Source organism: Umezawaea sp. NPDC059074 (genome assembly GCF_042738955.1).
Lineage (GTDB): Bacteria > Actinomycetota > Actinomycetes > Mycobacteriales > Pseudonocardiaceae > Umezawaea.
Map to the genome: position 1 here is coordinate 1 of NZ_JBHYHC010000040.1, position 57,671 is coordinate 57,671.

29 protein-coding genes and 1 pseudogene are annotated in these 57,671 nt (G+C 73.9%); 16 read left to right on the plus strand and 14 right to left on the minus strand.

Annotated elements, in window-relative coordinates:
* From ACFWW9_RS19700 to ACFWW9_RS19715, 4 genes are all read left to right on the plus strand, one after another.
* The coding region (locus ACFWW9_RS19700; protein ID WP_390379441.1) for an SDR family NAD(P)-dependent oxidoreductase at window positions 1-2,316 on the plus strand (2,316 nt) is incomplete at its 5' end.
* The gene (locus ACFWW9_RS19705) at window positions 2,313-7,367 is read left to right on the plus strand and encodes an SDR family NAD(P)-dependent oxidoreductase (RefSeq protein WP_390379444.1); all 5,055 of its coding nucleotides are present in this window, start codon (window positions 2,313-2,315) and stop codon (window positions 7,365-7,367) included. The genes ACFWW9_RS19700 and ACFWW9_RS19705, both read left to right, overlap by 4 nt.
* A gap of 127 nt (window positions 7,368-7,494) precedes the next feature.
* Window positions 7,495-8,697 carry an acyl-CoA dehydrogenase family protein gene (locus ACFWW9_RS19710; protein WP_390379447.1) on the plus strand — a complete coding sequence of 401 codons (1,203 nt, stop codon included), beginning with the start codon at window positions 7,495-7,497 and terminating at the stop codon, window positions 8,695-8,697.
* A 9-nt stretch (window positions 8,698-8,706) separates the two neighbouring features.
* On the plus strand, window positions 8,707-10,707 hold the full coding sequence (locus ACFWW9_RS19715) for a LuxR C-terminal-related transcriptional regulator (protein ID WP_390379450.1): 2,001 nt from the start codon (window positions 8,707-8,709) through the stop codon (window positions 10,705-10,707).
* A 94-nt stretch (window positions 10,708-10,801) separates the two neighbouring features.
* On the opposite strand, the gene ACFWW9_RS19720 is transcribed toward ACFWW9_RS19715, so the two are convergent.
* Both ACFWW9_RS19720 and ACFWW9_RS19725 read right to left on the minus strand, forming a co-directional pair.
* Window positions 10,802-12,121 carry a PucR family transcriptional regulator gene (locus tag ACFWW9_RS19720; protein WP_390379453.1) on the minus strand — a complete coding sequence of 440 codons (1,320 nt, stop codon included), beginning with the start codon at window positions 12,119-12,121 and terminating at the stop codon, window positions 10,802-10,804.
* Between the two features lie 30 nt (window positions 12,122-12,151).
* On the minus strand, window positions 12,152-14,212 hold the full coding sequence (locus ACFWW9_RS19725; protein WP_390379455.1) for an aspartate aminotransferase family protein: 2,061 nt from the start codon (window positions 14,210-14,212) through the stop codon (window positions 12,152-12,154).
* A gap of 137 nt (window positions 14,213-14,349) precedes the next feature.
* Here ACFWW9_RS19725 and ACFWW9_RS19730 point away from each other — a divergent pair, with 137 nt between their 5' ends.
* Both ACFWW9_RS19730 and ACFWW9_RS19735 read left to right on the plus strand, forming a co-directional pair.
* Window positions 14,350-17,469, plus strand: coding sequence for a type I polyketide synthase (locus ACFWW9_RS19730; RefSeq protein WP_390379458.1), 3,120 nt, complete (start codon window positions 14,350-14,352; stop codon window positions 17,467-17,469).
* A gap of 81 nt (window positions 17,470-17,550) precedes the next feature.
* Window positions 17,551-23,511: pseudogene (locus tag ACFWW9_RS19735) on the plus strand (thioester reductase domain-containing protein); the annotation flags it as partial.
* Here the strand turns inward: ACFWW9_RS19735 and ACFWW9_RS19740 are convergent.
* The 4 genes from ACFWW9_RS19740 to ACFWW9_RS19755 form a co-directional block, all read right to left on the minus strand.
* Window positions 23,412-26,201, minus strand: coding sequence for a BTAD domain-containing putative transcriptional regulator (locus ACFWW9_RS19740; protein ID WP_390379559.1), 2,790 nt, complete (start codon window positions 26,199-26,201; stop codon window positions 23,412-23,414). The pseudogene ACFWW9_RS19735 and the gene ACFWW9_RS19740 overlap by 100 nt on opposite strands.
* A gap of 58 nt (window positions 26,202-26,259) precedes the next feature.
* The gene (locus ACFWW9_RS19745; RefSeq protein ID WP_390379461.1) at window positions 26,260-26,970 is read right to left on the minus strand and encodes a BTAD domain-containing putative transcriptional regulator; all 711 of its coding nucleotides are present in this window, start codon (window positions 26,968-26,970) and stop codon (window positions 26,260-26,262) included.
* A 459-nt stretch (window positions 26,971-27,429) separates the two neighbouring features.
* Window positions 27,430-29,313, minus strand: coding sequence for a Na+/H+ antiporter (locus ACFWW9_RS19750; protein WP_390379464.1), 1,884 nt, complete (start codon window positions 29,311-29,313; stop codon window positions 27,430-27,432).
* 76 nt (window positions 29,314-29,389) lie between these two features.
* Window positions 29,390-30,253: a hypothetical protein gene (locus tag ACFWW9_RS19755; protein WP_390379467.1), complete on the minus strand. Its 864-nt coding sequence runs from the start codon at window positions 30,251-30,253 to the stop codon at window positions 29,390-29,392.
* A 39-nt stretch (window positions 30,254-30,292) separates the two neighbouring features.
* Here ACFWW9_RS19755 and ACFWW9_RS19760 point away from each other — a divergent pair, with 39 nt between their 5' ends.
* A complete protein-coding gene (locus ACFWW9_RS19760; RefSeq protein WP_390379470.1) occupies window positions 30,293-30,718 on the plus strand; it encodes a VOC family protein in 426 nt (141 codons plus the stop codon).
* Window positions 30,719-30,721: 3 nt separating this feature from the next.
* Here the strand turns inward: ACFWW9_RS19760 and ACFWW9_RS19765 are convergent, their stop codons facing one another.
* The gene (locus tag ACFWW9_RS19765; RefSeq protein WP_390379473.1) at window positions 30,722-33,901 is read right to left on the minus strand and encodes a BTAD domain-containing putative transcriptional regulator; all 3,180 of its coding nucleotides are present in this window, start codon (window positions 33,899-33,901) and stop codon (window positions 30,722-30,724) included.
* Window positions 33,902-34,013: 112 nt separating this feature from the next.
* On the opposite strand from ACFWW9_RS19765, the gene ACFWW9_RS19770 reads away from it, so the two are divergent.
* The 5 genes from ACFWW9_RS19770 to ACFWW9_RS19790 all read left to right on the plus strand — a co-directional run bounded on the left by ACFWW9_RS19770 (window position 34,014) and on the right by ACFWW9_RS19790 (window position 43,122).
* Window positions 34,014-35,123: an FAD-dependent oxidoreductase gene (locus tag ACFWW9_RS19770; RefSeq protein WP_390379476.1), complete on the plus strand. Its 1,110-nt coding sequence runs from the start codon at window positions 34,014-34,016 to the stop codon at window positions 35,121-35,123.
* Window positions 35,120-36,208 carry an SGNH/GDSL hydrolase family protein gene (locus ACFWW9_RS19775; protein WP_390379479.1) on the plus strand — a complete coding sequence of 363 codons (1,089 nt, stop codon included), beginning with the start codon at window positions 35,120-35,122 and terminating at the stop codon, window positions 36,206-36,208. Before ACFWW9_RS19770 ends, ACFWW9_RS19775 begins: the two co-directional genes overlap by 4 nt.
* A gap of 13 nt (window positions 36,209-36,221) precedes the next feature.
* Window positions 36,222-37,706 carry an FAD-dependent oxidoreductase gene (locus ACFWW9_RS19780; RefSeq protein WP_390379482.1) on the plus strand — a complete coding sequence of 495 codons (1,485 nt, stop codon included), beginning with the start codon at window positions 36,222-36,224 and terminating at the stop codon, window positions 37,704-37,706.
* Between the two features lie 84 nt (window positions 37,707-37,790).
* Window positions 37,791-39,449, plus strand: a complete 1,659-nt coding sequence (locus ACFWW9_RS19785) for a cation:proton antiporter (protein WP_390379485.1) — start codon at window positions 37,791-37,793, stop codon at window positions 39,447-39,449.
* Window positions 39,450-39,603: 154 nt separating this feature from the next.
* Complete coding sequence (locus tag ACFWW9_RS19790) at window positions 39,604-43,122, plus strand: RICIN domain-containing protein (protein WP_390379488.1); 3,519 nt, start codon at window positions 39,604-39,606, stop codon at window positions 43,120-43,122.
* Between the two features lie 50 nt (window positions 43,123-43,172).
* Here ACFWW9_RS19790 and ACFWW9_RS19795 read toward each other — a convergent pair whose 3' ends face one another.
* Together ACFWW9_RS19795 and ACFWW9_RS19800 are read right to left on the minus strand one after the other, a co-directional pair.
* Window positions 43,173-43,643, minus strand: coding sequence for a hypothetical protein (locus ACFWW9_RS19795; RefSeq protein WP_390379491.1), 471 nt, complete (start codon window positions 43,641-43,643; stop codon window positions 43,173-43,175).
* On the minus strand, window positions 43,643-49,774 hold the full coding sequence (locus tag ACFWW9_RS19800; RefSeq protein ID WP_390379494.1) for an RHS repeat domain-containing protein: 6,132 nt from the start codon (window positions 49,772-49,774) through the stop codon (window positions 43,643-43,645). The genes ACFWW9_RS19795 and ACFWW9_RS19800 overlap by 1 nt, the downstream gene beginning before the upstream one ends.
* 523 nt (window positions 49,775-50,297) lie before the next feature.
* Here ACFWW9_RS19800 and ACFWW9_RS19805 point away from each other — a divergent pair.
* Window positions 50,298-50,630: a helix-turn-helix domain-containing protein gene (locus ACFWW9_RS19805; RefSeq protein ID WP_390379497.1), complete on the plus strand. Its 333-nt coding sequence runs from the start codon at window positions 50,298-50,300 to the stop codon at window positions 50,628-50,630.
* A 4-nt stretch (window positions 50,631-50,634) separates the two neighbouring features.
* Here ACFWW9_RS19805 and ACFWW9_RS19810 read toward each other — a convergent pair whose 3' ends face one another.
* From ACFWW9_RS19810 to fxsT, 3 genes are read right to left on the minus strand one after another with little or no spacing between them, the layout of a single operon-like run.
* Window positions 50,635-51,225: a ClpP family protease gene (locus tag ACFWW9_RS19810; RefSeq protein ID WP_390379500.1), complete on the minus strand. Its 591-nt coding sequence runs from the start codon at window positions 51,223-51,225 to the stop codon at window positions 50,635-50,637.
* A complete protein-coding gene (locus tag ACFWW9_RS19815) occupies window positions 51,222-51,842 on the minus strand; it encodes a ClpP family protease (RefSeq protein ID WP_390379503.1) in 621 nt (206 codons plus the stop codon). The genes ACFWW9_RS19810 and ACFWW9_RS19815 overlap by 4 nt, the downstream gene beginning before the upstream one ends.
* Before the next feature lie 56 nt (window positions 51,843-51,898).
* Window positions 51,899-54,253, minus strand: a complete 2,355-nt coding sequence (fxsT, locus tag ACFWW9_RS19820; RefSeq protein WP_390379506.1) for an FxSxx-COOH system tetratricopeptide repeat protein — start codon at window positions 54,251-54,253, stop codon at window positions 51,899-51,901.
* A gap of 132 nt (window positions 54,254-54,385) precedes the next feature.
* On the opposite strand from fxsT, the gene ACFWW9_RS19825 reads away from it, so the two are divergent.
* Together ACFWW9_RS19825 and ACFWW9_RS19830 are read left to right on the plus strand one after the other, a co-directional pair.
* The gene (locus tag ACFWW9_RS19825) at window positions 54,386-54,679 is read left to right on the plus strand and encodes a putative quinol monooxygenase (protein WP_390379510.1); all 294 of its coding nucleotides are present in this window, start codon (window positions 54,386-54,388) and stop codon (window positions 54,677-54,679) included.
* Window positions 54,680-54,689: 10 nt separating this feature from the next.
* Complete coding sequence (locus tag ACFWW9_RS19830) at window positions 54,690-55,442, plus strand: AraC family transcriptional regulator (protein ID WP_390379513.1); 753 nt, start codon at window positions 54,690-54,692, stop codon at window positions 55,440-55,442.
* Here ACFWW9_RS19830 and ACFWW9_RS19835 read toward each other — a convergent pair.
* Complete coding sequence (locus ACFWW9_RS19835; protein WP_390379516.1) at window positions 55,435-56,583, minus strand: MalY/PatB family protein; 1,149 nt, start codon at window positions 56,581-56,583, stop codon at window positions 55,435-55,437. The two genes, ACFWW9_RS19830 and ACFWW9_RS19835, sit on opposite strands and share 8 nt — an antisense overlap.
* Window positions 56,580-57,047 carry a DUF664 domain-containing protein gene (locus ACFWW9_RS19840; RefSeq protein WP_390379519.1) on the minus strand — a complete coding sequence of 156 codons (468 nt, stop codon included), beginning with the start codon at window positions 57,045-57,047 and terminating at the stop codon, window positions 56,580-56,582. The genes ACFWW9_RS19835 and ACFWW9_RS19840 overlap by 4 nt, the downstream gene beginning before the upstream one ends.
* Before the next feature lie 78 nt (window positions 57,048-57,125).
* Here ACFWW9_RS19840 and ACFWW9_RS19845 point away from each other — a divergent pair, with 78 nt between their 5' ends.
* A complete protein-coding gene (locus ACFWW9_RS19845) occupies window positions 57,126-57,665 on the plus strand; it encodes a CGNR zinc finger domain-containing protein (RefSeq protein ID WP_390379522.1) in 540 nt (179 codons plus the stop codon).
* Window positions 57,666-57,671: the final 6 nt, after the last annotated feature.

Sequence of the window (57,671 nt, forward strand, 5' to 3'; positions counted from 1 at the left end):
GACCGGTTCGTGCTGCTCGACGTGGACGACGACGTGCCGCCCGACCTGCTCGGGAGCGCGCTGGCGACCGGGGAGCCGCAGCTCGCGGTGCGCGGGGGCGTGGTGCTCGCGCCACGGCTGACACGCGTCACGCCCGCGCTGGTCCCGCCCGCCGCGGGCCCGTGGCACCTGGTCACGGACGCCGCCGGTCGGCTCGACGACCTCCGGCTCGCGCCGTGGCCGGAGGCCGCCGCCCCGCTGGGCCCGAGGGAGGTCCGGATCGAGGTCCGCGCGGCCGGGGTCAACTTCCGCGACGTGGTCACGGCGCTCGGCCTGGTCGAGGGCTACCGGACGTTGGGCAACGAGGCCGCGGGTGTGGTGGCGGAGGTCGGCGCGGAGGTGACCGACCTGGCACCGGGCGACCGGGTGATGGGGATGATGCCGGGACCGTTCGGCCCGCTCGTGGTGACCGACCACCGGCACGTGGTCGCGATCCCGGACGGCTGGACCTTCACCGAGGCGGCGTCCGTGCCGCTGGTGTTCATCACCGCCTACTTCGGCCTGGTCGACCTGGCCGGGCTGCGCGCGGGGGAGACGGTGCTGGTGCACGCAGCGGCGGGCGGTGTCGGCATGGCCGCGGTGCAGCTCGCCCGGCACCTCGGGGCCGAGGTGTTCGCCACCGCGAGCGACGGCAAGCGCGAGGTCGTCGCCGGGCTCGGCGTGGCCGCCGACCACCTCGCCTCGTCGCGCACCCTCGACTACGAGCACGCGTTCGGGGCGGGCCGGATGGACGTCGTGCTGAACTCGCTGACCCGCGACCACGTGGACGCCTCGCTGCGGACACTGGCGGAGGACGGCCGGTTCCTGGAGATGGGCAAGACCGACCTCCGCGACCCGGCGGACGTGGCCCGCGCTCACCCCGGCGCGAGCTACCGGCCGTTCAGCACCGACGAGGCCTCCTCCGATCGCATCCGCGAGATCCTGGACGACCTCGTGCGGCTGTTCGCCGAAGGCGTCCTCACGCTCCTGCCGATCCGGACGTGGGACGTGCGCCGGGCGGTGGACGCGTTCCGGTTCGTCAGCCAGGCCCGGCACGTCGGCAAGGTCGTGCTCACGGTCCCGTCGACCTCGACCGGCACCGTCGTGGTCACCGGTGGCACCGGCGGCCTGGGCCGGGCCGTCGCCCGGCACCTGGTGGCCGAGCACGGGGTGCGCCACCTGGTCCTGTTGTCCCGCACCGGATCCGCGCCCGACTTGGGCGACCTGGACGCGCGGGTGGACGTGGTGGCGTGCGACGTGGCCGATCGGGACGCGCTCGCCGAGGTGCTGGCGGGCATCCCGAACGTGACGGGCGTGGTGCACGCGGCCGGGGTCGTCGACGACGGCGTGGTCGAGTCCCTCACCCCGGACCGGGTCGAGCACGTCCTGCGGCCCAAGGTCGCCGGGGCGCTGCACCTGCACGAGCTGACCGAACACCGCGACCTGGCGTTCTTCGTGCTGTTCTCGTCGCTGGCGGGCACGGTCGGCTCGGCGGGGCAAGCGAACTACGCGGCGGGCAACGCGTTCCTGGACGCGCTGGCCCAGCACCGCCGGGCGCGCGGCCTGCCGGCGCTGTCGCTGGCGTGGGGGCTGTGGGCCGAGCGCAGCGGGATCACCGCCCACCTCGGCGAAACCGACCTGGCCCGGCTGGCCCGCGGCGGCGTCCGCCCGCTGTCGACGGCGAAGGCGTTGGGGCTGTTCGACTCCGCGCTGTCCTCCGGGCAGCCGGTGGTGGTCGCCGCGGACCTGGACCTGCCCGCGTTGCGGGCCCAAGGCGTCGCGCTGCTGCGCCGGGTGGACCAGCCCACGCGCCCGAGCGCCGTGGCGGTGTCCGAGAAGGACAGCGGGGTGACGCTGCTCGACCTGGTGCGGCGGCACACCGCCGAGGTGCTCGACTACCCGTCGCCCGCGGAGATCGAGCCCGAACGCCGGTTCCACGCGCTCGGCGTCGACTCGCTCGGCGCGGTCGAGCTGCGCAACCGGCTCACCGCGGCCACCGGGATCACGCTCACGGCGACCGCGATCTTCGACCACCCCTCGCCGTCGGCGCTCGCCGCGCACCTGGCGGCACTGCTCGTCGTCGACGCCGTGCCGGTGGGTGAGGCGGAGGTGGACTCGTTGGAGTCCGCGTTGGCCCTCGGCGCTCCCGAGGACGTCGCCAGGGTCACCGCGCGGCTGCGCGCGCTGCTGCGCAAGTGGGACGGCGGGGGCACGGGCGAAGACCTGTCCGGGGCGAGCGCGGACGAGGTCTTCCGCTTCCTCGACGGGGCACTCAGCGACAACGGACCCGGAAGGTGACCGCCATGGCCGACGAGGAGAAGTACCTCGCCTACCTCCGCCGAGCGGCCGCCGACCTCCAGGAGGCGCGGCGGCGGATCGCCGAACTGGAGGACGCGAGCGGCGAGCCGATCGCGATCGTCGGCATGAGCTGCCGGTTCCCCGGCGGCGTCGACACGCCCGAGGCGTTCTGGCGGCTGCTGGAACGGGGCGAGGACGTGCTGTCCGCCTACCCGGCCGACCGCGGCTGGGACGTCGCCGCGCTGCCGGACGGCGGCGGCGGCTTCCTGCACGACGCCGCCGACTTCGACCCCGGCTTCTTCGGCATCTCGCCGCGCGAGGCGCCGGCGATGGACCCGCAGCAGCGGATCCTGCTCGAACTGTCCTGGGAGGCCTTCGACCGCGCGGGCGTCGAGCCAGAACGCGGCAGCCGGACCGGGGTGTTCGCCGGGCTGATGTACCACGAGTACGGCTGGCGGGTGTCGGCCCCGCCGGAGGAGGTCAAGGGCTACCTGGGCAACGGCAGCCTCGGCAGCGTCGCGTCGGGCCGGATCGCCTACACCTTCGGGTTCGAGGGCCCCGCGCTCACCGTGGACACCGCGTGCTCGTCGTCGCTGGTCGCGCTGCACCTCGCCGTGCAGTCCCTGCGGCGCGGCGAGACCGACCTCGCGCTCGCGGGCGGCGTGACCGTCATGGCGACCGCCACCCCGTACGTCGAGTTCGAGCGCCAGGGCGGCCTCGCCAACGACGGCCGCTGCCGGGCGTTCTCCTCGGACGCCGACGGCACCGGCTGGTCGGAGGGGGCCGGGATGCTGCTGGTGGAACGGCTGTCGGACGCCCGGCGGCTGGGCCACCCGGTGCTCGCGGTGGTGCGGGGCTCCGCGGTGAACCAGGACGGGGCGTCCAACGGGCTCACCGCCCCGAACGGTCCCGCCCAGGAACGGGTGATCCGGGCGGCGCTCGCCGACGCCGGACTGTCCACCTCGGACGTGGACGTGGTGGAGGCGCACGGGACCGGGACCCGGCTCGGCGACCCGATCGAGGCCAACGCCCTGCTCGCGACCTACGGGCAGCGGCGGGAGGACCCGGTGTGGCTCGGCTCGGTCAAGTCCAACCTGGGCCACACCCAGGCCGCCGCGGGCGTGGCGGGCGTGATCAAGGTCGTGCTGGGGATGCGGCACGGCGTGCTGCCGAAGACGCTGCACGTGGCCGAGCCGACACCGGTGGTCGACTGGGGGTCGGGAGCGGTGCGCGTGGCGGCCGAACCGGTGCCGTGGCCGGGGGACCGGCCGCGGCGGGCCGGGGTGTCCGCGTTCGGCGTCAGCGGCACGAACGCCCACGTGGTCCTGGAGGACGCGCCGGAGCCGCCGGAGGTCGCGACCGTCCCCGGTGTCCTGCCCGGAGTGTCGCCGTGGGTGCTGTCCGGCCGGTCGGAGGCCGCCGTGCGGGCCCGTGCCGCCCAGGTGGAGCACGTGGACGCCGACCCGGCGGCCGTCGCGCGGTCGCTGCTCGCCGTGGGCGCGGGGTTCGAGCACCGGGCCGTCGTCCTGGGAACCGACGACCTCGCCGTGGCGGCGGAGACCGCCGAACGAGTGGTGTTCGTGTTCCCCGGCCAAGGCTCGGAGTGGGTCGGGATGGCTTTGGGGCTGGCCGCGGAGGTCCCGGTGTTCGCGGCGGCGCTGGACGAGTGCGCGGCGGCGTTGAGGCCGTTCGTGGACTGGGAACTGCGGGACGCCCTCGCCGACGCGGAGGCGTTGACGCGGGTGGAGGTGGTTCAGCCCGCGTTGTGGGCGGTGATGGTGTCGCTGGCCCGGTTGTGGCGGGCGTGCGGGGTCGAGCCGGACGCGGTGGTGGGGCACTCCCAAGGTGAGATCGCGGCGGCGGTGGTGGCCGGGGCGCTGTCCCTTGAGGACGGTGCGCGGATCGTGGCGCTGCGCAGTCGGGCGTTGGTTCCCTTGCGCGGGAAGGGCGGGATGCTCACGGTGCTGGCCCCGGTCGACCAGGTGACGGCGCTGCTCACCGGGGGAGTGTCGCTCGCGGCGATCAACAGCCCGTCCGCCACGACCGTGTCCGGCGGGATCGACGACCTCGCCGCGTTCGAGGCCGTGGTGTCCCGCGAGGGCCGGATGCGGTGGCGGGTGCCGGGCGTCGACTTCGCGGGCCACTCGGCGCAGGTGGACGCCCTGCGCGCGGACCTGCTGGCGGCGTTCGCCGGGATCACCCCGCGCGCGGCCGGCGTGCCGTTCCACTCGACCGTGACCGGCGGGCCGGTCGACCCGGAAGACCTCGGCCCGGAGTACTGGTTCCGCAACCTGCGCGAGCCGGTCCGGTTCGCCGACGCGGTGCGGGGACTGGGGTCCGCGGTGTTCGTCGAATGCGGTCCACACCCCGTGCTGGGCGTGCACTTGGACGGCGTCGGCCCGGTCGTCGGCTCCCTGCACCGCGACGACGGCGGTGTCGACCGGTTCGTCCGCTCGCTGGCCGAGGCCCACCTGCGGGGCATGGCGGTGGACTGGGCCGCCGTCGTCGGTGAGGGCCCGCGCGCCGAGCTGCCGACGTACCCGTTCCAGCGCGAGCGGTTCTGGCTCGACCCGACACCGCAGGCCGCCGACCTCGCCGCGGCGGGGCTGACGGCGCTGGAGCACCCGGTGCTGGCCGCCGCCGTCCACCACGCCGAAGGGCGGTCGGTGCTCCTCACCGGCGGCCTGTCGACGACCACCCTTCCCTGGCTGGCCGATCACGCGGTGTTCGGCCGGGTCGTCGTCCCGGCCGCCCTGTTCGTGGAACTCGCCCTGCGGGCCGCGGCCGAGGTCGGCCACGACGCCGTGGAGGAGCTGGTGCTGGGCGTTCCCCTGGTGCTGGACGGTCCGGCCGCGGTGCCGGTGCAGATCGCGATCGAGGAGGACCGGCGGACGTTCGCCGTGCACTCGTGGTCGCACGGCGAATGGGTCCGGCACGCGACCGGTGTCCTGGCGTCGGTCGACCGGGCCGAGCCGTTCGACGCGTGGACGTGGCCGCCCGAGGACGCGGTCGAGGTGGACGTGGCGGACCTCTACGACGACCTGGACGCCACCGGCTACGGCTACGGACCGGCGTTCCGGGGCCTGCGGCGGGTGTGGCGGCGGGCCGACGAGGTGTTCGCCGAGGTGGCTCTGCCCGACCCGGTCGAGTCGGGCGGGTTCGCGCCGCACCCGGCGCTGCTCGACGCCGCCCTGCACGCCACCGCCGCGGGCCGCGAGGGACCGGTGGTGCTGCCGTTCTCGTGGTCGGGCGTCGTGCGGCACGGCGTCGCGAGCCGGTCCATCCGTGTCCGGCTGGCTCCGGCCGGTCCGGGGGCGCTGTCGGTGGGCGTCGCGGACGGCGCGGGTTCGCCGGTGCTGACGGTGGCCGCGCTGGCATTCCGGCCGGTGACCGCGGACCAGTTGCGCGGCGGCCGGTCGGACTCGCTGCTGGAGGTCGCGTGGACCGCCGCGCCCTCGTCCGGCGAAGCCTCCGACGTCTTCACCGTGCCCGCCGGAACCGGCGACCTGGTGGAGCGGACCCACCACGTGGTCGCCGCGACTCTGGCGGCCGTCCAAGATCGCTTGGCCGACTCGACGGGGGCTCCGCTGGCCGTGGTGACGCGGGACGCGGTGTCGCCGTCCGGTGGTGACGTCGATCCGGCGCACGCGGCCGTGTGGGGGCTCGTGCGAGCGGCCCAGGAGGAGCACCCCGACCGGTTCGTGCTCGTGGACACCCACGACGAGGTGCTGGTCGTGCCCGGCGAACCCCAGGTCGCCGTTCGGGACGGTGTCGCGTGGACGCCGAGGCTGGCGCGGGCGGCGCTCGCGGCCGAGCCGGTCGCGTGGGACGGGACGGTGCTGATCACCGGCGGCACCGGCGTGCTCGGCACGCTGCTGGCCCGCCACCTCGTCCAGGACCACGGTGTCCGGCACGTCGTGCTGCTGTCCCGGTCCGGCGGTCCCGTGCCCGAACTGGACGCCCGTGTCGACGTCGTCGCCTGCGACGTGACCGACCGGGCCGCGCTGGCGGCGGTCGTGGCGGGGCTGCCGACCCTGCGGGCCGTCGTGCACGCCGCGGGGGTGCTGGACGACGGGCTGGTGGAGTCGCTGACGCCCGACCGGCTGGCCGCGGTGCTGCGGCCCAAGGTCGACGCCGCCTGGCACCTGCACGAGCTGACCGCGCACCTCGACCTGTCCGCGTTCGTGCTGTTCTCCTCGGCCGCGGCGACCCTCGGCAGCGCCGGGCAGACCAACTACGCCGCGGGCAACGCGTTCCTGGACGGCCTCGCCGCCCACCGCCATGCGTTGGGCCTGCCCGCGCTGTCGGTCGGCTGGGGGTTCTGGGACCAGGCCAGTGGCCTGACGAGCCACCTCGGCCGGGCGGACCGCGCGCGGCTGAGCGGACAGGGCATGACACCCCTGCCGTCCGACCAAGGATTGCGCCTGTTCGACCTCGCGCGTGCCGGTGGCCGTCCGGCGGTGCTGGCGCTGACCTGGGCGGCGGCCGGGGTGCGCGACCGGCCGGGCGGCGTGCCCGCGCTGTGGGCCGGACTGGTCCGCCAGGGCCCGTCACGGCGGGAGAGCGGACACCTGGTCCGCAGGCTGGCCGGGATGACCGCCGAGGACCGCGGCCGGGTGCTGCTCGACGTCGTGCGCGCCGCCGCGGCCGCGGTCGTCGGCGCGAGTGAGGTGCCCGCCGCGCGGCCGTTCAGCGAGCTGGGGTTCGACTCGCTGATGGCCGTCGAACTGCGCAACCGGCTGACGGCGGCGACCGGGGTGGCGCTGCCCGCCACGGCCGTCTTCGACTTCCCCACACCCGCCGGGCTCGCCGCGCACCTGGCCGACCTGGTCACCCCCGCCGAGCCGGAACCCGCGCCGCTGCTCGGCGAACTGGACCGGTTCGAACGGGCGCTGACCGCGGCGGACCGTCCCGACCGGACGGCCGCGCTCGGCAGGCTGCGGGTCCTGCTGGCCACCTGGGACACCCCGGACGACGACCTGGACATCGAGGCGGCCACGACGGTCGACGACCTGTTCGCGTTGGCGGAGCGGGAGTTCGGCGCGCCGTGAGACCGCGCTTGGTGTCGCAGCACCAGAAACGGCCGCCGATGTTGGCGTCCCGGCGCGAACGCGGCGGGTGCCGCGGCCGGTTGACTCGACCCGTGACCGGACCGCACCACCCAACCCCGGAGGAACCATGACCGCCGCTCCCGTGCCCGGTACCGACGAACTGCTCGACCGGGCCCGCGCGCTCGTCCCCCTGCTGCGCGCCAACGCGGCCAAGACCGAGCAGGCGCGCAACGTGGTGCCGGAGGTGCTGGACGCGCTGCGCGAGGCGGGGATGTTCCGGCTCACCACGCCCGCCGAGTTCGGCGGGTACGACGTCGGCCTGCGGACGCAGCTGGAGCTGGTGTTCGAGCTGAGCCGGGGGTGCGCGTCGACCGGGTGGACCGTGGCCAACGACGCGGGGTCGACCGACCTCGCGAAGCTGATGCCCCCGCACGTGCTGAAGGAGATGTTCGACGCCAACGCGGACGCGATGGTGATCACCACCGTGGCGACCCCGGAGTCCCGCGCGACGGTCGTGGACGGCGGCGTCGAGTTCAGCGGCCGGTTCCCGTGGAGCACCAACTCCCAGATCGCCGACTGGGCGATGCTGCTGGCCGTCCCGATCGAGGCCCCGGACGGCACGATCACGCGGGCCGTGACGGTGCTGATCCCGTTGGCGGGCGCGACGATCGAGGACACCTGGCACGTGGCGGGCATGTCGGGCACCGGCACCCAGACCGTGGTGGCGGACCGGCTGTTCGTCCCCGACTCGCGGATGATCGAGCACGACCACTCGCTGACCGAGCGCTACGACCAGAAGTTCACCGAGCAGCTCAGCGAGTACTACCGGCCGTCCGGGCTGATCGGCGGCAACCTGATCTCGATGGCGTCGATCGTCGGCACCGCGCAGGGCGCGCTCGACCTCACCAGGACGTCGCTGGAGAAGAAGCGGCCGGTGTCCTACACGACCTACCAGAACAAGACCGACTCGCCCGCGTTGCGGCTGTGGCTGGCCGAGGCCACCCACCTCATCGACACGGCGTTCCTGCACATGCGCCTGGTGGCGGACGCGCTCGACGCCGAGCGGCTGAGCCCGGTCGGGCTGGAGTGGGTCGAGCGGGCCCGCATCCGGATGCACATGGCGACCGCGTTGCAGCGGGCCCGCGAGGGCGTGGAGAAGCTGCTCGACGTCGGCGGGGTCGGCAGCTTCGCGCTGGCCAACCCGTTGCAGCGGCACTGGCGCGACCTCGGCATGGGCAGCCGCCACGCGATGGTGAACCTCCCGCTGATGCTGGAGGACTACAGCCTGGCGCTGCTCGACCTGAAGCCGTCCATCGCGATGCTGCACTGAGTCCGACCGGTGGCCGAACTGCCGGGGAGGGCCGCGGAACTGGCCGCGGTCGACGACCTGCTCGCGACCGGGGGAGCCGGACTCGCCTGGCGGGGACCCGCGGGCGTCGGGAAGACCGCGCTGCTGCGCCTGGCCGCCGACCGCGCGTCGGCGGCCGGACGGCGGGTGCTCGCGGTCGAGGGGACGGAGGCGGAGCGCGGCCTGGCGCTGGCCGGGGTGCACCGCCTCGTCCACGCCGCTCGGCACGACCTGACCGGGCTGATGGGACACCCGCGGGCCGTGCTGGACGCGGTGCTGGGCCGGTTTCCCGGAGCTCCGCCCGACGTGATGGCGGTGGCGTCCGCCGTGCTGGGGCTGCTGGAGCGGGTCGCGGCCGACGGCCCGGTGCTCGTGGTCGTCGACGACGTCGACCTGCTGGACCGCGCCAGCGCCACCGTGCTGGGCTTCGTCGTCCGCCGGTGCCGCGACCTGCGGGTGACCGTCGTGACGGCGGCGCGGAGCGAGGTGGACTGGGGGCTGCACACCGCGGCGCTGGACGTGCTGTCCGAAGTGGACGCCCGGACCGTGGTGGCGGACCTGCCCCCGACCCTGCGGCGGCGGGTGCTCGCCGAAGCCGGTGGGCTGCCGCTGGCACTGGTGGAGTACACGGCCGCGGTGCGCGGGCTGCCCGCCGAACCCGTGGTGCTGCCGGTGACCGGGAAGCTCGCGGCGGTGTTCGCCGAGCTGGCTGGGGAGGTGCGGACCCCCGACGACGTGCGCGCGGTGCTCGGCACGGGCGGCGCGCATCCGTTGGCGCGCACGGCGTTGGTGCGGGCGCTGGCCGACGGCGACCGTGGCGAGCTGCGGGCCGTCGCGGCGCACTGGTCGTGGCTGGACGGACGCCTCGACGAGGCGGGCAGGCTCGCGGAGCCCGAGGCCCGCGCGCACTACCTCGCCTACCGCGACGGCGGGTTCACTGTCGGACGTCTTGACGCCGAGGTCTTCCTCGGCCGAGCGGCACCCGGCGGGGACGGGCCGTTCGCCGAGTTGCGGGCGGCGGTGGCGGGAGAACCCCACCCGCGCCCAGCCGACTCGGCGTCACCGCTGCACGCGATGATCGCCGCGGTGACGGCGGCGCTGGACCGGACCGACGCCGGAGCCTTGAGCGAAGCGGAAGACTTGGCCGCGCGGGCGGTGTCGCTCAGCGAGCCGCGCGGCTACCGAGCCGTGGCGTCCCTGGCCCGAGCCGTGGCCGCTGTCGGAGCCGCCGTGCGCGGCCAGGGACAACGGGCCGCGGAGCTGAGCGCGGCGGCGCTGGGCTGGGCGGACCCGGCGGGCGCGCACGCGGTCACCGGACTCGCACACCACGCCCGACTGCTGACCGCGCTGGGGCGGGGCGACTACGACCGGGCGCACGCCCACGCGTGCCTCGTGCCCGCCGACGGCCTGCTCGGCGGCCGGGTCCTGCTGGACGCCGTGGAAGCGTCCGTCCACACCGGACGGACCGCCGATGCCCTGCGGCGCATCGCGGACACCCGTGCCGACGAGCGGACGACGTCGGCGGCCACCGCCCTGGTCTCCGACGACCCCCGGCGGCACTTCGAGGCGGCACTGGCCGCGCCGGGGCGCAAGCCGTTCGAGGACGGCCGGATCCGGCTGCTGTACGGGCAGTGGTTGCGCAGGCGCACCCGTGACGTCGGCGAGGCGCGGCGGCACATCTGCCTGGCGCTGGACGTCCTGGACCGCGTCGGGGCGCAGCCGTGGGCGGATCGGGCGCGCGACGAGCTGCGGGCGACGGGGTTGAGCCAACTCGGCGGCCGCACCCCCGCGGGGCTGACCGAGCAGGAGAGCCGGATCGCCCTGCTGGCAGCGGAAGGGCTGACGAACAAGCAGATCGCCACCCGGCTGTTCCTGTCGCCGCGGACCGTGGGGGCTCACCTGTACAAGGTGTTCCCCAAGCTGGGGATCAGCACGCGCGCCGAACTGCGACTGGCGTTGGAGCCGGTGGGACTGGAGCGGTGGGGAGCCTGAGGAGACCGCCAGCCCTGACAAGGGCTTCGGGCGGCACTGGCGACACGGATCAGTCGAGGACGCCGGGAAGGGGACCGGTGTGCGAGTGGGCGGGTCAGCCGAGGACGACGGGGCCCAGTTCGTTGGCCAGGTGCAGGGCGGCGTGCAGGCGCAGGCGGTCCTGGCGCAGCGGCTTGCCGCGCAGCTGTTCGGCCTTCTTCATCCGGTACACCACGGTGTTCTTGGCGATGTGCAACTCCGCTGCCGTCGCCGACACGCTGCGGTCGGAGTCCAGGTAGCACCGGACGGTGTCGCGGAGCGCGGCGGTCGACTCGTCCTGCGCCGCCAGCGCGTCCAGTTCGCGGACGACGAACTCCGTCGCGGCGGGCAGGTCGGCGGCCAGCAGGGCGACCAGTTCGAGCGCGCCGTAGTCGTGCAGGGCGTCGGGTCTGCCGACGCCGGTGGTGCCGACGCGTTCCGCGGTCGTCGCCTGGGCGTGCGACCGGCGGAACCCGGCGACGCCCTCGGCGGGCAGCCCGGCCGCGATGTGGACGGCCGTCGCGTCGGGGCTCGGCGCGGCCGGTGGCCCGCTGGCCCGCCCGCCCCACGCCCACACCCGGCCCGGTCCGGCGGGCACCACCAGCGAGGACGAGCACCCGGCGTCGGCGAGCACCCTGGTGGCACAGCGCTCCAGTTCGCGCCCGGTTCCCGCGCCCGGAGCGGGCGACCAGAGCACGAGGGCGAGGTGGTGCAGCGACAGGTCGTAGTGCAGCCTGCGGACGGCGGTGGCCGGGTCGACGTCCTCGCCGTCGAGGACCCGGAGCACCAGTTCCGCCCGTTCGGCCGCCGACCCGGCCGACCCGCGGCTGTGCTCGACGGAGAACTCGCTGGTGATCACCGACGACAGGGTGTCGACGGCGTCGAAGAGGTCGGCCGAGATCCGGCGCAGCACCGCGACCTGCGCGGCCGGGGGCACGACCTGGGCGCAGAAGTCCTGCAACGCCGCCGAGAGGTGCGAGTGCGCCCGGCGGACGCAGCGCAGCCCCTGGTCGACCGACACCCCGGACGGCACCCGGTCGTGGATCGCCGCCACGACCGGGTCCCGCAGCGACCGGGGCAGCGCCGCGGCCCCGCCGAGCCGCAGCACCGCCCACAGCGTCACCGCTTCCACGAACCCGGTCGGGGCCCCGGCCGTGCGGTCGCCGCCGAGGAACGGGTCGTCGCACAGCTCGCCCGCGGTCAGCCGGGTCGCCGCCTCCACGGCCCAGCCCGCCGCGCCGAGCCCGACCACGGCGGCGACCTCGCCGAACGCGGCCTGCCCGGTCAACGGGGTGATCCGGGCGCTGGTGTCGTGCGGCCGCAGCTTGCGCAGCCACCAGCGGCCGGGCTCGACCGCGGGCCGGACGGGCGTGCCGAGGTCGACTCCGAGCGACATGGGCGGGTGCTCCTCTCCGAGGGGGAAGCGCTAGAGCGCGGCGGTGCCGGTGAGCACCGCCACCAGGTCCGCGTCGACGACGTCCAGCGCGAGTCCGGGGAACGCGGTCAGGCCGACGGCCCCGGCGACCGCCCCGAGGTCGCGGTCGAGGCTGATCGCGGTGAGCCCCGCGGTCCGCGCGCCGTGCAGCACGGCGGCGAGGTCGCCGACCACGCCCGCGACGTCCGCGCCCAGGTCGTGGCGCGACGCGAAGAACGGGAACACCACCACGTCGACCGACCCGCAGCGGACCGGCGGCATCGGCGGCAGGGCGCGGGCCGGGGCCAGCAGGGTCAGGTAGTCCTCCAGCGCCTGGTCGTCCAGGTCGGCGAGCGACGGGTCGAACAGCCGTAGCGCCTCCGCCGACGACACCGCGGCGACCAGCGAGACCGTGCGCTCGGCCGGGTCGGTGGGCCGTGGTCGGGGCGCCAGGCGACGCACGTCGGCGCGCGGCGCGGCCTGGCCTCCCGCGACCACGGGGTGGACGAGGTGCAGGGCGTCCTGCGCGCCGAGGACCTCGCAGAGCACCCGCAGACCCGTTTCCAGGCGGTCGACGTGGGCGTCGGTGACGTAGATCGACGGCTGGACGCGCAGGGTGTTGGGGGAGCTGCCGGTGGGCATCAGCCGCAACCGGTGCGCCGTCAGCAGGTAGCCCGCGATCACGAACCCGAGCTGGCCCGCGGCGGACTTGCCGCTGATCAGCGCCGATGCACCGGACGACTGGTCGTGGAACTCGACGCCCAGCAGCAGTCCATTGCCGCGGACGTCGGCGATGACGTCGGGGAAGTCCTTGCGCACCCGCTCCAGCGCGTCGACCAGCTTCGCGCCGCGCTCGGCCGCGAGCCGGTAGGCCCGGCCGTCGTCGGCCTCCAGCAGCTCCAGCACCTTGAGCGCGACCGACGTGGAGAACCCGTCCTTGGCGAACGTCGAGCTGTGCAGCGCCTCGAACTCCTTGCGGTAGCGAGAGGTGCGCACGAGCGTGATCGAGGTCTTGGCGATGCCGCCGCCCAGGCTCTTGGACAGCACGTAGTAGTCGCCGCGCAGCCCGACCTGGGCGCTGGCGAAGAACGTGCCGGTGCGGCCCGCGCCGGACTGGATCTCGTCGACGATGATCGGGCAGTCGATCTCCCGGCAGACCTCCTGGAGCGCGCGGGCCTGCTCCGCGGTGATCGGCCGGATGCCCGCCTCGCCCTGGATCGGCTCCAGGAACAGGCCCGCGAACACGGGCGCGGGCCGTTCGTGGACGTCCACCACCCCGTCGGCGACCACGACGTCCAGCACCGACCCCCGCTCGGCGTCCACCAGCGCCCGCAGCGCGGCCGGGTCGTCGACCGGGAAGAACCGGGCGGTCGGGCCGAGCGCCTGGAACGGGCCGCGGAACAGCGGGTTGTGGGTCATCCCCAGGCTGCCCACCAGCTTGCCGTGGAACCCGCCCTCCAGCGCGAAGAACACCGGGGGCTTGGCCAGCTGGGCGGCGTTGTGCTCGGCCGTCACGGCGGTCAGCGCGGCGAACGCCCCGGCCTCGCCGTCGGCCCGCGTCCCGGCGAGCGCGCGGGCCTCGGGCGACAGGACGGCGTCGCCGCTCGCCACCGCCGCGCCTGCCGCGGCGAGGTTCCCGGCGAGCTGTTCGCCGAGCGCGCCGATCCGGAACACCCGGTCGAGCTCCGCGTGCTTGAGGGCGATCTCCACGCCCTCCGCGCCGCTGTTGCCGAACACGGCGGCGTACCCGTCGTCCTCGAAGCCGAACTCCCTGCGCAGGACGGTGTTCAGCAGCTCGGTGACGCGCTGCGCGTCGTCGTTGCGGGCGAACTGCGCGTACACCGGCCGCCGCTGGTCGAGGAAGGCGCGCACGTGCGCCACGACCTCGGGGTGGTGGTGCCCGAGGATCAGCGACCCGAACCCGCCGATCAGGTCGAGCACCGGGACCTCGCCGCCGTCGGCGGTCACGAGGGCGAGTTCGTCGCCCTCGGCCGCGCGGTACTCGACGTCCAGCCCCACCGTCGACATCAGTTGCCCGAAAAAACGATCCGCCTGCTCCTGCGAACGATTCACGCCAATCCCTCCGCCTCGTCGCCTCGACGCTAACGGCGGCCCGGAACCGGTCGGTGTCCCATCGGTATCGACGCCCGCGACGCCGCCGATACCGGTTCGTGGACGTCCGGTGGCGGGCGTGTCCTTACGGTCGGCTGGTGGACACCGAGGAGAAGCTCCAGGAGTTCCTCAAGCGGTCGATGAGCGCGACCCGCCAGGCGCAGCGGCGGGTCAGGGAGCTGGAGGACGAGCGGCACGAGCCCATCGCGGTGGTCGGCGTCGGCTGCCGGTACCCCGGCGGGATCGACTCGCCGGAGGCGCTGTGGCGGCTGGTCGACGCCGGGGGCGACGCCGTCGGTCCGTTCCCGGCCGACCGCGGCTGGGACCTGCCGGAGCTGCTCGGCCCCGACGGCGCGAGCGTCGTCGGCGAAGGCGGGTTCCTCACCGACCCGGCCGGGTTCGACGCCGGGTTCTTCGGGATCTCGCCGCGCGAGGCGCTGGCCATGGACCCGCAGCAGCGGATCGTGCTGGAGATCGTGTGGGAGGCGCTGGAACGCGCCGGGATCGCCCCGCTGTCGTTGGGCGGCAGCGACACCGGCGTCTTCCTCGGCGTGATGTACCAGGACTACCTGTCCGGCGCGGGCGTCCTGCCCGACGACCTGGTGGGGTACCTCAGCTCCGGCGCGGCGGGCAGTGTCGTGTCCGGCCGGGTGGCCTACCAGCTGGGTCTCGTCGGTCCGGCGCTCTCGGTGGACACGGCGTGCTCGTCGTCGCTGGTCAGCGTGCACCTGGCGTGCGAGTCGCTGCGGCGTCGGGAGTCCACGCTGGCACTCGCGGGCGGCGTGACGGTGATGGCGTCGCCGTGGACGTTCGTGGAGTTCTCCCGCCAGGGCGGCCTGTCGGGTGACGGTCGGTGCAAGTCCTTCGCGGGCGCTGCCGACGGCACCGGCTGGGCGGAGGGCGCGGGCGTGCTGGTGCTGGAGCGGCTGTCCGACGCGATCCGGAACGGTCGGCGCGTCCTCGCGGTGGTGCGGGGTTCGGCGGTGAACCAGGACGGCGCGTCCAATGGCCTCACCGCGCCGAACGGGCCGTCGCAGGAGCGGGTGATCCGGTCCGCCTTGGCGAACGCCGGTCTGTCCACTTCGGACGTGGACGTGGTGGAGGCGCACGGGACCGGCACGAAGCTGGGCGACCCGATCGAGGCGCAGGCGTTGCTGGCGACCTACGGTCAGGACCGCGACCGGCCGGTGCTGCTCGGGTCGGTGAAGTCGAACATCGGGCACACGCAGGCCGCGGCGGGTGTGGCCGGGGTGATCAAGATGGTGCAGGCGCTGCGCCACGGGATCGTGCCGAGGACGCTGCACGTGGACGAGCCGACCCCGGTGGTGGACTGGTCGGCGGGCGCGGTCGCGCTCGCCGAGGAGCGCGTCGCGTGGCCGGACACCGGTCGACCGCGCCGGGCGGCCGTGTCGTCGTTCGGCATCAGCGGGACGAACGCCCACGTCGTCCTCGAACAAGCGCCGGTGGCCGTCGAGCCGGACTTCGTCCCGCACGAAGGGGAACCGCTGCCGTTCGTCCTTTCCGGACGGTCCGCCGCGGCGGTGCTCGACCGGGCCCGGCAGCTCGCCGACGCGCTCACGCCGTCCGTCGACCTCGCGGTGCTCGCCCGGTCGCTGGTCACGACGAGGTCGGCGCACGACCACCGTTCGGTGGTGGTGGCCGCGGACCGCGAGGGGCTGCGGGCCGCGCTCGCCGGGCTGTCCGCGAGCGCCCGCGCGACCGAGCGGCCGGTGGCGTTCCTGTTCTCCGGGCAGGGTTCCCAGCGCGCGGGCATGGGGGACGGGCTGGCGAAGCGGTACCCGGTGTTCGCGGCGGCGTTCGCCGAGATCCGCGAGCTGTTCGGGGCCGAATGGGACCCGGACCGCCTGGACCGCACGGGGTTCGCGCAACCCGCGCTGTTCGCCGTGGAGGTCGCCCTCTACCGGCTGGTCGAGTCGTGGGGCGTCCGGCCGGACTTCGTGGCGGGGCACTCGATCGGGGAACTCGCGGCCGCCCACGTGGCCGGGGTGCTGAGCCTGCCCGACGCGGTGCGGGTGGTCGGGGCGCGCGCCCGGCTGATGGAGGCGCTGCCCGACGGCGGCGCGATGGCGGCGCTGGGCGTCGCCGAAGCGGACCTGACGCTGGTCGACGGCGTGGAGCTGGCCGCGGTCAACGGTCCCGCGTCGGTCGTCGTCGCGGGCGACGAGGACGCGGTCGACGCGCTGGTGGCCGAGGTGAAGGCCGCTGGCGGCAAGGCACGGCGGCTGGACGTGAGCCACGCGTTCCACTCGCGGCGGATGGACCCGATGCTGGCCGAGTTCCGCGCCGTCGTGGAGTCGGTCGAGCTGCGCGAGCCGGTGATCCCGATGCCGTCCGACCAGGTCGCGAAGACCGAGCACTGGGTGCGGCAGGTGCGGGACACCGTCCGCTTCGCCGACGTGCTCGACGGGCTGGCCGACCGAGGGGTCGCCACGTTCGTCGAGATCGGACCCGACGCCGTGCTCGCTGGCCTGTGCCCCGTCGACGCGGTGGCGGTGCCGCTGCTGCGGCGCGGCCACGACGAGGTGACGACGTTCCTGCGCGGGCTCGGCGACGCCTTCGAGGCCGGGGTCGCCGTGGACTGGACCGCCGCGTTCCCCGCCACCGGCCCGTGGCTCGACCTGCCCACCTACCCGTTCCAGCGGAGCCGCTACTGGCTCGACCTGGCCACCAACCTGTACGCGCCCACGACGACGTCCGAGCCGGAGCCGCCGCGGGCCGTGCTCGACACGCTGCCCGACGTCCTCGACGTGGTTCGCGCGCAGGTCGCCCGCGTGCTGGGCCACCACGACCCGGCGGCGGTCGACGACGACCGGCCGTTCCGCGACCTGGGGTTCGACTCGCTGGCCGCCGTCGACCTGCACCGGCGGATCAACGCGGCCACCGGCGTCACGCTGTCCGCGACCGCCGGGTTCGACTGGCCCACGCCCCGCAAGCTCGCCGAGCACGTGCTGGCCACGCTGGCGGGCGACGACCTTCCGTCGCGGCTGCTCGCCGACCTCGACCGGCTGGAGGCGGACCTGCTCGCGGTCGCCGACGACGAGACCGCCCGCGCGCGGCTGTCCGTCCGGCTGCACACGCTGATGGCCAAGTGGAGCGACACGGGCGTCCCGCCCGACCACGCCGAGGACCGGCTGGCGACGTCCTCGCGGGCCGAGGTGCTCGCGTTCATCGACAACGAGCTCGGGCGCGGGCGCTGACCGCGCCGCACCCCGTCAGAGGAGAGCGAACCCGCCATGCCCGAGCGCAGTGACGACGAGCTGGTCGACTACCTGAAGTGGGTCACCGCCGACCTCGCCAAGACCCGGCGGAGGCTGGCCGAGGTCGAGTCCGCCCGCGCGGAGCCGATCGCCGTCGTCGGCATGGCGTGCAGGCTGCCGGGCGGGGTCGCCTCCCCGGAGGACCTGTGGCGGCTGGTGGTGGAGGGCCGGGACGCGGTCACCGGGTTCCCGACCGACCGGGGCTGGCCGGTGGACGCGCTGTACGACCCGGAACCCGGTCTCCCCGGCAAGACCTACACCCGCGAGGGCGGCTTCCTGCACGACGCCGCCGACTTCGACGCGGGCTTCTTCGGGATCTCGCCGCGCGAGGCGCTGGCGATGGACCCGCAGCAGCGGATCCTGCTCGAACTGTCCTGGGAGGCGTTGCAGCGCGCGGAGATCGACCCCCGCACCCTCGCCGGCAGCGACACCGGCGTCTACGTCGGACTGACCGGGACCAGCTACGTCGACCTGGACGCGCCGCCCGGCAAGGGCTCCGGCCACCTGCTCACCGGCGGGCTCGGCAGCGTCGCGTCCGGGCGCGTCGCCTACACCTTCGGGCTGGAGGGCCCCGCGATCACCCTCGACACGGCCTGCTCGTCGTCGCTGGTGGCGCTGCACCTCGCCTGCCAGGCCCTGCGCTCCGGCGCGACCGGGCTCGCGCTCGCGGGCGGCGCGATGGTGTTGTCCACGCCGGGGGTCTTCGTGGAGATGGCCCAGCAGCGCGGACTCGCCGCCGACGGCCGGTGCAAGTCCTTCGCCGCGGCCGCCGACGGCACCAACTGCGCCGAGGGCGCGGGCGTGCTGGTGCTGGAACGCCTGTCGGACGCCCAACGGCTGGGCCACCCCGTGCTCGCGGTGGTCCGCGGCGTCGCGGTGAACCAGGACGGCGCGTCGAACGGCCTGTCCGCCCCGAACGGCCCCGCCCAGGAACGCGTGATCCGCGCGGCGCTCGCCGACGCGGGCCTGAACCCGGCCGACGTGGACGCCGTCGAGGCGCACGGCACCGGCACGCGGCTCGGCGACCCCATCGAGGCCCAGGCGTTGCTCGCCACCTACGGGCAGGACCGCGACGAGCCGTTGTGGCTCGGGTCGGTGAAGTCGAACATCGGCCACACGCAGGTCGCCGCCGGGGTCGCGGGCGTGATCAAGATGGTGCTGGCGCTGCGGCACGGCGTGCTGCCCAAGACGCTGCACGTCGACGACCCCACGCCGGTGGTGGACTGGACGCGCGGCGCGGTGCGGCTGCTCACCGCCACCACGCCGTGGCCCGAGACCGGACGGCCGCGCCGGGTCGGGGTGTCGGCGTTCGGCATCAGCGGCACCAACGCGCACGTCGTGCTGGAGCAGGCGCCCGATCCCGTGCCCGTCCCGGCCGAGCCGGGTCTGTTCGACGGCGTGGCCCCGTGGGTGCTGTCCGGGCGGTCGGAGGCCGCGGTGCGCGCTCGCGCCGCGCAACTGGACCGGCTCGGGGACGTCGACCCGTGGGCCGTGGCCCGGTCGTTGACCGCCGTGGGCGCGGGGTTCGAGCACCGGGCCGTCCTGGTCCGGCCCGACGACGGTCCGCACGATCTCGCCGTCACCACGGCGGCGACGGCCGAGCGGGTGGTGTTCGTGTTCCCCGGTCAGGGCTCGGAGTGGGTCGGGATGGCCTTGGGGCTGGCGGCCGGGGCACCGGTGTTCGCCAAGGCTCTGGACGAGTGCGCGGCGGCGTTGAGGCCGTTCGTGGACTGGGAGTTGCGCGACGTGCTGGCCGACGCGGAGGCGTTGGAGCGGGTGGACGTGGTGCAGCCCGCGCTGTGGGCGGTGATGGTGTCGGTGGCCCGGCTCTGGGTGGCCTGCGGGGTGCGGCCGGACGCGGTGATCGGCCACTCCCAGGGCGAGATCGCGGCGGCCGTGGTGGCGGGGGCACTGTCCCTTGAGGACGGTGCTCGGGTGGTGGCCCTGCGCAGCCGGGCGCTGCTGCCCCTGTGCGGTGAGGGCGCGATGCTGACCGTGCTCGCCGCCGAGGACGTCGTGGCCGACCTCCTCGCGCCGTTCGACGGCCGGGTCTCGGTCGCGGCGGTCAACGGTCCCGCCGCCGTGACGGTGTCCGGGCACCGCGACGACGTCGACGCCGTGGAGAAGGAGGTGTCCCGGCGGGGACTCGCGCGCTGGCGCGTGCCGGGCGTCGACTTCGCGGCCCACTCGGCGGGCGTTGACGACGTCCGGGACGAGGTGCTGGCCGCGCTGGCCCCCGTCCGGCCGCGCTCCGCCGCCGTGCCGTTCCACTCGACCGTCACCGGCGGCGTCCTGGACACCGCCGGGCTCGACGCCGAGTACTGGCACCGGAACCTGCGGCGCACGGTCCGCTTCGCCGCCACCGCCGCGCCGCTGGTGGCCGACCGCGGCACGCGGTTCGTCGAGTGCTCGCCCAGCCCGGTCCTCGCGATCCACCTCGACGGCGCGATCGGCTCCCTGCGGCGCGACGACGGTGGACCGGCGGCGTTCCTGCGCTCGGTCGGCGAGGCGCACGGCCGAGGCGTCGCCGTCGACTGGGAGGCCGTGATCGGGACGGGCGCGCGGCAGCCCGACCTGCCGACCTACCCGTTCCAGCGGGAACGCTACTGGCTCGCGCCCCGCCGGGCGGGCACGACCTCGACGCACCCCGTGCTGCACTCGGCCGTGGCCCCGGCGGGGGAGGACGTGCTGCTGGTGTCCGGCGAGCTGTCCCCGGCCTCCTGGCTCACGGCCGCCGCCACCCCGGCGCTGTGCGCGGAACTTGCGGTGGCCGCGGGGGACCGGCTCGGCTACGGGGTGGTGGACGAGGTCGCGGTGGAGGCCGCACTCGTGCCGCCGCCGTCCGGCGTGCTGCGCGTCCAGGTCCACCTCGGACCGGACCTGGACGGCCTGCGGGACTTCGGCGTCCACAGCAGGGCCGACGACGACGTGCCGTGGACCCGCCACGCCGTCGGCCGCCTGGCGCTCACGGTCGGCGGCCCGCCCGTGCGGACCGCCGACGGAGGCGTGGAGGTCGCCCTGCCCGCCGAGGACCGGGAGGCCGACTTCGTCCTGCACCCCGCCCTGCTGCACGCCGCGCTGGACGCGGTGCTGCCCGCGGGGGACCGGGACCTGCTGCGCGGCGTCCGGGTGCACGCGGCGGGCGCGGTGGCCGTCACCGCCCGGTCCCGCCCGCTGGGGCCGGGGGAGTTCGCGCTCGACCTCGACGACGAGTCCGGCCGTCCGGTCGCGACGGTCGACCTCGTGCGCGTGCGCCCGACGCCCCCGCGCGCTGAACCGCCGTCGCACGACGCCCTCTTCCACGTCCGGTGGACGCCGGTGGCGGCTCCCGCGCCGCGGTCCGGGCACGTCCGGCGGTTCACCGCCGACACCCTGCCGACGGTGGTCCCCGACGTCGCCGTGCTCGTCGTGGAGTCCACCGAGGACACCCACGCCCTGGTGGCGGCGGTGCTGGCGGCCGTGCGCCGGTGGCTCGCCGCCACCCGCTTCGCCGCCGTGCCGCTTGTGGTCCTCACGTCGGGCGGGCTCGCGGCCGCCGCCGTTCGCGGCCTGCTCCGGTCCGTGCTGCTGGAACACCCCGACCGGATCGTCCTGGTGGACGCGGACGCCGACGTCCCCGACCCGGTGCTCGCCGCGCTCGCGGCGTCCGGTGAACCGGAGTGGACGGTCCGCAAGGGCCGGGTGCTGGCTCCCCGCCTCGCCCGGCTCGTCACCTCGGGCTCTCACGCCTGGAACCCCGAGGCCACGGTCGTGATCACCGGCGGCGCGGGCGCGCTCGGCGGCCTGCTCGCCCGACGGCTGGTGCGCGAGCACGGCGTGCGGCACCTGCTGCTGTTGTCCCGGCGGGGCGCGGAACCCGAGTGGGTGCGTGAGCTGCGCGGCCACGGTGCGCAGGTGGCGGTCGTGGCGTGCGACGTCGCGGACCGGGAGTCGCTGGCCGCGGCGCTCGCCGGGGTCGACCCGGACCACCCGGTGACCGCCGTGGTCCACACCGCGGGCGTGCTGGACGACGGGGTCGTCGAGTCGCTGACACCCGAACGCCTGGCCGCCGTGCTACGGCCGAAGGTCGACGGCGCCCGGAACCTGCACGAGCTGACCGCCGGGCTGGACCTGACCGCGTTCGTCCTGTTCTCCTCGGTGGCGGGCGTGTTCGGCAGCCCCGGCCAGGCCAACTACTCGGCCGCCAACGCCTACCTCGACGCCCTCGCCGAGCACCGCCACGCCCTCGGCCTCGCCGCCACGTCGATCGCCTGGGGCATCTGGTCGCCCGACGTGCTCGACGGCAGCGCCATGGGCGGGCACCTCGACGACGCCGACCTGGCCCGCATCGCGCGCGGCGGGTTCCGGCCCGTCACGGAGGCGTCCGGCGCGGCCCTGTTCGACCGCGCCCTCGCCTCCGGGGTGGCCTCGGTGGTCGCCGCGCCGCTGGACCTCGGCAGGCTGCGCGCCCGCGACGACCTCCCCGCGCTGCTGCGGGCGGTCGTGGGCACCTCGTCCCGCCCGTCCGCGCTGCCCGTGGCGGCGCGCGCGTCCCGACTCGCCGGGCTGGCCCCGGAAGCGCGGCACGACCTGCTGCTCGACCTCGTGCACGAGCAGGTCGACCACGTGCTGGGGCGCGCCGACCTCGCCGCCGGGCGCACGTTCCGCGACGTGGGGATCGACTCGCTCACCGCCGTGGAGCTGCGCAACCGGCTGGCTGCGGCGACCGGCCTCGCACTGCCCGCCACGGTCGCGTTCGACCACCCCACGCCGGAGGCGTTGACCGGCCACCTCCTCGCCCTGCTGGCGGGCGGCCCCAGCACCGCCGACGCCGCCGATCCCGTCGTGGACGCCGAGTTGGCCGACGACGTCCGGCCGGCGGCCGAGGTCGTGCCGCTGGTCGCCGACCCGGCCGAGGTCCTGCTCACCGGCGCGACCGGGTTCCTCGGGGCGTTCCTGCTGCGCGACCTGCTCGCGAGCACCCGCGCCGTGGTGCACTGCCTCGTCCGCGGCGTCGACCAGCGGGACGCCGAGGACCGGGTGCGCGCGGCGGCGGAGTTCTACGGCACCTGGCGGGCCGCCGACGCGGACCGGATCTCCGTGGTGCCAGGCGACCTCGCCGAACCCCGGCTCGGCCTCACCGAGGAGCGCTTCGACGCCCTCGCCCGCTCGGTGGACGTCGTCTACCACGCGGGCGCGCAGGTCAACTGGCTGTTCCCGTACGCGGACCTCAGGGCCGCCAACGTGGTGGGCACCGAGGAGGTGCTGCGGCTCGCCGCCCGGCACCGGACCGTCGCCGTGCACCACCTGTCGTCCGTCGGCGTGTTCGCGGGCCCGCACGACGACGGGCGGCCGCTGGCCGTGGACGACACGACCGGCCCCTTCGACGCGCTCGGCACCGGCTACCGGCGGAGCAAGTGGGTCGCCGAACAGCTCGTGGAGCGGGCTCGGGAGCGCGGGCTGCCGGTCACGGTCCACCGGGTCGACGTCATCTCCGGCGACCGCGACCGGGGAGCGTGCCAGCTCCAGGACTTCGTCTGGCTCAGCGTGCGGGGAATGCTCCAGGTCGGAGCGGCCCCCGCCGGTCTCGCGGGCGACCTCAACCTCGTGCCGGTCGACTACGTGAGCGAGGCGGTCCTGGCCCTGTCGCGGTCGCCGGAGGCGGTGGGGCGCACGTTCCACCTGTCCACCGACGACCCGGTGCCGTTCGCCGACGTCCTGGCCGTGCTGCGGTCGGCGGGCCACCGGCTCGACGAGGTGGCGTGGGACGAGTGGACGGCGCTCGTCCGCGCCGACCGGGACAACGCGCTCCGACCGCTGCTCGCGCTGTTCGAGTCGGCGCTGGGCGGTCCGACGGCGTACTCGGCGGTCGACACGAGCGCCACCCGCGCGCTCGTGGAGGCTCAGGGCGTCGTGTGCCCGCCCCTGGACGAGGCGCTGCTCCGCAGGTACGCCGAGTTCTTCTCGGAGGTGGGGTACTTCCCCCGCACCGCGTCGACCTGAGCCGTGTCGGCCCGGTGCAGTCGGACCAGCCGGTCGACCTCGGGCGGGTGCCACGACGACGGCGTGACGAGGGCCAGGTAGTCGCGCACGAGGTCGTGGTGCGCGCCCGAGGGGCTCGCCGGGGCCACTCGGCGCTGCTCCACGACCACGACAGGCGGCGTCCGCGCCGCCACCGCCTCCCCGAAGTGCCGCCGGAGGGCGTCGGCGTCGGGGCAGTCCAACCGGGCCAGCCACTCCACCACCCGGACCACGACCGCGGACCGCCGGGACGCGGGCAGCGACGACCAGGCGACGTGCCGCAGCAGCGGGTGCCCGAAGTCGTACCGCACCTGCCCCGGCAGCACCGACGGCTCGACCGCGGTCAGCGCCCCGGCCGCCGCCAGGTCGCGCAGCAGCGGCAGCGCCTCGGCCTCGGTCAGCCCGCTCGCCGCGGCCACCGCGCTCGGCCACACCGAGTCGCCCACCAGCGCCGCCTCCACGAGCACCGCCTTGAGGACCGGGCGCAGGCCGTCCAGAACGACGGCCAACGCCCGCGCCACCGGCTCGGGAACGGCCAGACCCCCGTGGTCGGCCCGAGCGCCCGGCCGGTCGACCTCGGCCGCGTACTCGACGGCGAACCGGGCGTTGCCCCGGCACAGCCCGGTGAGCGCGGTCCGCAGCTCCTCGCCCGCCGACGGCAGCACGCGCGCCAGCAGCCGGTGGACGTCGGCGGCGCGCAGCGGCGGCAGCCCGACCACCGCGCCGTCCGCCGTGAACGCCCGCCACCGGGAGGAGTCCTCCAACTGCGCCGGGCTCGCGCTCGCGAGCACGAGCAGCGCCACCCGCTCGTCGGAGGCGACCAGGTCGCGCACCACCCGTCCCACCATGTCCTCGGTGTGGGTGAGGTTGTCGACCACGAGCACGACGGGACCGCGCGCGGCGAGGTTCAGCAGGAACCGCCGCCACACCCGCCCGTGCTCGGCCGACCCGGTGGCGGGGTGGTGGGAGGCCACGCCGATCGTCGAGCTCAGGGAGGTGAGGATCCAGTCGGCCTCGTCGGCGGACCTCGCCGCGGACCGCACCACGTCGGCGAGCTTCGCGGCCGCCGTCTCCGGGGCGTCGTCGGGGAGGATCCCCGCGCAGGCGTAGACGTTCTGCCGCAGCACGGGCATCGGCGTGTCGCCGATGCGCGGCGGCACGCGCAGCACGGTCGGCGCGCGCGGACCGGAGCGGAGCCCGAGGCGTCGGCAGACCTCCTCCAGCAGCCTGCTCTTGCCGACACCGGGCTCGCCGACGACCGTCACCAGCCGGGGCCGCCGGTCGAGCAGGCACCGGTCCACCTCGGCGTCCAGCTCCGCCAGTTCCCGCGCGCGGCCGAGCAGCGGCCACTCGGACTCCGGTCGCGGTCCGGCGACGCCTGCGGCCGACCAGGCCTCCAACGACACCGGCGCGCGCCGGAAGGAGATCTCCGCCCGCGCGCGGTCCCTGGTCAGCCCGTTGACCCAGAGTTCGCCCGGCTCCACGAACGGCAGCAGCGAGAGACCGCTCTCCGCCGCCGGGCCGGTGATCGACGGGCCGGACGGGGTCGACAGCACGAGCGCCCGCCCGTCGCACACGACCATCCGCAGCGCGGCCCCGTCGAGCGCCGGGGTGTGGTCGGCGAAGGCCTGCCGGACGTGGAACCCGGCCTGGACCGCCCGCACGGTGTCGTCGTCACGGGCGCGCTCCACACCGAACGACACGGTCCACAGCGTCCCGGTGCGCGGTCCCGCCAGCCCGCCGAACCGCTCGACCGCGGCGGTGACCAGCGGGTCCACCTCGTCGATGGCGTGGTGCAGCCGCTCGGGGTCGGCGACGTGCGGCCCACCGAGGCTGAGCCGCACGAGCAGGGTCGTCACGTTCCTGATCTCGGCGGGAGCGTCGTCACCCGGCGGAGCGGGCGCGGCAGCGGTCTCCGGCATGGGCGCCCCGCCGTCGCCGCTGATCGTGCGCGCCAGGTCCCGCAGGGCCCTGCCGGGGTCGAGGCCGAACTCCTCGGCCATCCGCTCGCGCGCCGACCGGTACACCCGCAGCGCGTCGACCTGCCGCCCGCACCGGTGGTAGGCGAGCATCAGCTGTCCCACCAGGCGTTCCCGCGCGGGTGCGCGTTCCACCGCCGCCACCAGGTCGCTCAGCACCGCCTGGTGGCGTCCGCGCGCCAACTCGGCCTCGAAGCACTGCTCCTGCGCGTCGAGCCGCTCGCCCTCCAGCATGGCCAGCTCCGGCCACGTGGCGCCGCCGTCGACCAGGTCGGACAGCACCCGACCGCGCCACAGCGCGAGGGCCCGGACCAGTGCGGCCACGGCCACGTCGGGGGAGCCCGAGTCGAGCGCTTCCCGGCCCTGTTCGGCGAGGGCGCGGAACCGGTGCAGGTCGACCTGCTCGGGATCGACCGCCAGCACGTACCCGGACGGCCTGGTGTGCAGGGTGAGCACCTCGCGGACCTCGTCGTGCGCGGCGAGCAGCCTCCGCAGCCGCGACACGGCGTTCTGCACGACCTTCTTGCCGGACAAGGGGATCCGGTCGCCCCACAGAGCGGACATCAGCCGCGTGGTCGACACGACCTGGTTGCCGTGGAGCAGCAGGTGCGCCAGCACCATCCGCTGCCGCACGCCGCCGAGCGGGACGAGACCGTCGTTCGCGACGAGTTCGAGGGGGCCGAGCACGCGCACCAGCAAAGGGGGTCTCCATCCTCGGACGGCGTCGCCACCGCCGGTCGTCGGGGGACGGCTACGCGGCGCTGCGCGGCGGGGTGAGAACGGTGGCCAGGGCGTCGTGCAGGACGGGGTCGTGCGCCAGGATCCGGCGCAGCAGCTCCTGGGTCCACGACCCGACGCGGCCGCCCCGCCCGGCCACGGCGGTGCTGGTCCGCTGGTACGCGGTCACCGCCTCGGCCTGCCTGCCGGACAGGTAGAGGGCGAGCACGAGCCTGCCCGCCAGCGCTTCCCGCGCGGGGTCCTCCATCAGGAGCGGATGCAGGCGCTGGATCACCGAGTGGGCCCGGCCGACCAGCAGTTCGGCGGTCGCCCAGTCCACCAGCGCCGCTGTCCGGGCCTCGGTGAGCGCCCCGGCCTCGGGCCACCGGCCCGCGGTCTCCGGCAGGTCCGCCAGCACGGTCCCGCTCCACAGGTCGTCCGCCTCGCCGAGGACCCGGCCCGCGCCCGCCCAGTCGCCCTCGGCGAGCAGTGCCCGGCCGTGGTCGGCGAGGTCGTGGAACCGGGTGCTGTCGAGCAGGTCGGCGTCGACCCGCACCGAGACGCCCGTCCGGCTCCAGGCGAAGACGGGCCGCCGCTCCGGCTCCTCCGGGCCCAGCGGCAGCGAGCGGAGCCCGGACACGGCGTTGCGCAGGACCTTGCGCCACGTCGTCGGCTCCTCGCCCGGCCAGACCGCCGACCGGAGCCTGCTCTCGGGGACCTGCTGGTTGGCGTTCAGGAGCAACAAGCCGAGGACGGTGCGTTGAACGGCTCCGTTCACCGCGGTGTGTCCACCGGTGTTGCGGACTTCCAAGGGGCCGAGTATTCGGAAGAATAATTCCCTTTTCAGCGCTACGACCTCGATCCTGTTCTCACTGGTTTCTTCGCCGTCGGAGTCGTCGTCGGATCCGGTGATGCGGGGACGCTAGCACGGGAATAGAGAACCTATGGAGACGCTGAAACACGTCTCATTTGGGCTGGGATTCCGGGCATCGTCGCAGTTCCCGGCGCTTCCCGGTCGTGATCCGCCACGACCGGGAACGCGCTGCGGCCCTAGTGCAGGCAAGAACTCGCCCAATTGCGAATGGCGGTCGACAGTCGAGTTCGAGGCACGCGGTTCGAGTGGGATACCGCTTGGTAATGGACTCCGGTACCTCTGCGCGCACTGGTACCGGAGTTCACATATGTGTTTCCCGATATCCGCTAATCAGCCCAGTTGCTTGTCCACGAAGCACCACCGCCAGGTCTCGCCCGGTTCGAAGCTGCGCATCACCGGGTGGCGGGTCTCGTGGAAGTGCTGGGCCGAGTGGCGGCCCGGTGAGGAGTCGCAGCAGGCCACGTTGCCGCACTTGAGGCACATCCGCAGGTGCACCCACGTCATGCCCTCGGCGACGCAGACCGCGCAGCTGTCCGGGGAGCTGGGGTCCTTGTCGACCCACTCGTGGTCCAGGTGCTTGCAGGAGCCCGCTGTGGCGGCCGGGGTGCGCAGTTCGCGGCCCTCGACGTCGGGTTCCTCCTCGCGCTGGTCGAGCATGGACTCCTCGATGTCGAGCCGCTCCAGCACGCGGCGCAGGACGTCGTCGTCGGCGCTGCCGCTGTCGCGGGCCTTGAGGAACTGGTCGCGCTCGACCTCCAGGAGTTCCAGCCGCAGCCTGCGGTAGGCGTCGCTGGGCGTCTCGACCAGCGCGCTCTGCCGTCCCAGCCGCTCCCACGCCGAGTCCGAGCGCTGCCGCAGCCGGTCGCGCAGCCGTTGGACGATCTCCGGCGGGTCGTCGGGCGTGTGGATCTCCTCCAGCCGCGCCAGCGCCGCGGTGGTCATGTCGTGCAGCACGGACGCCTCCTGCAACGCGTCCTCGGCCGGGTCGGGGCGCGGCAGCTTCAGCCGTCGGATCAGCGGCGGCAGCGTCATGCCCTGCACGGCCAGCGTGCCCGCCACGACGACGAACGCGGCCAGCACCAGCACGGCCCGCTGCGGGGTGTCCGCGGGCAGCACGAACGCCGCGGCGAGCGTGACCACCCCGCGCATCCCCGCCCAGGAGATGACCGCGGAGTAGCGCCACGGCCACACCTTCGCCCTCGCCCTGGTCGGCATCAGCCGCCGTTCCAGGCGTTTCATCGTGCCGATCCCGATCAGCCACAGCATCCGGGTGATGATCGTCGCGGCGAGCACGGCCACGCAGATCCAGCTCAGCATCGCGAACGACAGCCCGGACTCCTGCACCTCGTCCAGGATCCGCCGCAGTTGCAGGCCGATCAGCAGGAAGACGGTGTTCTCCAGCAGGAACGCGATGGTCTGCCAGTTCAGCCTGCTGGCGAGACGGGTCGAGCCGGACAGGATCCGCGGGGCCTTGTGCCCCATGATCAGCCCGGCGATCACCACCGCGATCACGCCCGACCCGTGGATCGCCTCGGCGGGCAGGTAGGCGATGAACGGCACCGCGAACGACAGCGCGGTGTCCAGCACCGGCTCGTCCAGCCGGGCGCGGACGAACGCGGTCGCGAACCCGACGACCAGCCCGACCGCGATCCCGCCGAAGGCGGCCAGCAGGAAGTCCGTGCCGACCTGCCAGAACGTGATCGAGCCGACCATGGCCGCCATGGCCGTGCGCAGCGCGACCAGCGCGGCCGCGTCGTTGAAGAGGCTCTCGCCCTCCAGGAGCCGGATCAGCTTGCGGGGCATCCCGACCCGCCGCGCCACGACGCTCGCCGCGACCGCGTCCGGCGGCGCCACGACCGCGCCGAGCGCGATCCCGGCCGCCAGCGGCAGACCGGGGACCACCCACCAGGCGACCAGCCCGACGCCGACCGCGGTGAACACGACCAGCCCGACCGACATCAGCCCGATCGCCCCCCGGTTGCGCCGGAAGTCGACCAGCGACGTCTGGATGGCCGCCGAGTACAGCAGCGGGGGGAGCAGCCCGAGCAGCACCACCTCGGGGTCGAGGTGGTACTCGGGCACGCCGGGGACGTAGGACGCGCCGACGCCCACGGCGATCAGGCACAGCGGTGCGGACCAGTCCAACCGCCGCGCCACCGCGCTGACGACCAGGACCGTCACGACCAGGACCACTATCTCTGCCGCGATGTGCACGGGGTAATCCTCACTCGGACCGCCGCGGCGGTGTGCCGCGAGGGTCGATTCTGCTGGAAGAGGGGCCGGATCGCCGTCAGCCGGTCGGCGTGACCCGCCCCACGAGCGCGATCAGCCGCCGGTGCTTGCGCGGCCGCCAGGCCTCGCGCCCCTCGTACGGCCACGCGTACACCGGGTCGCCGTCGACGATGAAGTCGAGCAGCCGCGGCTCGTCGAGGTCGCGCGCGGCGAACTCGTAGAGCGCCTGCATCCTGGGCAGCATGACGCCGTAGTCGATCAGCCTGCCGAGGAAGTCCTCCTGGTCGAGGATCACCGTGATCGACCGCTCCACCAGCGGGTACTCGCGGGGCAGGACGTCGCGCAGCGACAGGTACACGTCCACGCCGCGCCTGCGCGGATCGCCCAGCCGCCCCAACGGCCGCAGCCCCCGGCCCAGCGCCAGGCGGGGGTTCAGCACCAGGCCGTGGACGAACAGGACCCTGGCCAGGGTCACGTCCAGGAAGAACCGCTCGACGGGCGACTCGGCGTCACCGAGCCGCCGGTGCTCCACGTACCCGGCGACGATGCTGGTGTTGTGGGCCCGGTACCAGGACGCGGGCGACGGGTCCGCGAGGAAGGCCAGCCAGCGGGCCACGGCGGGGCGGCTCGGCGTGCCCGGAACGCCCGCCGCGAGCAGGTCCGCCTCGGCCGCGTCGCGCAGCAGCCCGGCGTTGACGGCCCGCCACCACGGGCTGCCCGGCCGGTCGCCGCGGACGGGGGCGAGGACACCGCGGGAGACCTGCCACTGGAGGAACGCCAGTTCCGCGCGCCGGTAGCCGCGCACGTCCGCCCGTCCCGGCTTGCGCGCGTAGAACGCGGCGGCCAGGTCGAGGCGTCGGGCCGGGTCGTCCCGCGCGGCCTCGACCAGGAGGTCGGACCGCTCGGCGGCGGTCGGGGTCACGTGTCCGCTCCACGAGGGGAGTCGACGGGGTTCACGGGCTTGATCGCACCACATCCGGTCCCGTGCGCCGAGTTGTCCGGCGCCCTGCCCGCCGGCAGGATCGCCGCCATGGAACGCGTGCTCGGGATCGGTGGGTTCTTCTTCCGCGCGAAGGACCCGGAGGCCTTGGGGGCGTGGTACCGGGAGGCGCTCGGCCTCGACGCCGACGAGCAGGGCGTCTGGCAGCAGGCGGTGGGCCCGACGGTGTTCGCGCCGTTCGACGCGGAGACCGACTACTTCGGCGCGCGCACCCAGCAGACCATGCTCAACTTCCGCGTCCGCGACCTGGACGCCATGCTCGCGCAGCTCCGCGGGCTCGGGGCCGACGTCGCGGCCGACGTGCAGGACTTCGAGGGCGTCGGCCGGTTCGGGTGGGTCACGGACCCGGAGGGCAACCGCGTCGAACTCTGGCAGCCCGCGGGCTGATCGTCAGCGGCGCAGCCGGGCCGGGTCGACCTCGGCGGCGGCCGTCACCACGTCCAGCGCGTGGCCCTTGTCGTACGCCGCGGCGAACACGTCCTCGCCCAGCACGGCCCGTCCTCGCCGGGTGAGGTCGAGGACCCGCGGATCGGTGCGGTCGTGGGCACCGAGCAGCCGTGACGACGCCCCGAGCAGGAAAGCCGCCTCCTGGTGGCGTCCGAGCGCCTCGGCGAGCGCGGCCGTGGTCACCGCCACCAGCGACAGGATCGGCCGGTCCTCGGTTCGCACGGCCGCCGCGTAGCCCGCGGCCAACGCCTCGGCCGCGCCCTCCCGGTCACCCAGCTCCAGGCTGAGCGCGGCCCGCACGGTGCCCGCCAACGTCCGGACGTGGTCGCCGGACAGCTCCAGACCGCCGTGCGGACCTCGTTCGGCGTGGTCGAGCAGCTCCCGCGCCCGGTCCAGGTCGCCGAGCCGCACCCGGAAGTCCGCCTCCCGCACGTCGACCAGGACCAGCATCTCCTCCGACGCGGCGCGGTCCGCCCGGTCGCGGGCCGAGTCGATCATCGCGACCGCGAGGTCGGTGTCGCCGCGCCGCAGGTGCAGGTCGATCCAGCGCAGGTCGCTGTACACCTCGTCGCCCAGACCCAGCGAGCCGAACTGGTCGGCCAGCGACCGTGCCTCGCGCAGGTCGGCCAACGAACCGTCGAGGTCGTCGTACTGCCGCAGCTGGGCGCGCAGCTGGAGCGCGTCGGCCTGGCCCCAGCGGTCGCCGACCTGCCGGAAGCAGGCCAGCGCCTCCTCCACGTCGGTGCGCGTCCTCGCGAGCTCGCCCGCGTTCTCGACGTACTGCGCCCGGAACAGGCGGGCCAGCCCGGCGAGCCACGGGTCGTCGCCGTCGACCACCCGGCCGACGAACGCGAGCCAGGTCCGGTCGTCGTGCACCCGCGCGGCGACCAGACCGGGCAGGTCCGGCGGCTCGGGGTGGGCGAGCAGCCGGTCGGACAGCTCCCGCCTCCGCTCCCGGTGGTCAGTGCTCGCCGTGGGCACGGGTCCGGCCTCGGCGAGCAGGTGGATCGCCTCGGCGCGGTCGCGTTCGGGCATCGGCTCGCCACCGGGCACCGCCAGCGCCACGCCCAGCCAGTGGACCGCGTCGGACTGCCTGCCGAGCATCCGCCAGTACCAGGTCAGGCTGAGGGCGAGGGCGACCGCGCCGGAGGCGTCACCGGTGTCGCACCGGCGGCGCAGGGCGGCCACCGCGTTGTCGTACTCGGCGTTGACGACCCGCAAGGCCGCCACCTGCCCCGGTCCGCGCAGCTCCCGGTCGAGGCGGGCCATCAGCTCGGTGACGTGGTCCGCGGCCAGGTCTCGGGTCGTGCCGAGGTCACCCGACTCGGCCAGGCGCTCGATGCCGTACTCGCGGATCGTCTCCAGCACGCGGTAGCGGCCGGGGTCGGGCGCGAGCTGCACGAGTGAGCGGTCCACTAGGCCCGCGAGCAGGTCGGGGACGTCGGCGGCCCGCACCGACGTGCCGGCGCAGACCGCGGCGGCCGAGGCGGGCGTGACGCCGCCGGAGAGGATCGAGACGCGCTCGGCGACCGTGCGCTCGTGCTCGCCCAGCAGGTCCCAGCTCCAGGCGATGACCGCGCGGAGCGTGCGGTGCCGGGGGAGCGCGGTGCGGCTGCCGGTCGTGAGCAGCCGGAACCGGTCGGAGAGCCCGTCGGCCAGCTCCGGCAGCGACAGCGTCCGCAGCCGGGCCGCCGCCAGTTCGAGCGCCAGTGGCAACCCGTCCAGACCGCGGACGACCCGCACCACGTCGGACAGCGTGCTGTCGTCCACGGCGAAACCGGGGCGCACGGCCGCGGCCCGCTCGGTGAACAGGCGCACCGACGCCACGACCTCGGCCCGGTCCACGTCGTCGTCCGGCCCCGGCATCGGCAGCGGGCCGAGGGGGGCCAGCGCCTCGCCGTCGATCGCGAGGGGTTCACGGCTGGTGGCGAGCACCCGCGGTCCGGAGCACCGGGACAGCAGCGCGGCGACCAGGCGGGCCACGGCGTCGACGAGGTGCTCGCAGTTGTCGACCAGCAGCAGGCACTCCCGGCCGTCGAGCCGGTCGACGAGCGCGTCCAGCTCGTCACCGCGCCCGCGGGCCTCGACCAGCGCGCCACCGCGCGGCCCGATCGCGGCGAGCACGGCCGCGCCGACCTTGGCGGGCTCGGTGACCGGCGCGAGGTCGACCATCCAGACGCCGTCGCGGCACTCGTAGCGGCGGGCGGCCTCCACGGCGAGCCGCGTCTTGCCCGCCCCGCCGGGGCCGAGCACGGTGACCAGCCGCCCGGCGGCCAGCAGCGCCTCGATCCGGGCCAGGTCGTCGTCCCGGCCGATGAAGCTGGTCAGCGGCACGGGCAGGGTGTTCGGCCGGGTCCGGACGGGGACGGGGGCTTCGGTGCGCAGCAGGTCGAGGTGGCGTTCGCGCAGCGCGGTGCCGGGGTCGGTGCCGAGGACGTCGGCCAGGGTCTCGCGGACCCGTTCGTACAGGGCGAGGGCGTCGGCCTGGCGGCCCTGGGCGGCGAGCGCGTCCATCAGCAGCGCGGCGGCCCGCTCGTGGACGGGGTGGTCGACGAGCAGGGCCGTGAGCCGGGTCGCGGCCGGGTCGGGACGGCCCAGCGCGAGGTCTGCGTCGGCGAGGTCGACCACGGCCTCGACCGACGCGTGGGCCAGCCGGGTCGCGGCGGCGGGCGCCACCGCGGCGACGACCGCGGGCTCGACGCCGGGGTGCTCGCCCCACAGCGCCACGGCCTCGCCGAGCACGGCCACCGCGGCGGCCGGGTCGCCCGCGCGCAGGTGGTCACGGCCCGCGGCGGCGAGTCGTTCGAACCGCAGCGCGTCCACGTCGGCCTCGTCCACGGCCAGCCGGTAGCCGCCCGCTACCCGCGTGACGTCGTCCGCCGAGCCGAGCATCCGGCGCAGCCGGGAGACGAGGGTCTGCAACGCATGGGCGGGACCGGAGGGCGGGTCTTCGGGCCACACCGCGTCGACCAGCACGTCGGGCAGCACGGCCCGGCCGCCCGCGAGCGCCAGCCGTGCGGCTAGGTCCCGCAGCCGCGCCCCCGGCACCGGCAGGTCCACGTCGCCGCGCGACACCCGGAAGACGCCGAGCAGCGCGACCCGGAGCCGTTCGCCGTCGTCCACGTCCTGATCTTCGCGCGCCCGTGCGCGGGTCGCCAAACCCGGTGCCGGCGTCGTGTGTGCGCGGTGTGTGCGGCTCGGGTCAGCCTTGGCCCGTCCCGATCACGGAGGAACCATGAACAGTCCGGTCACGATCATCGGCGCGGGTCTCGGCGGTCTCGTCCTGGCCCGCGTCCTGCACGTCCACGGCATCCCGTCCGAGGTCTACGAGGCCGAGCCGTCGCCGACGGCCCGCGCACAGGGCGGGATGCTCGACATCCACGACTACAACGGCCAGCTCGCCCTGGAGGCGGCGGACCTGCTCGACGAGTTCCGCGGCCTCGTCCTGGAGGGCCGCCAGGCGATGCGGGTCGTCGACCGCGACGGCACCGTGCTGGTCGACAAGGCCGACGACGGCACCGGCGGCCGTCCCGAGGTGCAGCGCGGCGACCTGCGGCGGCTCCTGCTCGACTCGCTGCCCGACGGCACGGTCCGGTGGGGCCACCGGGTCGAGGGCGTCCGCGCGCTCGGCGACGGCCGTCACGAGGTGAGCTTCGCCGACGGCGGCACGGTCGTCACGAGCCTGCTCGTCGGCGCGGACGGGGCGTGGTCGCGGGTCCGGCCGCTGCTCTCCGCCGCCACGCCCGAGTACGGCGGCGAGTCGTTCGTGGAGACCTACCTGTTCGACGGCGACACCCGCCACCCGGACGCCGCGCGGGTCGTCGGCGGCGGGATGCTGCTGGCGTTCTCGCCGGACCGGGAGATCCACGCCCACCGGGAGAAGGGCGGCACGCTGCACGCCTACGTGGTGATCGCCGAACCCCTGGAGTGGTTCGCCGCCGTCGACTTCACCGATCCCGCCGCGGCGACCGCCCGGATCGCGCTGGAGTTCGAGGGCTGGGCGCCGGAGTTGAGGGCGCTCATCACCGAGACCGACACCCCGCCGGTCCACCGTCCGCACTACACCCTGCCAGCGGGCCACCGGTGGGACCGGGTTCCGGGGGCGACGCTGCTCGGCGACGCCGCCCACCTCTCGGTCCCGGACGGCGAGGGCGCCAACCTCGCCATGCTCGACGGCGCCGACCTCGGCCGGGCCCTCGCCGCGCATCCCGACGACGTCGAGGCCGCGCTCGCCGAGTACGAGGGGGTGCTGTTCCCGCGCAGCGCGGAGCAGTCCGCGAAGGCCGCCTACAAGCCCACCCCCGAGGACCTGGTCGAGTTCGTCCGCACGGCGGGGGAGCGGTGACCCGGCCGGACGACGGCTGGGTCCGCACGTGGGGCGCGGCGCCGCACGCACCCCTGGCGGCGTTCGACCCCGTTCCGCCCCTCGCGGGCACGACCCTGCGCCACGTGGTGCGGGTCAGCGGCGGCGGCCGGGAGGTGCGGGTGCGGTTCACCAACGAGTACGGGACGACACCGCTCGTCATCGGCGCGGCGAGCGTGGCCCTGTCGACGCCCCGCCCGCTGACCTTCTCCGGTCGGACGACCGCCGTCGTCCCGGCGGGCGCTCCACTGCTCAGCGACCCGGTGGACCTGGTCGTGCCCGCCCTCGCCGAGCTGACCGTCAGCCTCTCCCTGCCGGAACCCGTCGAGACCGCCACCGTCCACGGCATGGGCGTGCAGACGTGCCTGCTGGTCCGGGGCGGCACCACCTCGGTGCCGATGGTGGTCCTCCTGTCGGCCGTGGAGGTGCGCCCGGACGCCCCCGCGCGGACGGTCGTCGTGCTCGGCGACTCCATCGCCGACGGCGTCGGCTCGACCCCGGACGCCCACCGCCGCTGGACGGACCGCCTGGCCGAACGCGCGGGGCCCGCGTTCTTCGTGTCCAACCAGGGCATCGGCGGCAACCGGGTGCTGAACGGCGGTCTCGGCGACTCGGCCTCGGCCCGCTTCGACCGCGACGTGCTGGCGACGCCGGGCCTCGGCGCCGTGATCGTGTCCGAGGGCATCAACGACCTCGCCGTGTCCTTCGGCCCGCGCCTGAGGGACTTCACCGACGAGCCGGTGACGACGGACGACCTAATCGCGGGCTACCGCCTGCTGATCACCCGCGGGCATGATCGAGGGGTGCCGGTCCTCGCGTCCACGCTCACGCCCTTCGAGGGCTCGGACGCCTTCACCGCGGAGGGGGAACGGGCGCGGCAGGTGGTCAACGCCTGGATCCGCACCGGCGGCGCGTTCGACGGGGTCCTGGACTTCGACGCCGTCTGGCGCGACCCGGCCCACCCCACCCGGATCTTCGACGCCTTCCACGAAGGCGACCACGTGCACGGCAACGACGACGGCTACCGGGCCCTGGGGGACTCCGTGGACCTGGCGCTGTTCCGCTGAACGAGGAGAACCCATGCACGACGTGATCATCGCGGGCGCGGGCCCGGTCGGCCTGCTGCTCGCCTGCGAACTCGGCCTCGCGGGCCGCTCGGTCCTGGTGCTGGAGCGGGAGCCCGAGCCGGGGTCGGTGTGGAAGGCGTACCCGTTGGGGATGCGGGGGCTGTCCGCCGGGTCGGTCGAGGTGTTCGACCGGCGCGGGCTGCTGGACGTGCTCCGGGCGGCGTCGGGCGTCACCGACGTCCCCGACGAGGACGCGCCCCCGCGCTTGGCGGGCCACTTCGCCGGGATGGTGGTCGACCCCGCCAGGATCGACCTCGCCGCCCTCCCGTTCCGGCTCCCCGGTCCGGCGGGGGAGGGAATGATGACGAGCCTCGAAGCCGTCGAGGCCGTGCTGGCCGCGCGGGCCGCCGACCTCGGCGTGGAGATCCGGCGCGGCGCCGCGGTTTCGGGCGTCGAGCAGGACGCCGAGCACGTGGTCGTGCGAGCGGGCGAGGACGAGCACCGGGCGCGGTGGCTCGTCGGCTGCGACGGCGGCCGCAGCGCGGTGCGCCGCCTCGCGGGCTTCGACTTCGTCGGCACCGAACCGGCGGTCACCGGCTACTCGCTGGTCGCCACCTTCACCGACGACGAGAAGCTGAGCCCCGGCTTCACGCCGACGCCCGCGGGCCTCTACGTCCGGACGCCGTTCGAGGGTCACCTCGGCCTGATGGACTTCGACGGCGGCGCGTTCGACCGTTCGCGGCCCCCGACCCGCGACCACCTCCAGGAGGTCCTGCGCCGGGTCTCCGGCACGGACGCGACGCTGGAGGAGGTCCGCCTCGTGTCCACCTTCACCGACCGGGCCATGCAGGCGACGACCTACCGGCGGGGCCGGGTGCTGCTCGCGGGCGACGCCGCCCACGTCCACTCCCCGCTGGGCGGCCAGGGCCTCAACCTGGGCCTCGGCGACGCCGTGAACCTCGGCTGGAAGCTCGCGGCGACGCTGCGCGGGCACGACCTCCTCGACACCTACACCCGTGAACGCCACCCGGTCGGCGCGCGGGTGCTCGACTGGTCCCGCGCCCAGGTGGCCACCCTGCACCCCGGTTCGCACGCCCCGGCGCTGCGGGCGCTGGTGCGCGACCTGCTCGACACCCGCGACGGCGCCACGTACGTGTTCGACCGGATGTCGGGCAAGTCGATCCGCCACGACCTCGGCGACGCCGACCCGTTGGCGGGCCGCAACGCCCCGGACTTCCGCCTCGCCGACGGCACCCGCCTGGGCGACCTGCTGCACGACGGCCGGGGTGTCGTGCTCGACTTCACCACCGACCGGCTGCTGCACGAAGTGGCACGGGGCTGGGCGGACCGGGTGCGGTACGCGGCGGGACGGGCGGGGGAGGACTTCGGCCGCGGCGCGGTCCTCGTCCGACCGGACGGGGTGATCGCGTGGGTCGGTGATCGGGTGCCGGACGGTGACGCGTTCGCGCGGGCGGCACGCCGGTGGTTCGGTGCGTAACGGGCATCCCTTGTGGACCGTCCACCCGACACGGTGGCCACCGAGGTCCCGGAATTCGACGCCGGGAGCTGGGAGCCTGGTGCCGTGACCGAACCGCTCGTCGTGATCGTGACCGCGTTCGTGGTGATCGCCGCCGCCACCCTCGTGGGGCCGCGCCTGAGGGTCGCGGCGCCGCTCGTGCTCGTCGCGATCGGCGTCGCCGCCAGTTTCCTGCCGGTGTTCGGGTCGGCGCACATCGAGCCCGAGTGGATCCTCGAGGGCGTCCTGCCGCCGCTGTTGTACTCGTCCGCGGTGTCGATGCCGTCGATGAACTTCCGCCGCGAGTTCGGGGCGATCAGCGGACTGTCCGTCGTGCTCGTCGTCGCCAGCGCGCTGCTGCTCGGCCTGTTCTTCTCGCTGGTCGTGCCCGGCCTGGGGTTCGCGTGGGGTGTCGCGCTCGGGGCGATCGTCAGCCCGACGGACGCCGTGGCGACGTCCATCGTCAAGCAGACGGCGGTGTCCAAACGCGTCGTGGCGATGCTCGACGGGGAGAGCCTCCTCAACGACGCCACCGCGCTCGTGCTCCTCCGCACCGCGATCGTCGCCACCGCCTCCACGTTCTCGTTCTGGGGCTCGGTGGGCACGTTCGCCTACTCGGTCGTCGGCGCGCTCGTGGTCGGCGGGCTGGTCGGGTGGCTCAACCTGGTGGTGCGCAAGAGGGTCACCGACCCGGCCGTCAACACCGTGCTGTCGTTCACGGTGCCGTTCCTCGCGTCCGTGCCCGCCGAGCACCTCGGGGCGTCCGGCCTCGTCGCGGCGGTCGTGGCGGGCCTGGTCACGGGGATCCGCGCGCCGCGCGACCTGTCGCCGCAGAACCGGCTGTCGGACTCGCAGAACTGGCGCACGGTCGAACTCGTCCTCGAGGGCGCGGTGTTCCTCACGATGGGCCTGCAGATCAAGTCGATCGTCGCGAACGTGCAGCAGGACCACGCGGGCGTCGGCACGTCCGTGCTCATCGCCGCCGGGGCACTGGCCCTCACGATCCTGGTGCGCGCGGCGTACATCGCCCCGCTGCTCGGCTTCCTGCGCCGCCGCGGTCGGCGTCGGGAGGAGTCGCGGGACAGGGTCCTCGACCTGCACGAGCGCCTGAGCACACCCGAGGGTTTCCAGGAGGTCCAGTCCCGCAGGCGGCGGGTGTCGGAGCGGCAGCTCGACCGGTTCGCGGTCCGGATCACCCGCATGGTCGCCGACATCGACTACTTCCTCCGGCAACCGCTCGGCTGGCGCGACGGCGTCGCGGTCGTGTGGGCGGGGATGCGCGGCGCGGTGACCGTGGCCGCGGCGCAGACCCTCCCCGACGACACCCCGCAGCGCTCGGTCCTCGTGCTCATCGCGTTCGCGGTCGCCATGCTCTCCCTGCTGGTCCAGGGCGGCACCATCGGACCGCTGCTCGGGCTCATCGCGCCGGACGTGGACCGCGCCACCGCCGACGAGCAGGCCACGGCCGAGCGGACCCGGATCATGGACCTGCTCAAGACGAGCGCGGAATCGGTCGACGAACCGCCGCACCCCACGGGCGATCCCACCCCGGAGACGTACGCCGTGACCAAACGCCACCGCCTCGACGTCATCGCCGCCCAGCGCTCGGTGCTGCTCGACGCCCGCGACAACGGCACCTTCGACGCGGACGTCCTGGCGAGCGCGCTGGCCAACCTGGACGCGGCCCAGATCACCCTGGAGATGCGCGGCGGCCCGGCCGCCTGAGCCACCGCGCCGGTCGGCGTTTTCCCCACAACCACAACACTTTCCGCTGCCCGGCCAACCTGCGAGTATTCCGCTGCGGGGACACGGCCTGGGGGCCGCAGCGGGTGTCGGGGCGCGCTGTCCACGTCCTCGTCCTGGTCGAGGGGACCCGAGCATGAGATCGAGACGAGCGGCACTCCCGCTGGCGTGTGCCGCCCTGCTGGTGTGCGTGGTGGTCGGCGCGCCCGCGCAAGCGGACCCCGTGCCGGTCGCACCGGACGCGCCGGTGGAACTGGTGGAGCTGGGGACCGAGACGACCCGCGTGTTCCAGAACCCGTCCGGGACGCGGACGGTCGAGGAGTTCGTCCGGCCGTTCCGCGCGAAGACCGCGGCCGGGTGGGCGCCGGTCGACACGACGCTCGTCCGGGGCTCGGACGGGGCCGTGCGGCCGAAGGTGACGCCCGTGCCGGTGCGGTTCTCCGGCGGCGGGGACGACGCGCTGGCGAGCGTCCGCCGTGACGGCAGGGAGTTGTCGCTGTCGTGGCCGCGCACGCTGCCCGAGCCCGACCTGGACGGTGACACCGCGACCTACCGCGAGGTCCTGCCCGGTGTGGACCTGCGGGTGCGGGCCGACCTCGACGGGTTCTCCCAGGTGCTCGTGGTGCACGACGCCGCCGCGGCGGCGAACCCGGACCTGCGGGAGATCACGTACGGCACGGCCGGGCACGGCGTGCGGATCGTGGCGGGCGAGAACGGGGCCACGACAGCCGTCGACGACGCCGGGAACGCGGTCTTCGTGTCCGGCAGCCCCGTCATGTGGGACACGCCCGCCTCCCCGGCGGGGCTGGTCGCGGCCACCGCCGTCCCGGAGGTCGACCACCGGCCGATCGGGCTGGAGGTCCGCGACGGCGAACTGGCCGTGCTGCCGGACGCGGCGATGCTCACGTCCCCGACCACGTCCTTCCCGCTCTACATCGACCCGTCCTACAGCGCCACGCAGTACCGCTGGACGTCGGTGAACTCCTACTCGCCGACCACGTCGTACTGGACGAGCCAGCGCGACACCTCGCGGGTCGGCTACCAGAGCTACAGCTCACCCACCTCCCGCTACCGGTCGTTCTTCCAGGTCAACACCGCCCCGTTCGCGGGCGGGCGGGTGCTGGACACGTGGTTCGCCGTCACGCTCGACCACTCCGGCGGCTGCGCCTCGACGCCGGTGGACTTCTGGCACACCAGGGCGATCGATCCGGCGAACGCGGTCACCTGGAACAACACCACGTCCCACTGGCTGACCAAGCTGGACACCCGGTCCGGCCACGCCAACGAGGCGGGCGGCTGCGGCACCACGCAGCCGGACATGCCGATGGAGTTCTCCTCGACGGCGTTGAAGACGCTGGTGCAGACCACCGCGACCAACGGCACGGGCACGCTGACGTTCGGCTTCCGCGCGCCGAACGAGAGCGACAACAACCAGTGGAAGAAGTTCCTCCCCGCGACCGCCCGGCTCGTCGTCGAGTACAACATCGCGCCGCGCCCTCCGCTGAACTTCACGACGGTCCCGCCGACGCCGTGCGGCACCGCGACCGCCCCGACGGCGCTCAACACCGCCACGCCCACGTTCTCGGCCATCGCGTCCGACCCGGACAACGACAACGTGCGCGGCCAGTTGGAGATCCTCGACGGCGACGTCGTGGTCAAGACCGTGGACGGGCCGACCATCGCCTCCGGCGGCGCGTTCGCCTGGTCGCCGCTGCCGACCGGCGTCCTGCCGGAGGACCAGCCGACGAAGGTGTTCAACTACCGGTCCCGGATCCGGGACGCGGGCCTGCCGAGCACCGACTCCGCGCGCTGCTACTTCACCGTCGACCGCACCCGGCCCGGACTGCCCACCGTCGCCTCCGCCGACTTCCCCGACGGCACACCGGTGCGGGCGGTGGGGGAGTTGGGCACGGTGACGTTCACCCGCGCCACCGGTGACGCGGACGTCGCCGGGTTCCGGTACGGGTTCCAGCAGGACAAGACGACCATGTGGGTCGCCGCCGACGCGGCGGGCTCGGCCACCGTGCCGATCACCCTGTGGGACGACGCGTCCGGCGGCACGAAGTCGCTGTTCGTCCGCGCGGTCGACCGGGCGGGCAACATCAGCCCGTCCGGTCCGGTGTGGACGCTCACGGCGACCCTGCGCGCGGTGCCTGGCACGGCTGTGCGGGCCGACACCAACGGCGACCGGCGGGCGGACTTCGCCACGCTGTTCGACCAGGGCGACGGCCGGACGGCGGCGTGGAACTTCCTGTCCACCGGCGGCGGGTTCTCCTCCGGCTACGTCGGCTGGGACACCGACGTCAGCGGCGGTTTCCCGCTCTACCGGGTCAAGAGCGCGAACGGCGACTTCGACGGCGACGGCCGGTCCGACATCGCGGTGCTGCGGGAGGACCCGGACCGCAAGGTGCGGCTGTTCCTGCTGCGCTCGGACGGCAACCGGTTCGACGCCGAGGGCGAACCGGCGTGGAGCGGCGACTACCGGCTGTCCCACCTGCGGCTCGCGGCGGGCGACTTCGACGGCGACGGTGACGACGACCTCGCCGTGTTCCAGGGGCTCACGGGCGCGCAGACCAGGCTGTGGGTGCACCTCGCGAGCGGCGGCGGGTTCGCCGCGCCCGTGCTCCAGTGGGACAGCGGCGCGAACGGGCTGGACGTGAACCAGCTGTCGCCGGTCGCGGGGGACTTCGACGGCGACGGTGACGACGACCTGGCGGCGTTCCGCGGTGTCGCGGGCGCGACGGCGACCAAGCTGTGGCTGCACGTGTCCAACCGCACCTCCTTCGCGGCTCCCGTGCAGCAGTGGGACAGCGGCACGACGACGTTCGACCGGGCGCGGGCCACGTTCGCGGCGACCAACGTCACCGGCGACGCGGCGGGCCGGGACGAGATCGTGGCCGAGTACGACCGGGGCAACGCCTCCACGCAGGTGGTCGTGTTCACTGCGGGCACCGGGACCTGGGCCACGTCGGTCGGGTGGGACAGCGGCGCGGCGAACACCTTCGACGCCAGGAAGACCGTGCTCGCCGCGGGCGACTTCAACGGCGACGGCAAGGGTGACATCGCGACGCTGTACGACACCGGCGGCGGCAACCGGCAGCTGCACACGTTCCTGTCCACCGGCACGGCGTTCGCGGCCAAGCGCACCGACTGGACCGGCCGGGTCGCCGACGTCGCCGACTCCGTCTACGTGGAGCCGGGAAGGCGCTACCGCTTGCAGCCCACGCACACGGACAAGTGCGCGGGCGTCCCGGCGGGCAACGTCGCCAACGGCGGCCTCGCCCAGCAGCAGGCCTGCGTGGCGGGGGCGGGGAACCAGCAGTTCGAACTGCTCCGCATCGGCGCCACGCCGTACTACCGGTTCAAGGTCGCGTCCTCGGGCAAGTGCCTGGACATCGGCGGGTACAAGCGGGAGGACAACGCCGCCGTCGCGCAGTACACGTGCGACCCGTCCGGGGTGCCGCAGGCGAACCAGCAGTTCCGGCTGGACTACGTCGGCGGGTCCGGGATGGACGTGGTCGTGCAGCCGCGGATCGTGCACAGCGACAAGTGCCTCACCGTGACCGGCGCGGGCACCGGCGACAACATCGCCGTGGTGCAGGTGACCTGCTCCGGACTGGCCAACCAGCGGTACGCGCTGCGGATCGAGCCGTAGCGAAAGGGGGGTGGCCGCGTGAGCGACCACCCCCCTTCCCCGGTGTTCGACTAGCCGTGCTCGGGGAAGTCCTCCGCGATCCACCGGAGGGCTTCCTCCGGCGAGTCGCGCACGGCGTCCTTCAGGAACTCCAGCATGTCGTCCCTGCCGATCTGCTCCAGCAGCATCGCCAGGCCCCGCAGCTCGTCCCACCGCTCCGGGTCCGGGTCCGCGATCTCCCGCGACACCAGCGGTTCCAGCAGCGAGTCGCGCGCCGCCGGGTGCAGCCCGGCCAGGACGAACCTGGCCCGAGCCGCGTACGGGGTGATGCCGAGCGCCGCCGCGAACAGCTCCGGCATCAGCTCGCGCACCAGTTCCGGCCGGTCCGGGGCGCGGTCGCCGATCAGCCGCAACGCGGTGGGATCACTCGCGCCGAGCCGTTCGCGCAGGGTCTCGACGGCCTTGCCGGTCAGGACGACGTCCCCCGCGCGGAGGTACGAGTCGGTCGCCCGGTCCAGCGCCTTCCACGCCTTGTCGGCCATCAGTCCCCCTTGTCCTTCTTGACCTTCTTGACATATTCCCACGGCAGGCCCTCGATCTTGGCCTTGTACTCGTCGAACGGCATCTTGCGGGTCGCGTAGATCGTGTGGTGGCCCTTCGGGTCGTCGTCCTTGACCCAGTCGAGGCCTTCCGGCAGGTGCGTGCCCTTGGGCAGCCGCCACATCGCGCCACCGACGTTCTTGCGCAGGTTCTCCTCGGTGTCGTAGGTGGACGTCCCCTTCGGCCTGGCCTTCCCGTTCTGCGGCAGGACGTCGTCGCCCACCCGCTCGAAGTCGGTGTCCCGCACGACTTGCGGCCCGGTCGTGGTGTTCTTGCCGATCGCGACCAGCTCCGGGGTCGGCTCCTTGGCCTTCTCCTTCTGCTTCTTCCGCGGCTTCTTCCGCTCCTTGACCTTCTCCTTGGCCTTCTTCCAGAGCTGCTTGACCTTGTTGATCCCCTTCTTGACGTAGTGGACGAACTTCTTGCCGATCTTCTTGGCGAGTTTCTTGGCCTCCTTCCAGATCTTCGACTTCTGGATCTTCTTGATCAGCTTGGGTATCCAGACGCGGACGAGCTTGACCACGAACGACCGCACCGTCTTGACGACCCACGACCAGGCGATGCCGAGCTTGCGCCCCAGCCAGGCCAGGCCGGACCACACCTTCTTGGCGACCCAGCTGCCGACCTTCTTCAGCACCGGCACCACGAACCGCTTGACCACCGGCACGAGCACCCTGGTGACCACGACCCTGGCGATGACCACCCAGAACCGGCCGTCCGGGTCGGAGTAGGTGACCGGGTTGTTGTTGGCGTAGGCGTAGGCGTTGAGCTGCTGCGGCTCGCCGAAGTCGATCTCCGGGTCGGCCGAGGCGAACCGGCCGCGCACCGGGTCGTAGGCCCGTTCGCCGAGCTGGGTGAGCCCGGTGTCCGCGTCGATCGTGCCGCCGACGAAACCCTGCTGGCTCGGCCACGTCGTGGGCGTCGCCCCTCGCGCGCCGCCGAACGGGTCGGTCCGCCGCCGCGTGACGGCCTGGGTCTCCGCGTCGATCGACAGCTCGGCCGTGCCGACGTGGTTGGGGTCCAACCAGTGCAGCCGGTCGTCGGAGGTGCGCACGGCGACGGTCTCGTCGTCGTGCACGTAGTGCCGCGTGCCCTCCAGCGCGCCCGCGGACGTGAGCAGCACCTCGGTGGTGCCGAGGTACAGCGTGGTGCCCTTGCTGTCCTTGCGCAGCAGCCGATCGCCCTCGGCGTCGTTGACGTAGGACGTGACCTTGGAGCCCTCGGTGACCTTGGTGAGCTGCCCCTCGGCGTCCCACTCCAGGACCTGGCCCGGCGCCGCGCCGATCTTCCGGCCGGTGGTGTTGCCCGTGGCGTCGTAGCCGAACTCGTCGACCTTCGTGCCCGCGGGCCCGGTCGTGGTGATCTTCTGCACGCCGTGCGGCCGGGCCTGGCCGGGCGCCGGGTAGGTGTAGGTGCTGGCCGTGGCGAGCCCGTCGGCCCCGACCTTGGTCTCACCCGTCCGGTTGCCCGCCTTGTCGTAGGTCCACGCGTGCCGGTACGGCGCGGGGCCGCCCAGCGCGCTCGACGCGGGCGCGGTGGCGCAGTCGCCGTCGGCGGGGGTCCACGCGTCGGTCATCCGGCGCAGGTAGTCCTGCTTGAAGCACTGCGTGTCGGCGGGTTCGGCGGTGTCCGAGCCCGGCTGGTTGCGCAGGCGGGTGATGTTGCCCGCCTGGTCGTAGGAGAACGACGTGTTGGCCACCACGCGGCCCGTCGTCTCCCGTTCGGTCACCGTGCGGGTGAGCCGCCGGGTGCCGATCTCGTACTCGGCGGACCGCTTGACCCACTTGCCGCCCGCGGACAGCGTGACCTGCTGCGGCTCCGAGTACGGCGTGTAGGTGGTGCCGGTGACGTAGGACGTCTTGCCCGTCAGCGTGGTCGGCAGGCCCGCGCTGTTGTAGCCGTAGGTCAGCTTCTCCTCGGCCAGACCGCCCGCCGCGGGCAGCGTCGCCTCGGCGACCTCGCCGTCCGGGCGGTACGTGGTCGCGAACCGGTACTCGCCCGCGAGCTTGCCCTCGGACGTCGGGACGGTGATCTTCAGCCCGGTCGGCCGGTTGCCCGCGTCGACGCCGGTGACCTCCTGCTTGTAGGCGTTGCCGCCGACGTACCTGGTCGAGGACACCGGGACGCCCGGAACGGAGGTGCCGTCCGCCAGCTTGTCGAACGTCCACTCCAGCCGCTTGGGGCCGGAGAGCGACCCCTCGTGCACGGCCGTCTGCCTGCCGACCTCGTCGTAGGCGAACGCCAGCACCGTGCCGCGGGCGTCCTTGCGCGTCGCGACCTGGTCGCCCTCGTTGTAGGTCGTCTCGGTGACGCCGCGGTCGGGATCGGTCGTCTTGACCTCGCGGCCCAGCAGGTCGTACTCCTGCCGCCACACGTTCCCGGCGGCGTCGGTCACGGTCTCCAACTGGCCGTGCTGGGTGTAGGTGTACTTCGTGGCGTCGTAGTCGCCGGTGGGCGAGTTGCCCTTGTACTGGCGCAGCTCGACGAGCCTGCCCTCGGCGTCCATGAACTTGCTCGTCGGCGTGTCCCCGTCGGGCGGGTCCATGTCGTAGCGGTTGCCCGAGTAGCTGTGCGTGGTCCGCCACTTCTCCACGCCCTCGACCTTGAACACCTCGGCCGTGAGCCGGTCCTGGCCGTCGTACTCGAACACGGTCTGGGCGGGCAGCGCCGCCTCGTCCGGCACCACCACGTCCGTCCCCGGCGGAGCGTCGTTGTAGTACGGGCCGTTGGTCTTGATCTCCAGGCCGCGCGCGTCGTGGATCGTGTCCGTGACGACCCGGCCGCCGCCGGGCGCGGGGTCCTGGCTCTGCCGCTGCCGCATCTGCCCGTCGAACAGGTCGATGTCGGTGACGTACCCGCCGTCCGGCTGCAACGTGCGGTTGGTGACGGTGTTCGCGCCGTTCGTGCGCACCACGTAGGCGTGCTCGGTGCTCGGGCTCTGCGAGCGGTCCCGGCCCGGCGCCCACGTCTTCACGACGCGGCCCAGCGGGTCGTACGCCGACTCGCTGCGCTTGCCGTTGGTGTCGACGACGACGGTCGGCTCACCCCACGCGGGCTCGTACTCCGTGGTCGACGTCTGGTCCAGCGGGTTGGTCGTCGTCACCTTCGTGACCGGGCCGCCCGTGGTGGACGTGTACGACGTCCGGCTCTTCCTGCCGAACACGTCGGACGCCTCGGTCTGGCGACCGTAGACGTCGTAGACCGCGCGCCCGACCGTCTTGAAGGTGGGCTGCCCGTTGGCCCACCCGCTCAGCTCCTCCCGCTTGGTCGGGTCACCGCGCAGCGGCGCCGCGCCGAGGGTCTCGCTGTCGTCGTAGTAGGTGCGCTCGACATCGACCAGGTCCGCGGGCATGGTCGGCGTCTTGTCGCACGCGACCGCGACGGTCTCCTCCTGGTACTCCACGTCCAGGACACCCGTGGCCGGGTTGTGCGAGTAGCTGTAGCGGGTGCAGGTGTCGTCGTTCGGGTTGGCCAGGTCGTGCAGCTGCTCGGTCCGCTGCAACAGGCCGTTGGCGTCGTAGACGTTGTTCGACCCGGTCTTGAGCTGCCCGCCGCCGGGGTGGACCTCCGTCTGGCGCACCGCGGACTCGCCGACCTTGTACGCCTTGGTCGTGCCCCAGCTGCGCACGCGGGTCGCGGTCGGCGCCGACACCCACGGGTCCGTGATGGACCGCTCGGTGACCTGCCCGCCCGCCTTGTCGTAGGTGATCCGCTCGCGTTCCGCGCCCGCGAGGTCGTTGCTGTCCTCGACGGCGACGCCGTTCGAGTCGACGACCTTGACGTCCTTCACACCGCCCGAGGCCGTCCTGTCCTCGTCCATGCCCCGGTAGTAGAGGACCTCGGCCTGCTCGCGCTCACCGGTCGACGCGCCCTTGAGCGTGCGGACGCGGTCGTAGCCGCGCCACTGCGACCAGGTCTTGCGCTCGGCCGGGATCAGGCCGTCCTCCTCGTCGTGGTGCCACGCCGGGGTGCCGACGTAGTCCAGGTGCGTGACCTCCGGCGCGAGGCCGGTCGTCAGGTCCTTCTCGGTCACGTCGGACACCACGTACTTGTGGAACCAGTCGGTGCGCTCCTTGGACAGGTCGTCCAGCGAGTCCGGCGTCCACTTGAGGGGGTGGCACCGCTTCGCGTTGGCGTCCTGCGAGGGCAGGTTCGACGGCGCGGCGCACTCCTTCGGCAGGTAGGTCACCGCCAGCTCGCCGCCGGTCTCCGACCTGATCGCCTTCATCCGCCACCAGTTCATCGGCGGGATGCCGTCGATGCCGTCCACGCGGTTGGCCATCTGCTGGCCGTCGAAGGTGACGGCTGGCAGCGTGACGGTGCCGCCGACGAGCCCGGTGCGCTGGATCGACGCGAGCCACATGCCCGCCCGCGTGCCGTCACCGGGTGCGGGGAAGCTGTGCGTCAGCGTCCAGGAGTCCACGTCCTTGGGGGCGGTGGAGTTCCACACCTTCGTGGTGACCTTCGCCAGCCGCTTCTGCGTCCAGAACGTCGGCGTGTACTTGGTGCCGCAGTTCGTGGTGCTCGCGCACTGCTGGTCCAGCGGGGTGTCCGGCCAGTTCTGCGGCTGCGTCGTGACGCACTGCGTGCCGGGGATGCACCGGTCGGCCACGGTGAACGCGACCTGGGCGATCGGGGGAGTGGTGTACACCGCGCCGTCGCGCTGCCCGTACTCGATCCGCTCCAGGTACCCGTCCCGCACGTAGTTGCTGACCTTGGTGGCGGTCAGGTTGCGGGAGTAGTTGTTGGTCTCCTTCTGGTAGAAGTAGCTCATCGTGCTGCCGTGGGCGTCGACCACGTAGTCGAGGTTCCAGCGCCACGCCTGCGTGCAGTAGGACGTGTCGAACGTGCTCTGGCGGCACGGTTCGCCTGCCTGGTTGCCGAAGACGGGGACCGTCCAGGTGGAGTTCGTCGCCTGCTTGCCGGAGACCCACCCCGGCAGCTTGTGCAGGCCGAAGAAGTACTGGACGCCGTCCTTGGACGTGATCTTCCACGACTCGCCGTCGTTGTCCCCGTTGTCGGTGCCGGTGACCCGCTCGATCTTCGAGCCGTCGTCGTTGCGCAGCCGCCACGCGCCGGTCGCGTCGTCGCGCACCAGCTCGCCGCCGGTGCCGTTGAGCGACAGCGTGGCGTTGTCCGTGCGCCAGCACAGGTCGCCGGTCTTCTTGGTGGTGCTGCTGTCCTTGAGGTCGGAGGCGCACCCGGTGTACCGGCGCTCGATGTAGCCGCCGGGGTTGAAGTCGAAGCCCTCGCCGACCCAGCTCGGCTGGTTGTTCGTGGCCGAGGTGCGGGCGTCGACGTTGCCGGACGAGTACGACAGCGACAGGTCCGGGTCGGGGCCCTCCAGCGCGGGCGGCACGCCCATGTCGTACTGCCAGGTGAAGTCGCCGGAGGACGCGCCGGTCGACCACGTCGACCCCGGCGACAGCGAGGACGCCTGGTAGTCGCCCGCCCCGGAGGAAGCCGCGGCGGTGACGGCGAACAGCTGCTTGTCGTTGCTCGGCGCGACCTCCGCGGTCAGGGTGCCGGAACCGTCGTTGGTGGTGTGGACCGGGGTCGCCTGGCAGTCGGCCTTGTCCGGCGAGGTCAGCGCGCAGTCGGGCAGCGCGGCCAGCCGGAGCCGGGAGGCCCAGTCGCCGCCGTACGCGTCGCGGAAGCCGGAGTAGTCGACGGCGACCTTCAGCGGCTCGTCCTTCGCGCCCGCGAGCCGGAACACCGGCCCGTCGAGCCTGCGGTCGAGCACCTCGACCCGGATCGCCTTGTCGGCAGAGGTTTTCGCGTCCGCCGTGCGCGTCACGGTGATCGGTCCCGCGGACGCTTGTTGCGAGCTCAGCTTGGCGTCGGTGATGGAGGCCGCGGGCCAGGAGATCGCGGGCGACCCCTTGAGCGCCTTCTCCTCCGCGGCGTCGGGTTCGGACGACTGGGCCGCCGCCGCCGTGACGGGTGTGGACTTCTCGGTGGACGCCGACCACTCGGGTTCGGCCTGTGCGCTCGGCGGGATCGCTGTGACGAGACCGGCGGCTACCACAGCGGCTATCGCCGCACCGGCCCATCTGCGAGATCTGGGTGTCATGCAGTGCCCTCCCACGCATGTTCACGACTCAGGCATGACTGCCTGGGAGGAATACTCGGGGTGGGCAGAACGGGCAGACACACCTTTCCCCGTGGGTTGAAGTTCTTCCGTTCCGCCGGGGTTCATGCGCTTTGCGCCGATTTGCCCGAATGCGCCCGGTCGGCTCAGCGATCCTCGGGTCCGATCGCGCAGTCGGGGGATCGGCGGCGGTTCGAGGGGGTGGAAATGCCTTCGGGATGCCGAAGTTCACGGTTGCTCGGCCGCTCGAAGGTAAGCGCTTTCCGCTGCTGGGCGATTCCACGCCGTGGCGGTGCGAAAGGGCCGCTCTCCCATCGTGCTCACGACACTGCGGTGCTCGGAGTGCTGGTACAGCACGATGCGGTCGTTCCCCGTGAAGTGACTCCCGCGACCGGGAGTCGCCCGACATCCGGACCTGGCCCGGACGGCGGTGACGACGTCGGCCCCGTTCCGCCGGGAGCGAAACGGGGGTTTCGGGGTGGGGCGTGGGTGTCAGGATGGTGGGATGGCGGACATCCTTCCCTTCCACCGCGAGCAGACCTCCGAGCCGGAGCCGTTGTGGCGCGAGGTACTGGGGCGGAGCCTGCGGTCCACCCGTGAGGAGCAGGGTGGGCGGTTGGTGGACGTGGCCGAGAAGGCCGGGATCTCGCCGCAGTACCTGTCGGAGATCGAGCGCGGGCGCAAGGAGCCGTCCAGCGAGATGATCGCGGCGGTCACCGGAGCGCTCGGGGTCGAGCTTGCGGACCTGCTGACCGGGATCGCGGGCACGGTTCGGCGGCGGGGCACGGATCTCGCCGTGGGGCGGCGTCCGACGGGACCCGTGCTGCTCGCCGCGTGAGGGGTCACGGCCTGCGGTCGAGGACGTGGTCGGCCAGGCCGTAGGCGACGGCGCTCCCGGCGTCGAACACCCGGTCGCGGTCGGTGTCGTGCCGCAGGTCCTCGACGTCGCGGCCGGTGTGCTTCGACAGGATCTCCTCCAACTGGGTTCGCACCCGCACCACCTCGTCGGCCTGGAGGATCAGGTCCGGGATCGTGCCGCGGCCCTGCGCCGCGGGCTGGTGCAGCACCACGCGGGTGTGCGGCAGCACGAAGCGGTGGCCCGGTTCGCCCGCCGCCAGCAGCACCGCGCCCGCCGCGACGGCCTGGCCGACGCACGTCGTCGCGACCGGGGCCCGGATGAAGCTCATGGTGTCGTACAGCGCGAGCATCGCGGACGGGTCGCCGCCCTCGGAGTTGATGTACAGGTTGATCTCCCGCTCCGGGCTGTCCGCCTCCAGGTGCAGGAGCTGCGCGATCAGCGCGTTGGCCACGCCGGAGTCGATCGCGGTGCCGAGGTAGACGATCCGCTCGGACAGCAGGTGCGAGTAGACGTCCATGATCCGCTCGCCGCCCGCGTTGCGGGTGATGACGTTGGGGATGGTGTACGTGCTCATGCGCGCGCTCCGATCGACGAGTGCAGGCCGAGGCCGTGGGTGCGCACCGGCACGACCTGGTCGAGCCCGGTGACGACGTGGTCGATGAACCCGTACTCGCGGGCCTGCTCCGTGGTGAACCAGCGGTCGTGCAGCGAGTCGGTGAAGATCCGCTCGATCGGCTGCCCGGTGTCCTCGGCGATCAGCCCCAGCACCGTGTCCCGCGTGTGCCGCAGGTCGTCCGCCTGCACCTGCACCTCCACGGCCGACCCGCCGATCCCCGCCGACCCCTGGTGCATCAGGATGCGGGCGTGGGGCAGCGCGAACCGCTTGCCGGGCGTCCCCGCGGACAGCAGGAACTGCCCCGCGCTGCACGCCAGCCCCAACGCCAGCGTCGCCACGTCGCACGGCACGAGCCGCATCACGTCGCGAATCGCCAACATCGCGGGCACGGACCCGCCAGGCGAGTGGATCCACAACGCGATGTCCTTGCCAGGATCATCACTCGCGAGGGACAGCATCTGCGTGGCGAGCACCGTCCCGTTGTCGTCGTCGAGCCCCCCGTCGAGCACCAGCACCCGCTGACTGAGGAACCGCTCCCGAAGCCGGTGGTCGAACATCTTCTCGTCATTGCCCATGCCCTGACCTTGCCGCCCGACCAGGGATTCACGGGTGCCTCGCTGCTGTGAGCAGATCAGCTCTCGGCAGTACCGCTGCCGGGTTGCGTCGGCGCGTTCTCGATGTTCGACCGGATCGTCCTGGTCAGACGGTGGTCGGGCCCCAGCACCCGCTCGGCGTCGTCGAGCGTCGCCTCGAACAGGCGAACGGCTCGGCTGAGATCACCGGCGGACCAGTAGGCGCTCGCCAGGTTGTTGCGCGAGCCGAGCGTGTGGGGGTGGTGGGGTCCCAGCACTCGTTCGCGGTCGGCCACAACCGCTTCGTGCAGTGGGATCGCGCGGCCGAGATCGCCTGCGGACTCGTATCCGCTGGCCAGGTTGTTCCGCGCGCTCAGGGAGAACGGGTGGTCGGGTCCGAGCGCCCGCACGCACTCGGCGAGCGCCGCCTCCAGCAGGGGGATCGCGCGGTCGAGGTCACCTGCCGCCCACTGGGAGTAGGCCACGTTGTTGCGCGAGCCGAGAGTGTCGGGGTGGTCGGGGCCCAGCACGCGTTGGCGATCGGCCAAAACGGCTTCGTACAGCGGGATCGCGCGGGTGAGGTCACCTGCGGACTCGTACGCGCCTGCCAGGTTGTTGCGGGAGCCCAGCGTGAGCGGATGGTCGAGACCCAACACCCGTTCGCAGTCGGTGAGCGTCGCCTCCTGCAGGGGAATGGCGCGGGTGAGGTCACCCGCGGACTCGTAGGCGTTGGCGAGGTTGGTCCTCGAGATGAGCGTGCTCAGGTGGTCGGGGCCCAGTACTCGTTCGCGCTCGGCCAGGATCGACTCGTGCAGTGGGATCGCGCGGGCGAAGTCGCCCGCCGACTGGTGGGCCTCCGCGAGATTGCTCCGCGAGGTCAGGGTGCTGGGGTGGTTCGGGCCCAGCACTCGTTCGCTGTCGGCGAGCGCGGCCGCGTACAGCGAGATCGCACGGGCCAGGTCGCCCGCCGCCCGGTAGGCGTGGGCGAGGTTGTTCCGGGACGTCAGCGTGGCCGGGTGGTCGGGGCCGTGGAGGCGGTGGCGGCCGTCGGCGGCGCGGGTGTGCAGGGTGATGGCCGACGTGGTGTCGCCCTGGTCGTCGAGGTACAGGCCCACGTGGTCGGCGAGGTCGCAGTGTGCTCCGACGTCGGCGTCGGGAGGTGTGTGGTCGAGGAGTGCTCGTGCGTGGGGTAGCACCGTGTGGAAGGCGGGCCAATCGGCGGGAAGGCGGGGATCGGCCTTGGCGAGCGCGGTTGAGAGAGCGGCGGCCGTGGTGGCACAAGCCTGGGCGATGTCGGTCGGGAGGCGGTGGGGGTCCGTCGGGTCCGGGGTGCGGGTGACGGCCTGGACCAGGCGGTGGACGGAGATGGCGTCGGCGTCGAGGGTGATCATGGAGTACGCGGCCAGTCTGCCCAGGGCGTGCACGGTGTCGGGGTCGGCGGTCGCGACCAGGTGGCGGGGGATGGTGTCCGGGGCGCACCAGGCCAGGCGGCGGAGCAGGTCGCCCGCCAGGGGAGTGGTGGTGAGGGCGTCGAGGGTGACGTGCCAGACGCGGGCCATGGTGCGGTGGGCGTCGGTGCCCTCGGCGGTGGCGGTGAACATCTTGGCGGGGTAGTGGGCCAGCAGGTCCAGGTACGCGGTCGGGGTGATGCGGGTCTGGGCCAGGTAGGCGGCCGCCTGCTCGACGGCGAGGGGGAGTCGGCCCACCTCCTCGCACAGGCGGTCGGCGTCCGTCAGATCGGCGGTCGGCCAGTCGGTGCGCACCACGCGGGTCAGGAGGTCGAGCGCTTCCGCGGGGGTCAGCACGTCGAGGGAGATGGTGTCGATGCCGCGCCAGCCGGTCGCCTGGCGTGAGGTGATCACGATGGTGCCGGTGCGGACGCGGTCCAGGAGACCGGTCGCGTCGGCGGGGGTGGTGAGGTTGTCCAGCACCAGCAGCCAGTCCTGGTGGGTGGCGAGCCAGCGCACCGCGAGTTCGGCGCGCTGCTCCGAGGGCAGGTCGGCGGTTTGGGGAGCCAGTGTGGTGGTGAGGGCGGCCAAGCCCGCGTCGATGGCGGCCGGGGAGTCGGCGGAGATCCACCACGCCAGGGTGTAGCGGTCCTCGGTGAGGGCGGCGAACCGGCTCGCCACCGTGCTCTTGCCGACGCCGCCCAACCCGTGCACCGCGACCACGACCGCCCGGCCGGACGCGGTCACGGCCCGCTCCAAGCGCTCCAACTCGGTGGTCCGGCCCACGAACTGGCGTGGGCCCGCCGGGATCCGGTTCAGCGCGGGCGTCGAGGTGATCGACTCCATCACGGGCACGGATGAGCCGGTGACCAGGTCGCCCTCGACCCACGTGAGGTCCCGGCCCGCTTGCAGGACCTTGGCCTGTCCCGCCGCGTCCGCGTCTTGGACGACCCTGTCGCCGGTCATCGATCACCGTCCTGTCAACGCCGTTGTGCGGCTGTCCGTTGGGAGCGTGAAGGTGTCCGGTCGGCGGGAGCCGGACGAGCGGGGCGCGGGTGAGGATCTTCTCAGTCCCCAACCACGAACGAGGAGCTGAGCGTGTTCATCGCCATTGTCGACTTCACCACCGCCGTTGCCGACCGTCCTGCCGCCCTGGCCCACCTGGACGCCGAGCGGGAGCGGGTGCGGGCCATGGAGGGGAACCTGGCGTTTCGGGTGTGTGCGGTGGAAGGGGGTGGGGTGGCCGTCGTGCACGAGTGGGAGGACGAGGGGGCGTTCGCCGGTTACCTGGGGTCCGAGTCGTTCGCCCGGTTCGGGGAGGCGGTGCGGCCGTTGATGGTCGGGGCTCCGGTGAGTCGGCGGTTCCGGGCCGAACTGGTGACCGGCTCCTAGGATCGGTGTCGTGGTGACCCGTCCGGCGTACAGCTTCGTCCGCTCGTTCGCGGCCGGGCCCACTCGGGATCTCCAGGTGGAGCGCCACTACCTGCTCTGCGCCTCCGCCGGGGCCCTGCGGCTGGAGGCGGAGGGGCGGACGTGGGTGTTGCCGCCCGCCAGGGCCGCGTTGATCCGGGCCGGGCGGCCGATCCGGGTCGGTGTGCCGCGGCCGGTCACCACGGCGTCGGTGCTGTTCGACACGGGGTTCGCGCCGGTGCCGCCGTCGTCGTTGACCGTGTTCGACCTGAGTCCGCTGGCGCGTGGACTGGTGGCGGAGTGCGGGCAGTGGGGGGAGAGCGAGGAGCCGTTGACGCCGTACGCCGTGGCGCTGTTCACGGCGCTCGCGGCGGTGGCGTGGCGGTTGGCCGAGCAGCCCAGCCCGGTCGTGGTGCCGTCGGGGCGGACGCCGGAACTGCGGTCGGCGTTGCGGCTGACCGAGGAACGGCTGGGCGGCCCGGTGCGGTTCGAGGACATCGCGAACGAGGTCGGGCTCGCGCCGCGGTCGTTGGCGCGGCGGTTCGCGGACGAGACCGGGATGACCTGGCGGGCGGTGCTGCGGCGGCTGCGGTTGTTGCGCGCGATCGAGGAGTTGGCCGCGGGCGACGAACCGGTGACGCGGATCGCGTTCGCGGTCGGCTACTCGTCCCTGTCGGCGTTCAACGCCGCGTTCCTGGAGCTGACCGGCCGCACGCCCACCGACTACCGCGCGAGCTTCACGTGAGTGCGCCGCCGATCCGGTCGAGGATCTCGGCGAGGGTCGACGGGCTGGTGGCGAAGTTCAGGCGGGCGAACGTGCTGGTGTCCACGTCGGTGAAGCTCGCGAACTCGGCCCCCTCGCTGAGCTTCACCCGTGCCTCCCGTTCCAGGCGGGTCACGTCCCGGAGCGGGGTGTCGGCGAAGTCGAACCAGCTCAGGTAGCTCGCCTCCGGGGCGTGGTGGCGCAGGTCCCACGGCAGCTCCGAGGCCCAGCGCTCCACAGTGGACCTGTTGTGCCGCAACACCTTCGACAGCTCGTCCAGCCACGGCTGCGCGTCCCGCCACGCGGCCACGGTCGCCACGCGGCTCACCGTGCTCGGGGTGCCGAAGTAGTCCAGCGGGGCCCGCGACAGGGCGTCCCACGTCCGGTCCGGGCCGACGTGGGCGACGGCGCACCGCAGGCCCGCGATGTTGAACGCCTTGGTCGCCGAGGTCGCCGTGACGGTCCGGTGCGGGGCCAGCGCGGCGAACGGGACGTGCCGGTGCGGTGCGTGGGCGAGGTCCGCGTGGATCTCGTCGGCGAGCACCACCAGGTCCAGTTCCTCGGCCACGTCCGCGAGCGGGGCCAGTTCCGCTCGGGTGAAGACGCGGCCGGTCGGGTTGTGCGGGTTCACCAGCACCAGCAGCTTGCACCCCTGGAGCCGGTCGGCGAGGGCGTCGGTCGAGAAGTCCCAGCCGGACGGGGTCCACCGCATCGGCAGCGGCACGATCCGGCGGCCGGACCGGGCGATGCTCGCCAGGAACGGCGGGTAGGTGGGCACGTGCAGGGCGATCCCGTCGCCCGGAGCCGTGGTGTGCTCGATGACGACCTGGAGCACCTGGATCAGGTCGGTGAACACGCGGGTCCGGTCCGGGATCGGGGACCAGCCGTGCCGGTCGGCCATGCGCTCCTCGAACGCCGTGACCACCGGGTCCTGTCCGCGCCAGAACGGGTAGCCGAAGTCCTCGCGCTCGGCCAGGTCGACGACGCTCGCGCGCACCGCGGGCGGCACGCCGAAGTCCATGTCGGCGACCCACGCGCCGAGCACGTCACGGGGGAGCGACCCCCACTTGACGCCGTGCCCAGAGCGCAGGCGGTCGTGGTCGACGGTCTCGAACGGGGTCACGTGCGGCTCCAGGTCGTCAGGTGGTCGCGCAGGACTTCCATCTGGCCGTGGTGCTGGGCCAGTTCCTCGTAGACGTGCAGCAGCGCGGCTCCCTGGGTGAGGTCCCGGTCGGGGCCGAGGAAGTCGGGTGGCGGCACGCCGCGCAGCGGGGCGTTCGGCACGGCGGCGCGCACGTCGGCGGCGAACCGAACGCGCACCGCCGCGGCCTCGTCGAGCAGCGGGCGCACGGGGCCGGAACTGGTGAACTCCGCGGCGCGCTCCCGGTCGACGTGGCGGCCCGCCACGAGTTCGCCCGCCCAGAACGACACCACGCCGAGGCAGTGGGTGAGCAGCGCGTACGGCGTGTTGGCTCCGGGGAGGTCCGGCTTGCGGTTCGCGAGGTCGTCGCCGAGCCCGGCCACGATGCCGGTCAGGCCGTCGAACGCGCGGTCGGTGAAGTAGAGGTAGTCGTCGGTGGTGATCAAGTCGGCTCCCGACCGCGGGCGTCACCTGCTTGGCCGGTGACATTGCCTCCCCGTCGCGTCACCTGTCAAGATGGTGACGTGACTTTCGTGTTCGTCAGCGGGAACCTGGCCCTCGACTTCGTGGGCACGCTCAAGTGGCGGCGCGGCACCGTCGAGGAGCTCCTGGCCACGCCAGGGGATTCCGCCCGGTGGGCGGTCGAGGCGGGCGTGCTGACCGAGGAGCCGGACGTCGACGCGGCGGGGCGGCGGCGGTTGCTCGCGCTGCGCGAGGCGGTCTACCGGCTGGTCGGCCAGGGCATGGCCGGGTGGCCGTGGGACGCGGACGACCTGGCCGTCGTCAACGCGGAGGCGGGCGCGACACCCGCGCGGGCGCGGCTGACCCCGGACGGCGTCACGCGGGTCGGCGGGGTCGACGCGGTCGCGGCGGACGTCGCGCGCTCCGCGGTGGACCTGCTGGGCGGCATCGGCGACTTGGCGCTCAAGGAGTGCGTCGGCGCGGACTGCACGCGGATCTTCGTGGACCGGTCGCGCGGCGGCAACCGGCAGTGGTGCGGCATGGAGGAGTGCGGCAACCGGGTGAAGGCGGCGGCCTACCGGTCGCGCAAGGCGACCGCCTGACCGAGG

Coding starts and splice junctions, on each gene's coding strand:
- ACFWW9_RS19780 (WP_390379482.1), top strand. CDS start 36,222: ATGCACGACGTGATCATCGCGGGCGCGGGCCCGGTCGGCCTGCTGCTC.
- ACFWW9_RS19805 (WP_390379497.1), top strand. CDS start 50,298: ATGGCGGACATCCTTCCCTTCCACCGCGAGCAGACCTCCGAGCCGGAG.
- fxsT (WP_390379506.1), bottom strand. CDS start 54,253: ATGACCGGCGACAGGGTCGTCCAAGACGCGGACGCGGCGGGACAGGCC.
- ACFWW9_RS19790 (WP_390379488.1), top strand. CDS start 39,604: ATGAGATCGAGACGAGCGGCACTCCCGCTGGCGTGTGCCGCCCTGCTG.
- ACFWW9_RS19795 (WP_390379491.1), bottom strand. CDS start 43,643: ATGGCCGACAAGGCGTGGAAGGCGCTGGACCGGGCGACCGACTCGTAC.
- ACFWW9_RS19770 (WP_390379476.1), top strand. CDS start 34,014: ATGAACAGTCCGGTCACGATCATCGGCGCGGGTCTCGGCGGTCTCGTC.
- ACFWW9_RS19710 (WP_390379447.1), top strand. CDS start 7,495: ATGACCGCCGCTCCCGTGCCCGGTACCGACGAACTGCTCGACCGGGCC.
- ACFWW9_RS19720 (WP_390379453.1), bottom strand. CDS start 12,121: ATGTCGCTCGGAGTCGACCTCGGCACGCCCGTCCGGCCCGCGGTCGAG.
- ACFWW9_RS19815 (WP_390379503.1), bottom strand. CDS start 51,842: ATGGGCAATGACGAGAAGATGTTCGACCACCGGCTTCGGGAGCGGTTC.
- ACFWW9_RS19800 (WP_390379494.1), bottom strand. CDS start 49,774: ATGACACCCAGATCTCGCAGATGGGCCGGTGCGGCGATAGCCGCTGTG.
- ACFWW9_RS19810 (WP_390379500.1), bottom strand. CDS start 51,225: ATGAGCACGTACACCATCCCCAACGTCATCACCCGCAACGCGGGCGGC.